Annotated in this window: 52 protein-coding genes, 2 tRNA genes and 1 other RNA gene (1 of these 55 cut by a window edge); 35 read left to right on the top strand and 20 right to left on the bottom strand. The window is 70.5% G+C overall.

The window, feature by feature from the left end; translation table 11 throughout:
* Nucleotides 1–502: 502 nt before the first annotated feature.
* Nucleotides 503–961: an Lrp/AsnC family transcriptional regulator gene (locus VA596_RS32205; RefSeq protein ID WP_323331982.1), complete on the bottom strand. Its 459-nt coding sequence runs from the start codon at nucleotides 959–961 to the stop codon at nucleotides 503–505.
* Between the two features lie 111 nt (nucleotides 962–1,072).
* Between VA596_RS32205 and VA596_RS32210 the strand changes: the two genes are divergently transcribed.
* The 5 genes from VA596_RS32210 (at nucleotide 1,073) to VA596_RS32230 (ending at nucleotide 6,958) form a co-directional block, all read left to right on the top strand.
* Nucleotides 1,073–1,501 carry a rhodanese-like domain-containing protein gene (locus VA596_RS32210; protein ID WP_323331983.1) on the top strand — a complete coding sequence of 143 codons (429 nt, stop codon included), beginning with the start codon at nucleotides 1,073–1,075 and terminating at the stop codon, nucleotides 1,499–1,501.
* A gap of 19 nt (nucleotides 1,502–1,520) precedes the next feature.
* Nucleotides 1,521–2,270: a type 1 glutamine amidotransferase gene (locus VA596_RS32215; RefSeq protein WP_323331984.1), complete on the top strand. Its 750-nt coding sequence runs from the start codon at nucleotides 1,521–1,523 to the stop codon at nucleotides 2,268–2,270.
* A gap of 94 nt (nucleotides 2,271–2,364) precedes the next feature.
* Nucleotides 2,365–3,498: an inorganic phosphate transporter gene (locus VA596_RS32220; protein WP_323331985.1), complete on the top strand. Its 1,134-nt coding sequence runs from the start codon at nucleotides 2,365–2,367 to the stop codon at nucleotides 3,496–3,498.
* Between the two features lie 39 nt (nucleotides 3,499–3,537).
* Nucleotides 3,538–6,516, top strand: coding sequence for a bifunctional [glutamine synthetase] adenylyltransferase/[glutamine synthetase]-adenylyl-L-tyrosine phosphorylase (locus VA596_RS32225; RefSeq protein WP_323331986.1), 2,979 nt, complete (start codon nucleotides 3,538–3,540; stop codon nucleotides 6,514–6,516).
* Nucleotides 6,517–6,526: 10 nt separating this feature from the next.
* On the top strand, nucleotides 6,527–6,958 hold the full coding sequence (locus VA596_RS32230) for an acyl-CoA thioesterase (RefSeq protein WP_323331987.1): 432 nt from the start codon (nucleotides 6,527–6,529) through the stop codon (nucleotides 6,956–6,958).
* Nucleotides 6,959–6,960: 2 nt separating this feature from the next.
* Here the strand turns inward: VA596_RS32230 and VA596_RS32235 are convergent, their stop codons facing one another.
* Nucleotides 6,961–7,359: an ArsI/CadI family heavy metal resistance metalloenzyme gene (locus VA596_RS32235; RefSeq protein WP_323331988.1), complete on the bottom strand. Its 399-nt coding sequence runs from the start codon at nucleotides 7,357–7,359 to the stop codon at nucleotides 6,961–6,963.
* Nucleotides 7,360–7,433: 74 nt separating this feature from the next.
* On the opposite strand from VA596_RS32235, the gene VA596_RS32240 reads away from it, so the two are divergent.
* Both VA596_RS32240 and VA596_RS32245 read left to right on the top strand, forming a co-directional pair.
* On the top strand, nucleotides 7,434–7,781 hold the full coding sequence (locus VA596_RS32240) for a metalloregulator ArsR/SmtB family transcription factor (protein ID WP_323331989.1): 348 nt from the start codon (nucleotides 7,434–7,436) through the stop codon (nucleotides 7,779–7,781).
* Complete coding sequence (locus tag VA596_RS32245) at nucleotides 7,778–8,185, top strand: arsenate reductase ArsC (protein WP_323331990.1); 408 nt, start codon at nucleotides 7,778–7,780, stop codon at nucleotides 8,183–8,185. The genes VA596_RS32240 and VA596_RS32245 overlap by 4 nt, the downstream gene beginning before the upstream one ends.
* Nucleotides 8,186–8,289: 104 nt before the next feature.
* Here the strand turns inward: VA596_RS32245 and glnA are convergent, their stop codons facing one another.
* Nucleotides 8,290–9,714, bottom strand: coding sequence for a type I glutamate--ammonia ligase (gene glnA / locus VA596_RS32250; RefSeq protein WP_323331991.1), 1,425 nt, complete (start codon nucleotides 9,712–9,714; stop codon nucleotides 8,290–8,292).
* Nucleotides 9,715–9,887: 173 nt separating this feature from the next.
* Here glnA and VA596_RS32255 point away from each other — a divergent pair, with 173 nt between their 5' ends.
* Nucleotides 9,888–10,373, top strand: a complete 486-nt coding sequence (locus tag VA596_RS32255) for an RDD family protein (RefSeq protein WP_323331992.1) — start codon at nucleotides 9,888–9,890, stop codon at nucleotides 10,371–10,373.
* Nucleotides 10,374–10,423: 50 nt separating this feature from the next.
* On the opposite strand, the gene VA596_RS32260 is transcribed toward VA596_RS32255, so the two are convergent.
* Nucleotides 10,424–11,152 carry a DUF4191 domain-containing protein gene (locus tag VA596_RS32260; protein WP_323331993.1) on the bottom strand — a complete coding sequence of 243 codons (729 nt, stop codon included), beginning with the start codon at nucleotides 11,150–11,152 and terminating at the stop codon, nucleotides 10,424–10,426.
* Between the two features lie 65 nt (nucleotides 11,153–11,217).
* Here VA596_RS32260 and VA596_RS32265 point away from each other — a divergent pair, with 65 nt between their 5' ends.
* The 6 genes from VA596_RS32265 (at nucleotide 11,218) to VA596_RS32290 (ending at nucleotide 15,703) form a co-directional block, all read left to right on the top strand.
* Nucleotides 11,218–13,305, top strand: a complete 2,088-nt coding sequence (locus VA596_RS32265) for an ATP-dependent DNA helicase UvrD2 (protein WP_323331994.1) — start codon at nucleotides 11,218–11,220, stop codon at nucleotides 13,303–13,305.
* A 245-nt stretch (nucleotides 13,306–13,550) separates the two neighbouring features.
* Entirely contained in the window at nucleotides 13,551–13,814 is a 264-nt protein-coding gene (locus tag VA596_RS32270) for a hypothetical protein (RefSeq protein ID WP_323331995.1), read from the top strand.
* 151 nt (nucleotides 13,815–13,965) lie between these two features.
* Nucleotides 13,966–14,319, top strand: coding sequence for a WhiB family transcriptional regulator (locus VA596_RS32275; protein WP_323331996.1), 354 nt, complete (start codon nucleotides 13,966–13,968; stop codon nucleotides 14,317–14,319).
* A complete protein-coding gene (locus VA596_RS32280) occupies nucleotides 14,316–14,567 on the top strand; it encodes a hypothetical protein (RefSeq protein WP_323331997.1) in 252 nt (83 codons plus the stop codon). The genes VA596_RS32275 and VA596_RS32280 overlap by 4 nt, the downstream gene beginning before the upstream one ends.
* An 81-nt stretch (nucleotides 14,568–14,648) precedes the next feature.
* Entirely contained in the window at nucleotides 14,649–15,521 is an 873-nt protein-coding gene (locus tag VA596_RS32285; protein ID WP_323331998.1) for a class I SAM-dependent methyltransferase, read from the top strand.
* Nucleotides 15,518–15,703, top strand: coding sequence for a hypothetical protein (locus VA596_RS32290; RefSeq protein WP_323331999.1), 186 nt, complete (start codon nucleotides 15,518–15,520; stop codon nucleotides 15,701–15,703). The genes VA596_RS32285 and VA596_RS32290 overlap by 4 nt, the downstream gene beginning before the upstream one ends.
* Nucleotides 15,704–16,296: 593 nt before the next feature.
* On the opposite strand, the gene VA596_RS32295 is transcribed toward VA596_RS32290, so the two are convergent.
* From VA596_RS32295 to VA596_RS32305, 3 genes are all read right to left on the bottom strand, one after another.
* Nucleotides 16,297–17,184, bottom strand: a complete 888-nt coding sequence (locus VA596_RS32295) for a hypothetical protein (RefSeq protein WP_323332000.1) — start codon at nucleotides 17,182–17,184, stop codon at nucleotides 16,297–16,299.
* A 162-nt stretch (nucleotides 17,185–17,346) separates the two neighbouring features.
* Nucleotides 17,347–18,687 (bottom strand): ABC1 kinase family protein, encoded by a 1,341-nt coding sequence (locus VA596_RS32300; protein WP_323332001.1) that lies wholly within the window; start codon nucleotides 18,685–18,687, stop codon nucleotides 17,347–17,349.
* A 60-nt stretch (nucleotides 18,688–18,747) separates the two neighbouring features.
* Nucleotides 18,748–19,794 (bottom strand): hypothetical protein, encoded by a 1,047-nt coding sequence (locus VA596_RS32305; RefSeq protein ID WP_323332002.1) that lies wholly within the window; start codon nucleotides 19,792–19,794, stop codon nucleotides 18,748–18,750.
* Nucleotides 19,795–20,024: 230 nt separating this feature from the next.
* On the opposite strand from VA596_RS32305, the gene VA596_RS32310 reads away from it, so the two are divergent.
* Entirely contained in the window at nucleotides 20,025–20,534 is a 510-nt protein-coding gene (locus VA596_RS32310) for a M48 metallopeptidase family protein (protein WP_323332003.1), read from the top strand.
* Nucleotides 20,535–21,136: 602 nt separating this feature from the next.
* On the opposite strand, the gene VA596_RS32315 is transcribed toward VA596_RS32310, so the two are convergent.
* Nucleotides 21,137–22,492 (bottom strand): zinc-dependent metalloprotease, encoded by a 1,356-nt coding sequence (locus tag VA596_RS32315; RefSeq protein WP_323332004.1) that lies wholly within the window; start codon nucleotides 22,490–22,492, stop codon nucleotides 21,137–21,139.
* 101 nt (nucleotides 22,493–22,593) lie between these two features.
* Here VA596_RS32315 and VA596_RS32320 point away from each other — a divergent pair, with 101 nt between their 5' ends.
* Nucleotides 22,594–23,700 carry a YlbL family protein gene (locus VA596_RS32320; protein WP_323332005.1) on the top strand — a complete coding sequence of 369 codons (1,107 nt, stop codon included), beginning with the start codon at nucleotides 22,594–22,596 and terminating at the stop codon, nucleotides 23,698–23,700.
* 3 nt (nucleotides 23,701–23,703) lie between these two features.
* Here VA596_RS32320 and VA596_RS32325 read toward each other — a convergent pair whose 3' ends face one another.
* A complete protein-coding gene (locus VA596_RS32325) occupies nucleotides 23,704–24,255 on the bottom strand; it encodes a PPA1309 family protein (protein WP_323332006.1) in 552 nt (183 codons plus the stop codon).
* Between the two features lie 144 nt (nucleotides 24,256–24,399).
* On the opposite strand from VA596_RS32325, the gene VA596_RS32330 reads away from it, so the two are divergent.
* Together VA596_RS32330 and VA596_RS32335 are read left to right on the top strand one after the other, a co-directional pair.
* On the top strand, nucleotides 24,400–27,393 hold the full coding sequence (locus VA596_RS32330; RefSeq protein ID WP_323332007.1) for a UPF0182 family protein: 2,994 nt from the start codon (nucleotides 24,400–24,402) through the stop codon (nucleotides 27,391–27,393).
* 67 nt (nucleotides 27,394–27,460) lie between these two features.
* Nucleotides 27,461–27,534: transfer RNA gene (locus VA596_RS32335), tRNA-Met, on the top strand.
* 135 nt (nucleotides 27,535–27,669) lie between these two features.
* Here the strand turns inward: VA596_RS32335 and VA596_RS32340 are convergent.
* Nucleotides 27,670–29,091 (bottom strand): FAD-dependent monooxygenase, encoded by a 1,422-nt coding sequence (locus tag VA596_RS32340; RefSeq protein WP_323332008.1) that lies wholly within the window; start codon nucleotides 29,089–29,091, stop codon nucleotides 27,670–27,672.
* Between the two features lie 92 nt (nucleotides 29,092–29,183).
* On the opposite strand from VA596_RS32340, the gene VA596_RS32345 reads away from it, so the two are divergent.
* From VA596_RS32345 to VA596_RS32380, 8 genes are all read left to right on the top strand, one after another.
* Nucleotides 29,184–29,762 (top strand): TetR/AcrR family transcriptional regulator C-terminal domain-containing protein, encoded by a 579-nt coding sequence (locus VA596_RS32345; protein ID WP_323332009.1) that lies wholly within the window; start codon nucleotides 29,184–29,186, stop codon nucleotides 29,760–29,762.
* 77 nt (nucleotides 29,763–29,839) lie between these two features.
* Nucleotides 29,840–29,916: transfer RNA gene (locus VA596_RS32350), tRNA-Met, on the top strand.
* Between the two features lie 379 nt (nucleotides 29,917–30,295).
* The gene (locus VA596_RS32355; RefSeq protein ID WP_323332010.1) at nucleotides 30,296–30,796 is read left to right on the top strand and encodes a PadR family transcriptional regulator; all 501 of its coding nucleotides are present in this window, start codon (nucleotides 30,296–30,298) and stop codon (nucleotides 30,794–30,796) included.
* Nucleotides 30,797–30,859: 63 nt separating this feature from the next.
* Nucleotides 30,860–31,963 (top strand): peptide chain release factor 2, encoded by a 1,104-nt coding sequence (gene prfB, locus VA596_RS32360; protein ID WP_323332011.1) that lies wholly within the window; start codon nucleotides 30,860–30,862, stop codon nucleotides 31,961–31,963.
* A 111-nt stretch (nucleotides 31,964–32,074) separates the two neighbouring features.
* Nucleotides 32,075–32,764, top strand: coding sequence for a cell division ATP-binding protein FtsE (ftsE, locus tag VA596_RS32365; protein ID WP_323332012.1), 690 nt, complete (start codon nucleotides 32,075–32,077; stop codon nucleotides 32,762–32,764).
* A 45-nt stretch (nucleotides 32,765–32,809) separates the two neighbouring features.
* The gene (ftsX, locus tag VA596_RS32370) at nucleotides 32,810–33,703 is read left to right on the top strand and encodes a permease-like cell division protein FtsX (RefSeq protein ID WP_323332013.1); all 894 of its coding nucleotides are present in this window, start codon (nucleotides 32,810–32,812) and stop codon (nucleotides 33,701–33,703) included.
* 46 nt (nucleotides 33,704–33,749) lie between these two features.
* Nucleotides 33,750–34,232, top strand: coding sequence for an SsrA-binding protein SmpB (gene smpB / locus VA596_RS32375; protein WP_323332014.1), 483 nt, complete (start codon nucleotides 33,750–33,752; stop codon nucleotides 34,230–34,232).
* Entirely contained in the window at nucleotides 34,229–35,125 is an 897-nt protein-coding gene (locus VA596_RS32380; RefSeq protein WP_323332015.1) for an amidohydrolase family protein, read from the top strand. Before smpB ends, VA596_RS32380 begins: the two co-directional genes overlap by 4 nt.
* Here the strand turns inward: VA596_RS32380 and VA596_RS32385 are convergent.
* The 5 genes from VA596_RS32385 to VA596_RS32405 all read right to left on the bottom strand — a co-directional run bounded on the left by VA596_RS32385 (nucleotide 35,115) and on the right by VA596_RS32405 (nucleotide 39,401).
* A complete protein-coding gene (locus VA596_RS32385) occupies nucleotides 35,115–36,449 on the bottom strand; it encodes an acyltransferase family protein (protein WP_323332016.1) in 1,335 nt (444 codons plus the stop codon). The two genes, VA596_RS32380 and VA596_RS32385, sit on opposite strands and share 11 nt — an antisense overlap.
* 110 nt (nucleotides 36,450–36,559) lie before the next feature.
* Entirely contained in the window at nucleotides 36,560–36,793 is a 234-nt protein-coding gene (locus VA596_RS32390) for a hypothetical protein (protein ID WP_323332017.1), read from the bottom strand.
* Nucleotides 36,794–36,912: 119 nt separating this feature from the next.
* Entirely contained in the window at nucleotides 36,913–37,554 is a 642-nt protein-coding gene (locus tag VA596_RS32395) for a response regulator transcription factor (protein ID WP_323332018.1), read from the bottom strand.
* Nucleotides 37,555–37,593: 39 nt separating this feature from the next.
* Nucleotides 37,594–38,730, bottom strand: a complete 1,137-nt coding sequence (locus VA596_RS32400; protein ID WP_323332019.1) for a sensor histidine kinase — start codon at nucleotides 38,728–38,730, stop codon at nucleotides 37,594–37,596.
* Nucleotides 38,727–39,401 (bottom strand): sensor domain-containing protein, encoded by a 675-nt coding sequence (locus VA596_RS32405; RefSeq protein ID WP_323332020.1) that lies wholly within the window; start codon nucleotides 39,399–39,401, stop codon nucleotides 38,727–38,729. The genes VA596_RS32400 and VA596_RS32405 overlap by 4 nt, the downstream gene beginning before the upstream one ends.
* 160 nt (nucleotides 39,402–39,561) lie before the next feature.
* Between VA596_RS32405 and ssrA the strand changes: the two genes are divergently transcribed.
* Nucleotides 39,562–39,929: a transfer-messenger RNA gene (ssrA, locus tag VA596_RS32410) on the top strand.
* A 1,321-nt stretch (nucleotides 39,930–41,250) separates the two neighbouring features.
* Nucleotides 41,251–41,472: a hypothetical protein gene (locus VA596_RS32415; protein WP_247061315.1), complete on the top strand. Its 222-nt coding sequence runs from the start codon at nucleotides 41,251–41,253 to the stop codon at nucleotides 41,470–41,472.
* 7 nt (nucleotides 41,473–41,479) lie between these two features.
* Here VA596_RS32415 and VA596_RS32420 read toward each other — a convergent pair whose 3' ends face one another.
* The 3 genes from VA596_RS32420 to VA596_RS32430 form a co-directional block, all read right to left on the bottom strand.
* On the bottom strand, nucleotides 41,480–42,757 hold the full coding sequence (locus tag VA596_RS32420; protein WP_323332021.1) for a GGDEF domain-containing protein: 1,278 nt from the start codon (nucleotides 42,755–42,757) through the stop codon (nucleotides 41,480–41,482).
* A 79-nt stretch (nucleotides 42,758–42,836) separates the two neighbouring features.
* Complete coding sequence (locus VA596_RS32425) at nucleotides 42,837–44,063, bottom strand: MFS transporter (RefSeq protein WP_323332022.1); 1,227 nt, start codon at nucleotides 44,061–44,063, stop codon at nucleotides 42,837–42,839.
* 160 nt (nucleotides 44,064–44,223) lie between these two features.
* Nucleotides 44,224–45,006 (bottom strand): IclR family transcriptional regulator, encoded by a 783-nt coding sequence (locus tag VA596_RS32430; protein WP_323332023.1) that lies wholly within the window; start codon nucleotides 45,004–45,006, stop codon nucleotides 44,224–44,226.
* A gap of 109 nt (nucleotides 45,007–45,115) precedes the next feature.
* On the opposite strand from VA596_RS32430, the gene hutH reads away from it, so the two are divergent.
* The 6 genes from hutH to VA596_RS32460 all read left to right on the top strand — a co-directional run bounded on the left by hutH (nucleotide 45,116) and on the right by VA596_RS32460 (nucleotide 53,210).
* Entirely contained in the window at nucleotides 45,116–46,642 is a 1,527-nt protein-coding gene (gene hutH, locus VA596_RS32435) for a histidine ammonia-lyase (protein WP_323332024.1), read from the top strand.
* Entirely contained in the window at nucleotides 46,639–48,297 is a 1,659-nt protein-coding gene (gene hutU / locus VA596_RS32440; protein WP_458364025.1) for a urocanate hydratase, read from the top strand. Before hutH ends, hutU begins: the two co-directional genes overlap by 4 nt.
* Nucleotides 48,294–49,490, top strand: coding sequence for an allantoate amidohydrolase (locus VA596_RS32445; RefSeq protein ID WP_323332026.1), 1,197 nt, complete (start codon nucleotides 48,294–48,296; stop codon nucleotides 49,488–49,490). Before hutU ends, VA596_RS32445 begins: the two co-directional genes overlap by 4 nt.
* The gene (locus VA596_RS32450) at nucleotides 49,487–50,776 is read left to right on the top strand and encodes a formimidoylglutamate deiminase (RefSeq protein ID WP_323332027.1); all 1,290 of its coding nucleotides are present in this window, start codon (nucleotides 49,487–49,489) and stop codon (nucleotides 50,774–50,776) included. The genes VA596_RS32445 and VA596_RS32450 overlap by 4 nt, the downstream gene beginning before the upstream one ends.
* Nucleotides 50,764–51,909, top strand: coding sequence for an imidazolonepropionase (gene hutI / locus VA596_RS32455; RefSeq protein WP_323332028.1), 1,146 nt, complete (start codon nucleotides 50,764–50,766; stop codon nucleotides 51,907–51,909). Before VA596_RS32450 ends, hutI begins: the two co-directional genes overlap by 13 nt.
* A 125-nt stretch (nucleotides 51,910–52,034) precedes the next feature.
* Nucleotides 52,035–53,210, top strand: a complete 1,176-nt coding sequence (locus VA596_RS32460) for an FAD-dependent oxidoreductase (RefSeq protein ID WP_323332029.1) — start codon at nucleotides 52,035–52,037, stop codon at nucleotides 53,208–53,210.
* Here VA596_RS32460 and VA596_RS32465 read toward each other — a convergent pair.
* Both VA596_RS32465 and VA596_RS32470 read right to left on the bottom strand, forming a co-directional pair.
* On the bottom strand, nucleotides 53,207–54,814 hold the full coding sequence (locus VA596_RS32465) for a sialidase family protein (protein ID WP_323332030.1): 1,608 nt from the start codon (nucleotides 54,812–54,814) through the stop codon (nucleotides 53,207–53,209). The two genes, VA596_RS32460 and VA596_RS32465, sit on opposite strands and share 4 nt — an antisense overlap.
* Nucleotides 54,811–56,253 carry an acyltransferase gene (locus VA596_RS32470; RefSeq protein ID WP_323332031.1) on the bottom strand — a complete coding sequence of 481 codons (1,443 nt, stop codon included), beginning with the start codon at nucleotides 56,251–56,253 and terminating at the stop codon, nucleotides 54,811–54,813. Before VA596_RS32470 ends, VA596_RS32465 begins: the two co-directional genes overlap by 4 nt.
* Nucleotides 56,254–56,474: 221 nt before the next feature.
* Between VA596_RS32470 and VA596_RS32475 the strand changes: the two genes are divergently transcribed.
* Nucleotides 56,475–57,028, top strand: the 5' portion of a protein-coding gene (locus VA596_RS32475) for an inorganic phosphate transporter (RefSeq protein WP_323332032.1). It continues 571 nt past the right edge of the window; the window shows 554 of its 1,125 coding nt (coding positions 1–554); the start codon lies at nucleotides 56,475–56,477; its stop codon lies off the right edge, out of view.

The raw sequence follows: 57,028 nt of genomic DNA on the forward strand, positions 1-57,028 counted from the left end.
ATGGTTCTCCCGGCCGGGCCCTTTTCCTTATGCCTGCACACGGTTGTGTGTCGTCCCGGCAATCACGCGTGTCGACGTTCTGGTCACGTGTCGGCTTCCGAATCACACGTGTCGACTCTCCAATCACGCGTGTCGACTCTCGGATCACGGGTGTTGGCCTTCTGATCACAGTTGCCGGCTCGCTGGGTCACGCGGGCCGGCGCTCGGATCTCGCGAGTCGGGCCCCCCGTCGCGAGCGTCGGGCTCGCTGATCACGCGTGTCGACCGTTCAGCCACTCGAGCTGGCCTCCCGGCATCCAAGTAAGCGAGCTGGTCCTGCAGGCGCGGGAGCGGCCGGCCGGGTACACCAACCGGCAGTGCAAGGTTCGCGAGTTCCGCCTTCAATCACGCGAGACCCGCGCGGGATCACGCGAAACCCGCATCCCAACTCGGAGTGATGCCCGTCCAGTCACGGGTGATGCCCCGTGGATCACGTGAGATGCCTCTCCAGACACCCGATGCCTCAACCGAGGTCTTGCCGCCCCCGCCTAGCCAGCGGTCGCCGGCGCAGCGGTGACGACAGCACCAGCGATGTCGTCGTCTCCCCGTACCGCTGCACCTTCTCGACCAGCTCCTCCAGCTCCGCCGTATTCCGGCACAGGACCCGCAGGATCCAGCACTCGTCGCCCGTGATGTGGTCCGCGGCGATGATCTCCGGCAGGGGCAGGACCGCTGTCCGAAAGCGAGGGGTGTCCAGACTGCGCACCCGCGCTCGGACCAGGGCCTCGATCGGCAGGCCCAGCTTCGTCGTATCGACACTCGCTGCGTAGCCCGTGATCACTCCGCGTTCCTCGAGACGGCGGACTCGTTCCGTCACCGCCGAGCCCGACAGCGATACCCGGCGCCCGAGTTCCGTGAAGCTCAGCCGGCCGTCGGCCTGGAGGAGCTCGATCAGGTGCCAGTCGACGTCGTCGAGGTCCACCGTGATTCTCCCAACCAGGCAAAGACAGAACAGGGAAATCCCCGGCTGAACCGGGGCCACACCCCGATTCTGCCCTGTGTCCGCGACGCCGTGATCAGCAGGATTACGCCTATGACACGCACACTCGCCTTCCCCGCCCCGGCTCCCGCCGACGCCGTCGCCTACTTCGGCGCGGAGCTCGGTTTCGAGGTCGATCCGGACGACCTCGCCCGGGACCTGGACGCCGGCCGCACCGCCGGTTACGTCGTCGTCGAGACCCGGGCTCCGGAGGCCTTCGCCGCGGTGCACATTCCCGGCGCGGTCAACCTGCCCTACCGGGACATGACGCCCGACAGCACCGCTCACCTCGACCGCGACCTCGTTTACGTCTGCTACTGCGAGAGCAGCAACTGCAACGCCGCCACGAAGGGCGCGCTCAAGCTCGCCGAGCTCGGCTTCAAGGTGAAACGGCTCTCCGGCGGCATCACGAGCTGGATGGCCGCCGGCTATCCCGTCAACACAACGGACCAGGCGGCGGGCGGAATTCGCTGCGCCTGCTGACGCACCTACCCTGGAAGACGTGACACGACTGCTCATCATCCAGCCGGACGCCTCGGACCCGCTCGGCGCCCTCGGTGACTGGCTGACCGAGGCCGGCGCGGAGCTCGACGTCCGGCTGCTACCCGGGCAGGACCTGCCCGCCGATCTCGACGGTTACGCCGGTGTCGTCTGCCTCGGCGGCGGCATGGGGGCGGAGGACGACGCGAAGCACCCGTGGCTCGCCGACGTCCGGCGCCTGCTGGCGAAGGCGGCGTCGAGGCCGTTCCCGACCTTGGGGATCTGCCTCGGCGCCCAGCTGCTGACCGTCGCGACCGGCGGCCGCGTCGAGGTCGGCAAGGACGGGCCCGAGGTCGGCCCGCACCTGGTGTCGAAGAAAGACGCCGCGTGGACCGATCCGCTCTTCGCCGAAATGCCGCTCATGCAGGACGTCCTCCAGTTCCACAACGACGCGATCACCCGGCTCCCGCCGGGCGCCGAGCTGCTCGCCTCCGCTCCGCGCTACCAGCACCAGGCGTTCCGGTTCAACCGGTGTGTCTACGGTGTCCAGTTCCACATCGAGACGACACCCGAGATCGTCGAGAGCTGGGCCGCGGACGAGCCCGGGATGGCGGAGTTCGCCCGGCCGGGATCACTCGAACACGACAAGTTGATCACGGTGCACGACGACATCGCCGAGACGTGGCGTCCGTTCGCGCAGCGGTTCGTCCGATTGGCGTCCGGGGAGCTGCAGGCCGCCGCCGACAGTCAACGCTCGTTACCGCTGGCTTAACGGAAAGCGTCACCCTCCACAACGGGCTGTTAACAACCGACGTCACTCGTCAGGTACCTTGCGGGTAAGTCCCCACAAGGGTTCGGAGGTCGGGGTGGAGCCCTCGTTGCTGGTCGTGCTCGTCGTCGTCACGGCCCTGGTATTCGATTTCACGAACGGGTTCCACGACACCGCGAACTCGATGGCGACGTCGATCGCGACCGGTGCGCTCAAACCCCGGGTGGCCGTCGCGATCTCGGCGGTGCTGAACCTGGTCGGCGCGTTCCTGTCGGTCGAGGTCGCCAAGACGATCTCGAGCGGCCTGGTCGACGACACGAAGATCGGCCCGTCGATCGTGTTCGGCGGGCTGATCGGCGCGATCGTCTGGAACCTCGTGACGTGGTTCGTCGGGTTGCCGTCGAGTTCGTCGCACGCGCTGTTCGGCGGCTTGATCGGCGCCACCTGGGTTTCGGCGGGCGCCGACTCCGTCCACTTCGGAAAGATCGTCGAGAAGGTGCTGATCCCGGCGGCCGCGTCGCCGGTGATCGCCGGTGTCGTGGCGATGGCCGCGACGTACCTCGTGTACCGCTTCCTCGTCCGCAACCGGCCGGCCACGCGCGGGTTCAAGGTCGGCCAGATCGTCTCGGCGTCCCTGGTCTCGCTGGCCCACGGCACGAACGACGCGCAGAAGACGATGGGCGTGATCACGCTCACCCTCGTCACCGCCGGTAGCCTCCCGCCCGGCGCGGCCCCGCCCGTCTGGGTGATCGTCAGTGCGGCCTGCGCACTCGCCGCGGGCACCTACCTCGGCGGCTGGCGCATCACGCACACCCTCGGCAAGGGCCTGACCGACATCGAGGGCCCGCAGGGCTTCGCCGCCCAGACCAGCTCGGCGCTCGTCATCCTGGTCTCGTCGCGGCTCGGCTTCCCGCTGTCGACGACGCACGTGTGCTCCGGCGGGATCGTCGGCTCCGGCGTCGGCCGCCGCGAGGCGCCCGTCCGCTGGCGGATGGCCGGCCGGATGGTGCTCGCCTGGCTGTTCACGTTGCCCGCGGCCGCGATCGTCGGCGCCATCTCCGGCAAGATCGCGTCGCTCGGCAGCGCGGGCACCATCGCGGTGGGCGTGGTCGGGATCGGTGTGGGTGCCGGGATCTGGCTGCTTTCGCGCCGCCATCCCGTCACCGCGCACAGCTTCCAGGTCCCCGAGCCGACCCCCGCCGACACCGAGCCGGGACGCCTCGCCGCCTGAGCCGGAATCGGGCCGCCGCAGCAGCTACGGTGGTTCGTGATGGCAGACCGCGCGCGAACGACCGCTTCGGCGGCGAGGTACGGCTTCACCGACGCCCGTGCCGAGGGTCAGTTGCGCGCGGCCGGCTGGTGGGACGACGCCGGTCCGGTCGCCGCGGCGGCCGACGTGCTCTCCGCGTTGTCCCGCACCGCCGATCCCGACCTCGCGCTGCGCGGGCTGGACCGGATCCGCGAATCCGACGACGCCGAGTGGAGCCGGCTCGAAGAACAGCTCCGCGAGAACCGGACCTTCCGCGGCCGCCTGCTTTCCGTGCTCGGGACGTCGAGCGCGCTGGCCGACTTCCTGTGCGCGAACCCCGCGGAGTGGCACGCGCTCACCGGCAAGAAGAGCACGAACCCCGCCGAGTACCGGGAAGTCCTGCGCGCCGCGCTCGTGCGTGAGGACGGCTCGGTGATCACCGGGCTCGAGGCCGAGCACGTGCTGAAGGTCGCCTATCGCGGCCTGCTGCTCGGCATCGCCGCCGCGGACCTGGGGCACCTCGTCGAGGCCGGGCTCGAGCAGCCGCACTACGCCGAGGTCGCCGCGCAGCTGACCGAGCTGGCCGAGGCCGCGCTGGCCGCCGGGCTGGTGGTCGCCGAGGCCGAGGTCGGCGCGTCCGCCGAGGAGTCGCTCGCGATCATCGCGATGGGCAAGTGCGGTGGCCGGGAGCTGAACTACGTCAGCGACGTCGACGTCATCTTCGTCGGCGCGGGCGATCTCGGCGTCGCGACGCGGCTGGCGAGCACGATGATGCGCGTCACCGGGAAGGCGTGTTTCGACGTCGACGCGGCGCTGCGCCCGGAAGGCAAGGCCGGCGCGCTCGTCCGCACCCTCGAAGGCCACCAGAGCTACTACCTGAAGTGGGCCAAGACCTGGGAGTTCCAGGCGCTGCTCAAGGCCCGCCCGGTCGCCGGCGACGCCGAGCTCGGGCAGCAGTACGCCGAGATGGTGGCGCCGCTGGTGTGGTCGGCCGCCGACCGGGACAACTTCGTCGCCGAGGTGCAGCAGATGCGCCGCCGCGTCGAAGGGCACGTGCCGTCCGAGCACGCCGAGCGCGAGCTCAAGCTGGGCCGCGGCGGCCTGCGTGACGTCGAGTTCGCGGTGCAGCTGCTGCAGCTCGTGCACGGCCGGGTCGACGACGAGCTGCGGTCACCGTCCACGATGGACGCCCTCGCCGCGCTCGGCGAAGGCGGTTATGTGGGCCGGCAGGACGCCGCCGAGCTGGGCGCGTCGTACGAGTTCCTGCGCATGCTGGAACACCGGCTGCAGCTGCGGCGGCTGCGCCGGACGCACCTGTTCCCCGCGACGTCGGACACCGTCGAGCTGCGGATCCTCGCGCGGGCGAGCGGGATCAAGCCGGCCGGCGGCAAGAGCGAAGGCGAAGCGCTCCTCGCCGAGTTCCGCAAGCACGGCAAGGGCATCCGGCGGCTGCACGAAAAGATCTTCTACCGGCCGCTGCTGCAGTCGGTCGCGAACGTGCCGACCGAGGCGCTGCGCCTGACGACCAAGCAGGCCGCCAGCCGTCTGGCCGCGCTCGGCTACACCGCGCCCGACGGCGCGCTCCAGCACATCAAGGCGCTCACCTCCGGCGTCTCCCGGCGCGCCGCGATCCAGCAGGCGCTGCTGCCCGTGCTGCTCGACCTGCTCGCCGACACCCCGGACCCGGACGGCGGGCTGCTGTCGTACCGGAAGGTTTCCGAGGCCCTCGAAGACACGCCGTGGTACCTGCGGGTGCTGCGGGACGAAGGCACGGTCGTCGAACGGCTGGCCACCCTGCTCGGCACGTCGAGGCTGGTGCCCGACCTGCTGGTCCGCGCGCCCGAGGTGCTGCAGCTGCTCGGCGACCCGGCCCGGCTGCTGGGCCGGACGCCGGCCGAGGTGGCGACGTCGCTGCGGGCGGCCGTCCGGCGGCAGCCCGGGTTGAACGCCGCCGTGACGACGGCTCGATCCCTGCGCCGGCACGAACTGCTGCGCGTCGCGTGCGCGGACCTGCTCGGCCTGCTCGACGTCCCGGCCGTGTGCGCGGCGCTGTCCAGCGTCTGGGTCGCGGTGCTGCAGAGCGCGCTGGCGTCGGCGTTCCGGCAGCGCCAGGCCGAACTGGGCCGGACGCCGGCGCGGATCGCCGTCATCGGCATGGGTCGGCTGGGCGGCGCCGAACTGGGCTACGGCTCCGACGCCGACGTGCTCTTCGTGTGCGAAGCGAATGAAGGCGTCTCGGACTCCGACGCGGTGAAGTTCGCGTCGTCGGTCGCGGAGACCGTCCGGAAGATGCTGGGCGCGCCGAGCCCGGACCCGGCGCTGGTCGTCGACGCCGACCTGCGGCCGGAGGGGCGCAGCGGGCCGCTGGTGCGGACGCTCGAGTCGTACCGCGCCTACTACGCGCGGTGGGGTGAGGTGTGGGAGGCGCAGGCGCTGCTGCGCGCCCGGTTCATCGCCGGCGACGACGACCTCGGGCACCGGTTCATCACGATGATCGACCCGATCCGCTACCCCGAAAGCGGCCTGGACGGAACGAAGGCCCGCGAGATCCGGCGGATCAAGGCGCGCGTCGAGACCGAGCGCATGCCCCGCGGAGCCGACCCGACCCGCCACACGAAGCTCGGCCGCGGCGGCCTCGCCGACGTCGAGTGGACAGTGCAGCTCCTGCAGCTGCAGCACGCCGGTTCGGTTCCGGAGCTGCGGACGACGTCCACCCTGGACGCCCTGGCCGTGCTCCCCGGCGCCGGCCTGGCCGAGCAGTCGGAGGCGGATTCCCTGGCCGAGGCGTGGCTGCTGGCCACCCGGGTGCGCAACGCCGGGATGCTGGTGCGTGGCAAGGCCGTCGACGAGGTCCCGAGCTCGGGCCGCGACCTGGTCGCGGTCGCGCGGGTGCTGGGCCAGACCGCGGAGGACGACCCCGGCGAGTTCCTCGACATGTACCGCCGCATCACCCGCCGGGCGCACACGGTGGTGGAGCACCTGTTCTACGAGGCTGATTAAGGTGGGGCGCGTGACCGATCGAGAGCCGTTCCGGACCCGGATCAAGGTCCGCCACTACGAGCTGGACACCCTGGGCCACCTCAACCACGCCGTGTACCACTCCTACGGCGAGGTGTCGCGGCTCGAGCTGCTGGAGAAGGCCGGTGCCCTCGGCGGCCTGTCGGGTTTCGCGGCGGTGCTGCTCGAGTCCCACATCGTGTTCCGGCGGGAGATCCGCGCGAGCGAAGAGCTCGACGTGACGTGCGACGCGAAGTTCGGCAGCGGCAAGACGTTCTCGATGGACACGAACATCTACAAGGCCGACGGCACGCTCGCCGCGGAGATCACCTGCACGCTGGGGCTGATGGACCTGGAGCGCCGCAAGCTGGTGGCGGACCCGCGTGGCCGGTTCGCCGAGGCGGGCGCGGACCTGAAGCTGCTGTCCACCGCGGAAGGCGATTGACGTCAGGAGCAGCAGCCTTCGGCCCGCTCGGTCCGTGAGTCGGCCTTGACGGTGTAGACCTCCCACGGTTCCTGGCCGGGGCCGTGCACCCACACCTTGTCCTGCACGGCGTAGCAGCACGTGGTGTCGTCTTCGGTCAGTGTCTCCAGGCCTTCGCCGGTGAGGCGCTTGCCGGCTTCGCTGACCTGCTCGGTGGACTCGACCTCGACGCCGAGGTGGTCCATGACGGTCGCCTGGCCGGGTTCGCCCGCCAAGAGCACGAGCTTGAGCGCGGGCTCGGCGATCGCGAAGTTGGCGTAGCCGGGCCGGAGCTTGGCCGGCTCGGTGCCGAACAGCTTGGAGTAGAAGTCGATCGAGCCTTCGAGGTCCCCGACCCGCAGTGCGAGCTGTACACGTGACATCGCCGTCCTCCTTGGATAGATGTTCGTCAAAGCAGCAGATTGCTCCTTGTGTAGACGTCTGTCAACATAGACGTATGTCGAATCAGCTGAGTGCCTGCTGCTCGCCGCTCGCCCGCGAGCCGCTGACGGAGCCGCAGGCCGTAGAGCTGTCGAGGTTGTTCAAGGCGCTGGCCGACCCTGTGCGGTTGCGGCTGCTGTCGCTGATCGCCTCCCACACCGGCGGCGAGGCGTGCGTGTGCGACCTGACCGACGCGTTCGACCTGACCGGCCCGACCATCTCCCACCACCTGAAGGTGCTGCGCGAGTCCGGCCTGATCACCGGCGAACGCCGCGGGACCTGGGTGTACTACCGCGTCCACCCCGAGGTGCTGGCCCGGCTGTCGGCGGTGCTCGTCCCCGGCGACGCGGTCGTCACGTCGTGACCACCCCGGAGGTCCTGTTCGTCTGCGTCCACAACGCCGGCCGCTCCCGGATGGCCGCGGCTTTGCTGCACCACCACGCGGCCGGCCGCGTGGTGGTCCGCTCCGCGGGCTCAGCCCCGGCGGACGAGATCAACCCGGCCGTCGTCACGGTCATGGCGGAGCTCGGCATCGACGTCTCCCGCGAGTTCCCCCAGCGTCTGACGACCGAGGCAGTCGAAGCGGCGGACGTCGTGATCACCATGGGCTGCGGAGACGCCTGCCCGATCTTCCCCGGCAAGCGCTACCTCGACTGGCAGCTCGACGACCCGGCCGGCCTCCCAGCCGACCGAATCCGCCCGATCCGTGACGAGATCGACCGCCGCGTCCAGGCCCTGCTCGCCGAACTGGTACCCGGCTCCGCCTGACCGCGCCGGCCGGGACACAAAGAACGGGACGGCGGCCGGGGCTTTCCCCTCGGCCGCCGTCCCGTGTCAGGGAGGCCGTCAGCTGACGGCCCGGCTAGCGTCGATCACACGTCGTAGTACAGGGCGAACTCGTACGGGTGCGGGCGCAGGCGCAGCGGGTCGATCTCGTTCTCGCGCTTGTACGAGATCCACGTGTCGATCACGTCCGGCGTGAACACGCCACCCTCGAGCAGGTAGTCGTGGTCGGCTTCCAGCGTGTCGAGGACCGTGCCCAGGTCGCCCGGGACCAGCTTGACGTTCTTGGCCTCCTCGGGCGGCAGCTCGTAGAGGTCCTTGTCGATCGGGTCCGCCGGCTCGATCTTGTTCTTGATGCCGTCGAGCCCGGCCATCATCATCGCCGAGAACGCCAGGTACGGGTTGCCCGAGGAGTCCGGGCAGCGGAACTCGGCGCGCTTGGCCTTCGGGTTGTTGCCCGTGATCGGGATGCGGACGCACGCCGAGCGGTTGCGCTGCGAGTACACCAGCGAAACCGGGGCCTCGAAGCCCGGGACCAGGCGGTGGTAGGAGTTCACCGTCGGGTTCGTGAAGGCCAGCAGGCTCGGGGCGTGCTTGAGCAGGCCGCCGATGTAGTGGCGCGCCGTGTCGGACAGGCCCGCGTAACCGGACTCGTCGTGGAACAGCGGCGTGCCGTCCTTCCACAGCGACTGGTGGCAGTGCATGCCCGAGCCGTTGTCGCCGGCGAGCGGCTTCGGCATGAACGTCGCGGTCTTGCCCGCGGCGAACACGGTGTTCTTCACGATGTACTTGAACAGCTGCAGGTCGTCCGCGGCGTGCAGCAGCGTGTTGAACTTGTAGTTGATCTCGGTCTGGCCGGCGGTGCCCACCTCGTGGTGCGCGCGCTCGATCTCGAAACCGGAGCCCGTCAGGTTGCGGACGATGTCGTCGCGCAGGTCGGCGAAGTGGTCGACCGGCGGGACGGGGAAGTAGCCGCCCTTGAACTTCGTCTTGTAACCCTGGTTGCCGCCGACCTCTTCGGTGCCGGTGTTCCACCAGCCCTCGACGGAGTCGATCTCGTGGAACGAGGCGTGCTCGGCGGAGTCGAAGCGGACCGAGTCGAAGATGTAGAACTCGGCCTCGGGGCCGAAGTACACGTTGTCGGCGACGCCGTACTCCGCGATGTACTGCTCGGCCTTGCGCGCGATGTTGCGCGGGTCGCGGCTGTACGCCTCACGGGTGAACGGGTCGTGCACGAAGAAGTTCAGCGAGAGCGTCTTCGCCTTGCGGAACGGGTCGATGCGCGCCGTCTCGGGGTCCGGCAGCAGCAGCATGTCCGATTCGTGGATCGACTGGAAACCGCGCACCGAGGAGCCGTCGAACGCGAGTCCCTCTTCGTAGGCCTCTTCGGTGAAGGCCTTGGCGGGGACCGTGAAGTGCTGCATCACGCCGGGCAGGTCACAGAACCTGACGTCGACTACCTCGACGTCTTCGTCCGTGATGAGGCGCTGGATGTCGTCTGGAGTAGTGGGCACCCTCGGTGACTCCTTCTCGTTCGAGCTCGTGCGGCAGTGCTCTCTTCGGCTCACGCTAAAAGCGCGGTGTTGCCCGACCGTCACCCGTATGTTTCGCGGGTGTTAACGGAGGGTCGATATCGGGTATCCGACCAGGTGGGATGTGCTCTGCGCCACCGGCATACCCTGGACGGGTGGCGAGATGGACCGGCGAATGGCTGCCCGGCACCGGTGACGGTGCACAGAGTACCGACGAGGGTGGATCACGCTGGCCGGGTGAACGGCTCGGCCTGCCCGAGTCCGGCGTCGGCTCGGCGGCGAGCGGCGGGTCCCGGCTGCTCGGGCTGATTGTCGACCTCGTGATCGCGGCGCTGGTCACGGCCATCTTCGTGCGCCCGGACCTGCAGGACCCGGTCGCCATGCAGCACTTCAACCTGTGGTCCGGCGGCGTCTGGGCGGTCATCTCCGTCGTGTCCGCCGGCTTCTTCGGCTTCACCCCCGGCATGGGCGTGGTCGGCGTCCGCGTCGCGCGGCTCGACGGCGGCACGCTGGTCGGCCCGCTGCGGGCGCTGGTGCGGGCGGTGCTGACGTTCGTGCTCATTCCGGCCGCGGTTCGCAACGCCGACGGCCGCAGCTGGCTCGACCGGCTGACCGGCACCGTGGTGATCAGACTGCGCTGAAACGGCGAAAGGCCCCGTCCACCGGACGGGGCCTTTCTCGTCTGCGCGGGTCAGCGGCGGCGGATCGTGCGCTGGACGTTGCGCATCTTCGCGCCGGCGGGCATCGGGCCCTTCGGCATCGCGGCGCCGCGGTTGCCGAGCGCGGCCAGCTTCGCCTCGAGGGCGTCGACCTGGGCCGGCTTGAGGTTGCGCGGCAGCTTCATGAGGAAGCCCTGCAGCTTCTTCAGCGGGATCTGGCCCTCTTCGTGGCCGATCGTCACGTCGTAGATCGGGGTGTCGCCGATCAGCCGGGAGACGCGCTTCTTCTCCTGGGCGAGCAGCGTCTTGACGCGGTGCGGCGCACCCTCGGCGACGAGCACCACGCCCGGGCCGCCGAGCACGCGGTGCACGGCGTCGAGCTGGGTCGTCGCGGCGACGGTCGGCGTCACCTTCCACTTGCCGCGGAGGTTCTCCAGCGCCCACGCCGCCGCGCCGGGCTGGCCGTCGGCCTTCGAATAGACCGTCTTCTGGACACGACGGCCGAAGATGATCATGGCGAGGAGCGCGCCGAGGATGATCCCGAGCGGGAGCAGCACCCACTGCGAGTCGAAGAAGAAGCCGATCCCGAAGGCCACACCTGCGACGACGACGATGGAGCCGACCATCCAGGGGATGAGCCAAGGGTCTTCCTTGCGCTGCATCTTGAAGGCCTCGAAGAGCTGGCCACGCCGGGCCTTGCTCGCCGCGCGCTTCTCCTTCTTGGCCTGCTTGGCCGCTTCCTTGTCCTGCTGTCCCGCCATATGACCAGGATACGGCCGCGTGCCCCTGCCCGGATTCCCCGTCCCCCTCTGCGAGGATGCGGGACGTGACTGGCGTACTTTCCCCGAAGAGCCGCACCCGTCTGCTCGATGGTCTCGACCCCGAGCAGCGCGCCGCCGCCAGTGCCCCGAGGGGGCCGGTCTGCGTCCTCGCCGGCGCCGGCACGGGCAAGACCCGCACGATCACCCACCGCATCGCCCACCTGGTCATGTCCGGGCACGTTTCCGCTGGTCAGGTGCTCGCTGTCACGTTCACGACGCGGGCCGCGGGGGAGATGCGCGCCCGGCTGCGCGGCCTCGGCGTCGACGCCGCGCAGGCGCTGACGTTCCACGCCGCGGCCCGCCGCCAGCTGCGGTACTTCTGGCCGCGCGTGGTCGGCGACCGGCCGTGGGACCTGCTCGAAAACAAGTTCCGCTACGTCGGCCAGGCCGCGACCCGGGCCAAGCTCGGCACCGAGATCGAGGTCCTGCGCGACCTGGCGAGCGAGATCGAGTGGGCCAAGGCGTCGCTGATCACCCCGGACGACTACCCGGCCGTCACCGCGCGCCTCCAGCGGGACATCCCGGCCCCGGCCCCGCAGGTCGCCGAGGTCTACCGCAACTACGAGCAGCTGAAGACCGCTGCGCAGGTCCTCGACTTCGACGACCTGCTGCTGCACACGACGGCGGTGCTCGAGGAGCACGGCGTCGTGGCCGAGGAGTTCCGCGACCGCTATCGGTGCTTCGTCGTCGACGAGTACCAGGACGTCACGCCGCTGCAGCAGCGCCTGCTCGACGCGTGGCTCGGCGGCCGCGACGACCTGACGGTGGTCGGCGACGCCAACCAGACCATCTACTCCTTCGGCGGCGCGTCGCCGAAGTCGCTGCTGGAGTTCACGCGGCGCTTCCCGGAGGCGACCGTCGTCCGGCTCGAGCGCGACTACCGGTCGACGCCCGAGGTCGTCTCGCTGGCGAACCAGGTGATCGGCGCCGCGCGCGGCCGTCCCGCCGGTTCGCGGCTGAAGCTGATCGGCCAGCGCCCGCCGGGCCCGCAGCCGCGGTTCGCCGAGTTCGACGACGAGGCCGTCGAGGCCGGCGCCGTCGCGCGCCGGGTGCGCGAGCTGCTCGACGGCGGCGTCGCGGCGAGCGAGATCGCGGTGCTCTACCGCGTCAACGCCCAGTCCGAGGCCTACGAGTCGGCGCTGGCCGAGGCCGGCATCCCGTACCTGGTCCGCGGCGGCGAGCGGTTCTTCAACCGGACCGAAGTCCGGCAGGCGATGTCCGCGCTGCGTGCCGCGAGCGGCGAAGGCAGCTCCGACCTGGTCACGACCGTGCGCTCGGTGCTCTCCCGCGTCGGCCTCACCGAGTCGCCGCCCGCCGGCGGCGCGGCCAAGGAGCGGTGGGATGCGCTCCTGGCGATCGTCGAACTGGCCGAGGAGCTCGCCTCGACGGTGGCCGACGCGGACCTGCCGCGGTTCAACACCGAGCTGGACCAGCGCGCGGCGGCGCAGCACCCGCCGACCGTCGAGGGCGTGACGCTCGCGTCGCTGCACGCGGCGAAGGGCCTCGAGTGGGACGCGGTGTTCCTCGTCGGCCTGGCCGAGGGCACGATGCCGATCATGCACGCCGACGGCGACGAGGCGTCGATCGAGGAAGAGCGGCGGCTGTTCTACGTCGGCGTCACCCGGGCGCGTGAGCACCTGTGGCTGTCGTGGGCGCTGGCCCGCACGCCGGGAGCGCGCCGCAACCGGCGGCGCAGCCGGTTCCTCTACGGCCTGATCCCGGAGGACCACCCGGCGGCCCGGGCCGCGCGGTCGCCGCAGAAGCCCGCGGCGCCGGTGAAGACGCGCTGCCGGGTGTGCGGCGGCCCGCTGCTGGAGACCCTCGACATCAAGCTCGGCCGCTGCGGCCGCTGCCCGTCGTCGGTGGACGAGAACCTGTTGGAGCGCTTGAAGTCCTGGCGCGCCGACCGCGCCAGGGAGCTCAAGGTGCCGCCGTTCGTCGTGTTCACGGACGCGACGCTGATGGCCGTCGCCGAGCAGCGTCCGCTCGACGAGGCGGCGCTGGTGTCGATCTCCGGGATCGGCGCGACCAAGCTCGAACGCTTCGGCACCGGGATCCTCGGCGTCGTCCGCGCGTCGGCTTCGGAGTCCTGAAGATCCGGAAGGTCCTGATGATCTTGATGTGGTCTTGACCGCGTCGGGACCATGATCCACGCGGCGAACCCTCTGCTCAGGGGCGATCTTCGTAACTTCGAGGATTTTCCCGTAATTAAGTTGCCCCGGTGTGGTGAGGGGCAATAACCTGCCAGTACCGAGCCGGAACGGCTCGGCTGGGGATCCACGTGAGTGCCGCTCCGTGGCCACGTGTGCAGAGTACAGACGAAGGAGGTGCCGGTGAAATGACCATCAATCTGACGCTCACGAACCCGGGCACCCGTCTGTCCTGCGCCGCGGAAGTTGCGGCTGCTTCGCGCCCGGGCACCGGTGTGCCCGTGAGCGCGCACGGGATCCGTGGCACGCGCCGCGTCATGCGGACGTGGGCCACCGGCGATGTCGTCGTCTTCGGGATCGAGGGCGGCGTTCTCGCCGCGTACCCGCAGGCCGATCTGCCGACCATCAAGCAGTTCCGTGTTCCGTTGTCGATACGGGAGCGAAGTTCCTGACCCAGTCAGGACACTGAGGCTCACGAAGGCCGCGGAACCGGAAAACCCGGATCCGCGGCCTTCGTGTTTTTGGCTGCACAACCCAAGAGGAACAGCTTTGCCCAGCCCCATGTCTCAAACCGAAACCCGTACGACACAAGGAGGAACTCACATGTCTTCGGCCATCGCCTACACCGCGGGTGAGGCAATATTCGCCGACCTGCTCGACCCCGTCACCGTCCCGGACGTGGCTCTGCCCTGCCGCTCGGGCGACGCGGACCTCTGGTTCGCCGAGTCCCCGGCCGAGCTCGAGCGCGCCAAGGCGTCCTGCGCCGACTGCCCGGTTCGCGAGGCCTGCCTGGCCGGCGCGCTGGCCCGGCGTGAGCCGTGGGGCGTCTGGGGTGGCGAGATCTTCGAGCGCGGTGTCGTGATCGCGCGCAAGCGGCCCCGTGGCCGTCCGCGCAAGAACGCCACCGTCGAGCCCGCCGCCGCCAAGAGCGGCGACCACCGGAGCGCCGCCGCATGAGCGTCGAACCGGTCACCACGAGGGATCACGAAGCACGCACGCGCGTGCAACTGCAGCTGACGAAGACCGAGATCGAGGAGATCAGCGAGATGTTGCTTTACGAAGAACTGTCCAGGGCCCGAATACGGGATCTGGAGGAAGGGGTCCGCGCCCAGCGGGCCCGAGGTAGCGCCCGTGCCGTCCGCCGGTGGAGCCGAGTAGCCCGATGGGCGGCTCAGCGAGCGGAGCGGTACCAGAACCAGAGCTGAGCGCAGGCCCCTGCCGCCTTCGGGTGGCAGGGGCCTTCGTGCTGGGTTTCCGCTGGTCGGGTGGCGGTGTTGAATGGGGTGATGTCCGTACACACCCACGACGACATCGACTGGGCGGATCGCCTCGCCCAGCTGCGCATGGCCGACACCCTCGACGCCGAAGCGCTGGCGCCCGTCGCACGGCGGCTCCTTTCCGGGTCGGCCGCGCGGCCGACCGTGGTCGACGTCGGGTGCGGCGCCGGTGGGATGAGCGTGCACTTCGCGCGCGAACTCGCCCTCGGCGACGGGGGCACCGTCGTGCTGCTCGACGCCACGCCCGCGCTGCTCGCCGAAGCGCGGCGGGCGGTGGGCGCGGTTGCCGGCGAGCGCGTCGAGGTCGTCGGCGTGCACGGCGACCTCGCCGACCCCCGGCTGGCCGACCGGGTGCCCGCGGCCGACCTCGTCTGGGCGTCCGGCGTGGTGCACCACGTCGGCGATCAGCAGGCCGCCCTGCGGACCTTGGCCGGGTTGCTGCGGCCGGGTGCGGTGCTCGCCATTTCCGAAGGCGGGCTCGAAATGCGTTGCCTCCCTTGGGATCTCGGGATCGGACGGCCCGGTCTTGAGCAACGGTTGCTCGCCGCACGGGCCGAGTGGTTCGCCGGGATGCGTGCCGGGATCGCCGACAGCGTCGCCATGCCCTACGGCTGGCCGCGCGCCCTTCGCGAGGCCGGGCTCGAGGACGTCGAGTCGTTCGGTGCGCTCATCGACCACCCGATGCCGGGATCGGACCGGCTGCGCGAGTACGTGGTGCACCGCGTCGGCTGGCTCGCCGAGTCGGTGGGCGACCGGCTCGACACCGACGATCGCGCGACCATCGCCGCCCTCGTCGATCCGGACGGCCAGGACTTCCTCGGCAACCGCACTGACCTGTACCTGTTCGGCGCCAAGGCGATCCACAGTGGACGCTCGCGGTGAGCACGCCCGAACCCGTCGGCTGCACACGCTGTGGACGCACCCGAAGCCCGGACGACGACCCGGCTACGGCGCTCGCCTGGGTGTCCACCCGCGAGCGCGGCACCGTGCGGTGGCTGTGCCCGGACTGCGCACGGCAGCACGTGCGCGACATCGAGGGCAAGCTGCCGGACGAGTACTGGTGAGCCTCCTGGCTGGTGTCGTGGAGCCGTGTCGAACGCCCGGCCTCGCCGCCAGCCGGGGCTGTTCATGCTGCGCCGCCGATCGTGGGTAGGGGTAGCGCGGACTCGGAGCCGCGGCTCGTCGCTTGCCGGCACCGGTCATGCCACGCCTCCGATCGAGGTCAGGGGCAGCACCTGGCCTCGAGGACGATGGGGATCCGGGCGCTGCTCGCTGGCGAGGTCATGCCGCACCTCCGAGGGAGGCCAGGGTCGGCCTCCGGACTCGCAGTCGAGGGGTGGTCCCGGCGGGGCACGGCTGCTGCTCGCTGGCGAGGGTCATGCCGCACCTCCGAGCGAGGCCAGGGTCAGCCTCCGGATTCGCAGTCGAGGGATGGTCCCGGCGGAGCAGTGCTGCTGCTTGCCGATGGGAGTCACGCCGCGCCGCCGATCGGTGAGTAGGGGCAGCGCGGACTCGGAACCGAGGAGCGATCCCGGTGGCTTGGCCTGTCCCTGCCGATAGGTGCATTCCGCGCCGCTGATCGTGGGCGGGGTCAGCGCCCGACTTGGGGCCGCGGGGTGGTCCCGGCGGGGTGCGGTTCGCCGCCTGCCGACGCTGGTCATGCTGCGCCTCCGATCGAGGGGTGGGTCAATGCGCGGACTCGGGGGCGAGGGGTGCGGGCTGCGTCGCCGTAGGCCTGGACCAGCTCCTTCGCCACGTCGCGGGGGACCTTGCGTAGCTGGTGGACCGTGCAGCGGACCAGGACTATGCCCGTCGCCGCCAGGGCCAGGTGTGAGAAGCCGCCGGCGGTGCCTGGGCCGCAGCGGTATTGCCAGGCCAAGCCGATCTCGTCCCACCACGCGTCGGCCTCGCCGATGCGGCGGCCGCGGCGGTCGCAGATCGTGACGTCCCAGGCCGGCGGTGGGAGCAGCGCCGCGTCGAGGACTCGCGTTGCCAGGCCGTGCGCCCGGATCGGGCCCTCGTCGAGGCGGCGCAGCACCTTCCGCACCGCCGACGAGCCACGCTGGGGACCCGCCTCGAGCTCGGCCAGCAGCTGCTGCCGGTCGCACAGGCCCCAGTAGAGCGGCAGCGTCAGCAGCTGCCGGATCTGTGCTGGGTCGGACTCCGCCCTCGCCAGGTCGAGTGCCGCGCGGGCCGGCGGGGCGAACGGCAGGCCGTCCACCAGCACCGGGTCCGGCATCCGGGACGTCCGGGTCGCGCGGATCCCCGACCTGGCCGTGACGCGGCAGAAGTCAGGCACCAGCAGCTCGATTTCGCCCGCCGCCGGGCACTTCACGCCGTGGGCCCGCAGGGCGTCGGCGCCGGTGATCACCACCTTCGACCCGTACCGCACGATCGCGGCGTGCAGCAGGTGCTGCCGGGTCGGATTGGTGTTGCGCAGCAGGACGACACCGGGGTGCAGGCGGCGCCACGGCCCACCGGGGCCGCAGAGCCGCCGGGTTCTTCGATCGGACACTCCGGCCCTGCGTAACTGTTCGAGGTTCATCACCTCGCACGTGTCAGGATTACCGAGGGCGAGTGGATCGGTGCGATGAGTAGCGGTCATGAACCGAGCATGACCGCTCCGCCAACCGGGTGGAACCCCGTTTCCCGCAGCTGTGGACAACTCGCCCGGAATCCACCGTTGGCGGCCCGGCCTGTGGACAACTCAGGCAGCGAAACCGGGCTGCCAGCGCTCCACGATGGCTCGCGCCGGGATCTCCGCGTCGAGCTGGCAGAGGATGCCGGTCGAGCCCGCCGTGACCCGGTGGATCATCAGGTACTCGGGCGGCAGGTTGAGCGAGCGCCCCACGCGGAAGTCGTTTCCGCGGCTGTCGCCGACCCGCCAGGCCTGCCGCTGCATCCACTTGCGCGTGAAGTGGAACGTCGGCTCGGCCAGCGGCTCGGTGAACGGCGCCAGGTAGGCGAGCACCTCGTCCGCGGACAGGTCGCTGTCCGGCCGGATGAACCGGTTCTCCCGCAGCAGGCGCATCAGGTCGGCGGACTCGCCGTCGAGGGCCAGCCGGGTCATCTCGCCCAGGTGGCGGGGGATGCCCTCGGGCAGGCGCGCCACGCCTCCGAAGTCGATGACGCACAGCCGCTCGTCGGGGGTGATCATGAAGTTGCCCGGGTGCGGGTCCGAGTGCAGCAGGTGGACGCGCTCGGGGGAGGAGTAGTGGAACTCCGCCAGCAGCCGGCCGGCCAGGTTCCGCGTCTCGCGGTCGCCATCGGCGATCACCGTCGACAGCGGCGTGCCGCTGACCCACTCCGTCACGACGACCTTGGGCGCGCTCGCCACGACGCGCGGCACCAGGATGCCGGGGTCACCCTCGAACGCCTTCGCGAAGGCCCGCTGGTGCTGGGCCTCGGACTGGTAGTCGAGCTCCTCGTTCATCCGCGCGGCGAGCTCGGCCAGCAGCGGCTTGACCTCGGTGCCGGGCACGAACGCCTGGAACAGCCTGCTGAACCGCTGCAGCTGCCGCAGGTCGCTGCGCAGTGCCTCGTCGGCCCCCGGGTACTGGACCTTGACCGCGACCTCGCGGCCGTCGTGCCAGACCGCGCGGTGCACCTGGCCGATGCTCGCGGCCGCTGCCGGCTGGTCGTCGAACGAGGTGAACCGGCCGGCCCAGCCGCGGCCGAGCTGCTCGGCGAGCACCCGGTGGGTCTGCCGGGCCGCCATCGGCGGCGCCGCGGCCTGCAGCTTCGTCAGAGCTTCGCGGTAGGGCTTCGCCATGTCGTCCGGCACCGCCGCCTCGAACACGCTCAGCGCCTGGCCGAACTTCATCGCCCCGCCCTTGAGCGTGCCGAGCACCTCGAACAGCTGCTCGGCGGCCTTCGCCGAGAGCGCGGCGTTCACCTGCTCCGCGCTCTGGCCCGCGAGCCGCTTGCCCCAGCCGCCCACCGCCCGCCCGGCGATCCCGAGCGGGAGGCTGGCGAGCTTGGCGGTGCGGGCCGCACCCTTGCTCGGCATCGCGGTGTCACGATCGGCGGCGTCGCGGAAGTCGGTCACCTCGTCGATTCTGCCTTGCGCGCACGGCCACGCGCAGCCCGCTCGCGGCGTCTTAGTGGGCTACGTCTCCTGTGGTGGGGGAGGCGGACCACATCCGCACCTCGGGTGTGGTGGCCAGCCGCGGTGGCGGATGCGGCCGTCGAAGGCGTCGATCTCGAGGGTCGCGTTCCACGACGGTGGCGCCAGCTCGTGCGGTGAGAGCACCCGCATGGCCTGCGCGACGGCCAGCGACGCGCACGCCTGGACCGCCCCGAGGTCGGGCCGCTGGTGCCGCCCGGCGAGCTGACCGGCGACGCGCGGCCAGCACGGGTCGAGATCGGTCCGGTGCAGGTCGGCGCAGCGCAGGCACGAACTGCGACCCGGCACCACCAGCGGTCCGACGATGCCGGTCCCGTCGCGCACCCGGACCGCCAGGTGCGGAACGCCGTCCTCCATCAGCTCGGCGACGACCTCCGGTGCGGGCACGATCGCGTCGGTGAGCAGCACCAGGTCGGGGTACCGGTCGTGGAGCCGGGTGACGCGGACCCGCGGGTCGACCCGGCGGAGCAGCTCGGCGACGGCCTGGCCGCGGGGACGGCCCAGGTCCGCGTCGGTGAACCCGGTGCCGACGTCGTGTTCGGTCACGACGCCGGGCAGCCGCGGCTCGACGTGCCCGATGCCGGCGTTGGCCAGCAGCACGGCGACGGCGACCGCCAAGCGGCCGTCACCGTGCACGGAGATCGCCGTCGTGCGCCGCCGGTCGGTCAGCGCGGTCTGGTGGTGGCGGGCCCGCAGCGACCACATACCGGTTTCGCCGCGGGGGCCGGCGGCGCCGGGTGGGCCGGCTTCGGTGACCAGGCCGAGGGCGGTCAGCTGGAGCAGGAGCGTGCGCAGCTGATCACGGTGTTCGCTCTCGGCGAGCAGGACCCGCTCGACGGGGTGCTTGCCGTCGAGCAGGCGCAACCGCGTGACGAGGTTCGCGGGCAGGCCTTCGATGGCCACGCCGTGGCGCGGGTCGAGGCCGATCTGGATCTCGTCCGGGCCGCGTTCGAGCACCGTCAGGCCCGGGAGCAGGGCGGGAAAGGCGGGCAGCAGCACCGGTGGCATGTCCGCGGTCGAGAGGAGCATGTCCGCAGGATCGCACCCGCCGCCGACCCGGAAGCCCCGAAAGAACCCGGAACGGCCGAGTTGTCCACAGGTGGGAGTAGTTGTGGACAACTCACGGCTGTGACCTTAAGGCGCTCGGGATTGTCGGTGGGTGGCCTTACCGTTGTCGAGTGGTCGAAGCACGGATGCCCTCACTGAGGGGCCGGGGGGAAACGAACCCCCCGTCGGACACACCTGAACACAAGGTCGAAGTGCGGCGCAGCCAGCGCCGGCACCGGACGGTCACCGCGTACTGGAACGACGACACGCTCGTCGTGCTCATCCCGGCGCGGATGACGAGGGCGGAGGAGAAACACTGGGTCGCCGAGATGGAGCGCAAGCTGCAGCGCTCGGAACCACGTCGGCCGGCGTCCCCCAAGGCGTCGGACGAAGCCCTGCTGGCGCGGTGCGCGCAGCTGTCGGGCAAGTACTTGGGCGGCACCGCGGTGCCGGCGAGCGTCCGCTGGGTGCCGCCGATGCGCACGAGGTGGGCGTCCTGTACCCCGGTCGACGCGACCATCCGGGTCAGCGACTTCCTGCGGAAGGTCCCGCCCTGGGTGCTGGACTACGTCCTGGTGCACGAGCTGGCGCACCTGCGCGAGCCCGGGCACGACGCGGCGTTCTGGGCGCTGGTGCAGCGGTACCCGAAGGCGGAACGCGCGATCGGGTACCTGGAAGGGCTGTCGGCGGCAGCCGGGTGGGGGATCTCCACCGAGGACTGACCGGGTGATGGTTCCGGACGGAACCGGGGTGATTCGCTGGTGCGGGTCACCCCGGTTCTTTCTGCTCGGGTGCCTGGTGGTCGGGTTTGTGCGGGGGCCGGAGGGCGGCTTGGTGCGTTGGTGGCCGGTCGCGTGCTTGCGGGTCGGTTCGCGTATCTGGGCGGACGACTCGCGTGCCTGGGCGGGCGGCACGGGTGCTTGGTTTGGGCGACCGCGTACTTGACGGTCGGCTTCCGCGGCCGGGGAACCGGTTTGCGTGCCTGGCGGGCTGACTCGCGTGCCTGGGCGGACGACTCGCGTATCTGGGCGGACGACACGCGTACCTGGATGGACGACACACGTGCCTGGATGGACGACTCGCGTAGCCAGGGGGCGGCTTGCGCGGTGGGTCGGCTTGCGCACCTTGAGTCAGTTCGCGTGCCTAGGCGGACGACTCGCGTGTCTGGAGGGTCGGCTCGCGTGATTGTGGGGTCGACACGTGTGACTGGGAGGTCGACACGTGTGATTGGGGGGTCGACACGGTAGGTGGGTCGACACGGTGGGTCGGTGGGAAGCAGACCGGGCGTCTCGCTTTGCGAGACGCCCGGTGGTGAAGCTGCTGCTCAGTCGGTTGGTGGGTCGTCCGTGGACGGGGGGTTGGACTTCTCCCGCTCTTCGCGCTCGGTGCGCTCCAGCTCGGCGATCGGGTCCAGGTCGTCCAGGGAACCGGACTCGCCTACTCGGGCCGAGAAGTCCAGGGGCTCGTCCAGGTCCTCGGCCGTCGGCATCAGGTCCGGGTGGGACCACAGGGCGTCGCGCTTCTCGATGCCGTGTTGCTCGCCCACCATGTTCCAGAGCGTCGACGCCGCGCGCATGCGGCGGGGGCGCAGCTCCAGGCCCACCAGGGTGGCGAACGTCTGCTCGGCCGGGCCGCCGGTCGCGCGGCGGCGGCGCAACGTCTCGCGCAGGGCGTCCGCGCCCGGGAGACGATCGCCGACCGCCTCGGCCACCACCACGTCGACCCAGCCCTCGACCAGGGCCAGCAGCGTCTCCAGGCGGTTCAGCGCGCCCTTCTGCTCCTCCGTCGTCTGGGGCTCCAGGAGCCCCGACGACATGGCCTCTTCGATGCTCGCCGGGTTCGCCGGGTCGATCTGGCCGGCCAGGGACTCCAGCGCCGACGTGTCGACCGAGATCCCGTGGGCGAACTCCTCGACCGTCGCCAGCAGCCGCTGGCGCAGCCACGGCACGTGGGTGAAGAGCCGCTGGTGGGCCGCCTCGCGGGCGGCCAGGAAGACGAGGATCTCGCTGTTCGGTAGCTCCAGGCCTTCGGCGAACTTCTCGATGTTCGCCGGCAGCAGCGCCGACGTCCCGGCCGGGGCCAGCGGCAGGCCGATCTCGCTGGAGGTCAGCATCTCCGACGCGAGTTGGGCCAGCGCGCTGCCGAGCTGGGAGCCGAAGGCCATTCCGCCCATCTGCCCCATCATCTGCATCAGGGGGCCGGCGGCCTGCTTGGCCTCCTCCGGCAGCGCCTGCATCCACGCGCCCGAGATCTGCTGGGCGACCGGGTCGCAGAGCCGCTGCCACGTCGGCAGGGTCTTCTCCACCCAGGTGCGCGGTGACCAGGCGACCGTCGACGTCGCGCCCGCGGGCAGGAACGTCGCGGGGTCGAGCCACATCTCCGCGAGGTGGGCGGCGTCGCGCACGGCGGCGTTCGAGTCGTCTCCACCCGAGAACCCGAGCTTGCTCTCGCCGGTGTTGCCGGCGCTGCCCAGGTTCTGCAGGGCGATCTGCTTGGCGAGGTCGTAGTTCACCGGCCCGCTGGAAGTACCGGCCTGACTGAGCATCTGGCCCAGTTGGCTCAGCATCTGACCGAGCTGGTTGAAGGCCTCGGCGCCGGACTGCTGCCCGCCCTCCGAGGGATCGTTCTCACCTCGTTTGTCGGGATCGGAAGGTCCGAAGCCGAACGGGGGTTTGCTCATGGGTCCACCGTACGCGGGTCGGGCGCCCCGGAGCGCGTCAACCGGACCCATGTGCGTGGCCTTCACCGAGAAGCGAACACGGTCACCGTACGCTGTCGGGCGTGACCAAGTCCTCCGAGGAGACAGCCCCCGCGACGAGCCTGCCGGAACCGCCGTCGGAGCCGGCCGGAGAGACCCGGCGGATGACCCGCCGGGGCTGGACGCTCGTGGTCAGCGGCTCGCTGTTCCTGGTGTTCGTCGTGCTCGGCTCGGTCGTGCCGGTGCCGTTCGTGGCGATCAGCCCGGGCCCGACCTACGACACGCTCGGTCGCGACGCGGCCGGCAACCCGGTCATCCAGGTCGCCGGTCACCAGACCTTCCAGACCACCGGCGAGCTGCGGATGACGACCGTCTCCCTGCACGACGGCGTCACCCTGTTCCAGGGCCTCGGCTTCTGGGCGAGCGGCCGGTACGCGCTGGCGCCGCGCGAGGAGTACTTCAAGCCGGGCGAGACGAACGAACAGGTCAAGCAGGAGAACATCCAGCAGCTGCAGGACTCGCAGACCAACGCCCAGGTCGCCGCGCTGCGCAAGCTCGGCTACCCGGTGAAGGTGGTGGCGAAGGAGATCGTCTCCGGCAGCCCCGCCGACCACGTGCTCGCGCCGGGCGACAAGCTGATCACGGTCAACAACAAGAAGGTCGCCGAGGCCGGGGACGTCCGGGCCGCGCTGGCCGGCACCCTGCCCGGCCAGACCGTCCAGATCACCTTCCAGTCCGACGGCCAGCCGGAGCGGACCGTGCCGCTCACCCTCGCCTCGCGTCCGGACCGCAAGGAGGGCTTCATCGGCCTCACCGCGGTCGACCGCGCCGACGCGCCGTTCAACGTGACGATCTCGCTGCAGGACGTCGGCGGCCCGTCGGCCGGGCTGATGTTCACCCTCGCGATCATCGACCGGCTCCAGTCCGGCGACCTGGCCGGCGGGCGGCACATCGCCGGCACCGGCGAGATCACCGAGACGGGTGAGGTCGACCCGATCGGCGGGATCTCGTTCAAGGTCGTCGGCGCCCGGGAAGCCGGCGCGACCGACTTCCTCGTGCCCGAGCACAACTGCGCCGAGGCCAAGACCACCGCGCCGGCCGGGCTGAACCTCATCAAGGTGTCCACACTGGACGACGCGCTCGCCCAGCTGGCCAACCTCAAGGCGGGACGGCCGACCGCGTCGTGCTGAGCGTCAGGGCAGCAGGGTCGCCTTCAGCGCTTCGACCAGGTTCGGGGCCAGGTCCGGGCTTTCCACGATCTCGTCGACCGTCTCGTCGCCGTCCTCGGCCGTGCCGATCCCGCGCAGGCGCATGACGCACGAGCGCTCGCCGTCGCGCAGCACCGCGGCCACCAGCCGGGCTTCGGTCCGCTGGGGGTGGTCGGCGGCGGCGCGCCGCAGGCTGTCCGCGTCCGCCTCGGCGACGTCCGGCAGCTCCGACTCCGAGCCCGGCGGCAGCACGATGATCTCCTGCGCCAGCGCGCACCCGATCACCAGATCGGGCCAGGCGATCCGGCCGAGTGCCTCGGCCAAGTCGCCGTCGGGCAGCGCCTCCTGCGCCACCGGCGTCAGCGGGTTCGCCCGGTCCAGCTGCCCGGCCAGCTCCGGCTGCTCGTCCAGCAGCGCCGCCGTCGGCACCAGGGCGAACAGCTGCGGCGGCTGGTCCCAGCCGGCCGCGGCCATGAAGTCCTCGATCTCACGGGCGAGTGCGGCGACACCGGGGACGGCCGGGTGCGGTTCGTTCATGCGCACATGGTGGCAGGCGCCCCGCGCGACGCCGTCGCGAGTCCGGTTTGGGCGGGTCCCGGGAACTTCACCCGGCATCCGTAGAGTTAGGGAATCAGGGGGCGCTCGCGCCTCCGCAAGCATTGACGAAGACAGGAGCGTGTCGTGGCGACTCGGCCCCCGGTGAGCCTGCCGAAGCTGTCCCGGCGCAGCCGGATCCTCCTCATCATCGCCGCGGTGATCGTGCTCGCGCTGTTGCTGGGGGCCCGCCTGCTGGACACGTACGTCGACTGGCTGTGGTTCGGCGAGGTCGGCGCGCGGTCGGTGTTCACCACCCAGGTGATCACGCGCGTCATCCTGTTCTTCGCCGTCGGGTTGCTCGTCGGCGGCGCACTCGCGATCAGCCTGATGATCGCCTACCGCACACGCCCGGTGTTCGTGCCGATCTCCGGCGCCGACGACCCGCTGGCGCGCTACCGCTCGGCGATCGTCGCCCGGATCCGGCTCTTCGGCATCGGCATCCCGGTGCTCACCGGCCTGATCGCCGGCCTGTCCGCCCAGGGCGACTGGCAGGTCGTGCAGCTGTTCCTCAACGGCACCACCTTCGGCCAGACCGATCCCGAGTTCGGCAACGACGTCGGCTTCTACGCCTTCAGCCTGCCCTTCTGGAACTGGCTGCTCGGCTGGCTGTTCATCACCGTCGTCATCTCCTTCTTCGGCGCGCTGATCTCGCACTACGTCTTCGGCGGCATCCGGCTCGCCGGCAAGGGCGGCCAGCTCGCTGGCCCGACCCGCGCGCAGCTCGCCATCACGGTCGGTCTCTTCGTGCTGCTGAAGGCCGCCGAGTACTTCTTGGACCGGTACAACCTGCTGTTGTCCGACCGGGGCGCGCCATTGTTCATCGGCGCCACCTACACGGACCTGAACGCGGTGCTGCCCGCCAAGCTGATCCTGCTGTGCATCTCGGTGATCTGCGCGATCGCGTTCTTCGCCGGCGCGTTCCTGCGCAACCTGCAGCTGCCGGCCATCGCGCTCGTGCTGCTGATCCTGTCGAGCATCCTGGTCGGCGTCGCCTGGCCCGCCATCCTCGACCAGTTCTCGGTCAAGCCCAACGCGAACGAGAAGGAAGCGACGTCCATCCAGCGCAACATGGACGCCACCCGCAAGGCGTTCGGCCTGACGGACGTCCAGTACCAGCAGTACTCGGGCAAGTCCGACGCGACCGCGAGCGAGGTCAAGGCCGACACCGGGACGATGTCGAACATCCGGCTGCTCGACCCGAACGTCCTTTCCGACACGTTCACCCAGCGCGTCGGCCGTGAGAACTTCTACGGCTTCCCGGCCAAGCTGGACATCGACCGCTACACCGTCGGCGGCACCACGCAGGACTACATCGTCGCGGCCAAGGAGATCAAGACCGAGGGCCTGACCGGCAACCAGACCAGCTGGATCAACAAGCACCTCGTCTACACCCACGGCAACGGCTTCGTCGCCGCCCCGGCCAACACGATCGACCGCGCGGTCAAGGACGCCAACTCCGACGGCGGCTACCCGATCGCCACCACCAGCGACACCCAGAACCCGACCGGCGCCGGCGCCAACGGCAACGCCCCCGGCATCGAGGTCAAGGAACCCCGCATCTACTACGGCGAGCTGTCCGCCGCGGACTCCGACTACGCCATCGTCGGCGGCACGTCGGGCAACGCGCCCGGCGAGTACGACACCGCCACCGACCGCTACACCTACAAGGGCACCGGCGGCGTCCCGATCGACAACTGGTTCAACCGCCTCGCCTTCGCCGCCGAGTACGGCGAACGCAACATCCTGTTCTCCGACGCCATCGGCGACAACTCCAAGATCATGTACAACCGCGACCCGCGCGAGCGCGTCAGCAAGGTCGCGCCGTGGCTGACCCTCGACGGCGACCCGTACCCGGCGGTCGTCGACGGCAAGATCCAGTGGATCATCGACGGCTACACCACCATCAACAACTTCCCGTACTCGCAGCAGACGCAGCTCGGCGCGGCCACCAACGACTCCCTCAACGGCGTCGCCCGCCAGGGCAACAGCTCCATCAACTACATCCGGAACTCGGTCAAGGCCACGGTCGACGCCTTCAACGGCACCGTGAACCTGTATTCGATCGACGACAACGAACCGGTCCTCAACGCCTGGGAGAAGGTCTTCCCCGGACTCGTGAAGCCCAGTTCCGACATCTCCCCGGACCTGCGGTCCCACTTCCGCTACCCCGAGGACCTCTTCAAGATCCAGCGTGAGCTCCTGTCCCGCTACCACGTGAGCAACCCGCAGGAGTTCTACTCCCAGCAGGCCTTCTGGAGCGTCCCGCAGGACCCGACGGCCGAAGGCGGCGCCAACCCGGCCGCGGCCGGGGCCGCCAACCAGCCCGGTTACTACGTCCTGGCCGACACGCCGGGCCAGACGAAACCGACGTTCCAGCTGACCAGCTCCCTGACCGGTCTCCAACGCCAGTACCTCGCGTCCTGGATGACGGTGTCCTCCGACCCGCAGGACTACGGCAGGATCCGCGTCCTCCAGCTACCCAGCGCGGCCACCGGGGCGACCCAGGTCGACGGCCCGGTCCAGGTCCAGAACCGGTTCCAGAGCGATCCACGCGTCGCGCAGGACCGCACGCTGTTCAACAACCCCAACGTCATCCCCATCTACGGCAACCTGATCACGCTGCCGGTCGCCGAAGGGTTCCTCTACGTCGAACCCGTCTACATCCGGCAGCGCAACCAGAACAGCTACCCGCAGCTGGCCCGCGTCCTCGTCTCCTACGGACCCAAGGTCGGCTACGGCGCCACCCTCCAGGAAGCCCTCGACCAGGTCTTCGGCGCCGGCACCGGAGCGGCCACCACCACACCGCCCCAAGCCGGCCAGCCCACGACGACCACCCCGACGACGACGCCGACCACAACCCCGCCCAACACCGGCGGCGGCAACGCGGCCCTCGACAAGGCGGCCGCCGACATCGAATCGGCCATCACCAAGCTCCAGGCCGCCCAGAAATCCGGCAACTTCGCCGACCAGGGCGCGGCCCTCGCCGCCCTCGACGCGGCCGCGAAGGCCTACCAGGCAGCCAAGGCACAACCGGCCACAACACCCACGACGACACCCACCAGCCAGCCCGGCGGGTGACGTCCATTACCCAACGGCCCCCTGCTTTGCGCCTCCCGGAAACCAAGGCGTAAAGTAGGGGACACGACGCGGGGTGGAGCAGCTCGGTAGCTCGCTGGGCTCATAACCCAGAGGTCGCAGGTTCAAATCCTGTCCCCGCTACAGAGGTTGGGAGGGGTGTGCTGGCGGAAAGCGCCAGCACACCCCTCCTTCGCATTTGCCCCTGGGGGTCGAACCCCCAGACCCCCGCCAGGGGGGCTTCGCCGCCCCTGGACCCCCCTTCGGGTGGTTCCGTTGTCAGGCCAGCCAACTCTTCGTCTCTCCCGTTGTGTTTGCTACGTAGCCGTCTGGGCGGATTAGGGCCCTTGTGACGTCGTGCCAGGGGAGTTCGTCTACCTGGGCTACTTCTACTTCTGGGTGGGGTTTTTCTGTTGGTTGGGTTGTCAGTAGGACGAACTTTCCTTTGTGGAACCAGGTGCTTGCGTGGCCTTCTTTTGTTTTGAAGTCTGGTAGGCGGGTTCCTGTTGCTGGGTGGTCCTTGTCTTTTCTTGGGTAGGTGATGCTCAGGCCTGAGACTAGGCCTGACAAGTGGTGTTGGGCTTCTGGGAGTTCTGATAGTGCTCTAAAGATTGTTCGTAGGGCTAGTAGTTCTGGGGTTGCTGGGATCAGGGCTGACTGGGCTGCTACGTTTTGTATTACTGCTTCGGCTACTGGGCGGCGTTCTTGTTCGTAGGTGTCCAGTTGGCCTTGTGGTGCTCGTCCTTTTATTTGTGCTGCTAGTTTCCAGCCTAGGTTCATGGCGTCTTGGATTCCCAGGTTGAGGCCTTGGCCTCCTGCTGGGAAGTGGGTGTGGGCTGCGTCGCCGGCCAGGAATACTCGGCCTGCTCGGTAGCTTGCGGCCAGTCTTGAGTCGTCTCCGAAGCGGGATGCCCAGCGGATCTCTTCGACCTTCGTCTCTTCGCCGTACGTCTTGGTGATCACGTCGCGGACTTCTTCGTCCGTCACCTCGGCTCGGAGGTTTGCCGGGCGGTTCAAGCGGTCTCCGTAGGCCAGGCGGTACAGGTTCGGCTCCGACAACGGGATCAGGCCCGTGTACTTGCCGATGCCGTCCGTGGTGACGATGTTGCGCATCGAGCGCCACTCGCTTTGGGCTCCCGGTGGGGTGGCCGCGAACCGGACGTCCGCCACCACTCCGTGGCCCCGGCCGTCGATCCCTTCGAACGGCAGCCCCAGTGCTTTGCGGACTGTGCTTCTTCCGCCGTCGCAGCCGGCCAGGTAGGACGCTCGGATCCGGGTGTCTGACGTGGTGACTGTGACGCCGTCGGCGTCCTGGGTGAACGCTGTCAGTGCTTGGCCTCTGAGGACCTCGACGTCCTGTTCCGCCAGTCGCTCCTCCAGCGCCGCCTCCACCTGGACTTGGGGGATGGCCAGTTGGTACGGGTGGCGGGTGTTCCAGCTCGCGTAGCTCACCGGGATCATCGCGAAGTGGCCCTCGGGCACCGTTGCGAATGATCGCTCCTCCGCTCGGCCCAGCAGGCCTCGGAGGTCCAGGACCTCCGCTGTACGTGGCTGGAGGTTCAGGGCCTTGGACAGGCCCGTGCGCTCCGGCAGGCGCTCCAGAACCACGACGTCCACGCCGGCCAGTGCCAGTTCGTTCGCCAGCATCAGGCCCGTCGGGCCGGCTCCGGCGATCACCACCTCGGTGGTCAGCTCGTTCACGGTCTCCCCTTAACAACGTTAAATTGACGTACCCCGAGAGTGCCCTTAACATCGTTAAGCTGTCAAGCGCGGGAGCTGAGGAGATCTTCACCATGGGCCTGACCAGGCGGGACATCGCCCGCGCCGGGCTGAAGCTGCTCAACGAGGTCGGGCTGAACGGGCTCACGCTGCGGCTCATCGCCGCCGACCTCGGGGTCAAGGCGCCGGCGCTCTACTGGCACGTGAAGAACAAGCAGGAACTGCTCGACGAGATGGCGACGCAGATGTACGCCGACGCGGACCGGGAGCCACCGGAGCCGCTGGAGGAGTGGGACGCCGTCGCGTACCGCGCCCGGGCCCTGCGCCGGATGATGCTGGCCCACCGCGACGGCGGGAAGGTCTTCGCCGGGACCTACCTCGGCGACCTGAGCCTGGTCGGGGAGCACCCGTTCCGCCGGAGCATCGACGCCGGGCTGGACGAGCGCCGGGCCGGGCAGGTGCTGTTCACCGTCTACAGCTTCGTCGTCGGGTTCACCATCGAAGAGCAGGCCGTCTACCCGATGCCGGGGCAGCTGGACGAGCGCTACCGCGGGGCGCCGGGCGGCGAGGTGCTCCGGAACGTCGACGACCGGTTCGAAGACGGCCTGGAGATCGTCCTCGGCGGGGCGCGTCAGTGGCTCGGGCAGGCATAACCCCAGGTCAGCGGCTTTGGCACCCCCCTGTAAACGCCTTGAACGCACCGTGTAATCTTTCTCAAGTACCACAACGGCGCGGGGTGGAGCAGCTCGGTAGCTCGCTGGGCTCATAACCCAGAGGTCGCAGGTTCAAATCCTGTCCCCGCTACCATCAGGAGGCGCGTTCTCGGGAAACCGGGAACGCGCCTCTTTTGTCATGTTCGGACGACTTTCGCCGCCGACTTTTCCGCGAAACTGTCGAATCGCTACGGATTCCGCCATGTGAACTCTGTTTTCGGGTGGTAGCGGTGCGTGTCCACAGTGGGCCAGCCGGGGAGGGGTGCCTCGAGAACTCACCTGCCTGGTGGTTGTGAGGACCGTCCGGATGCGGCTGGTCGGACCAATGTGGCGCCACAGTGGTAGCGCTGCGTGTCCGAGGTCCACTGTGGACCAGAGCGGATTGGGCCGAACGAGGGGATCTCACTAGCCACAATGGACAGATCCGCTGACCACTGTGGACACAGGCGCCGATAAGTGGGAATGTAGAGGACGTGTCCGAATTGAATGCAACAGCCGCCGCCCTGCTCGGTCTGCTCCACGACGGTCCCGCCACCGGTGGGCAGCTCGTCGCGGGCGCCGGTGAGCGCTTCGGTGCCTTCTTCAGCGTCACCCGCAGTCAGGTGTACCGGGAGCTCCCGGCGCTGTCCAAGGAAGGTCTCGTCCGGCTCGGCAAGCAGGGCCCGCGCTCCAGCCAGCAGTACCTGATCACCGCGGCCGGCAAGAAGGCCTTCAAGGCCTGGCTGACGTCCGAGGCCGGTCCCGACCACCTGCGCAGCCCGCTGATCCTGCGGCTCGTGCACGCCGGGTCGTTGACCGCGAAGCAGCGCGTGTCGCTCCTCGAGACGGCCCGCACCAGCTACGGCCAGCAGCTCGACGACGCGAAGACGGCCACGAAGTCGGCCGAAGGGCCTTACGAAAAGGCCGTCGCCGAGTTCGCCCAGGCTCAGGCCAAGGCCGCGCTGAAGCTGCTCGACGCCATCCCGTCGGCCTGAGGTTCGACCGCCCACGACCGGTGCTCGCGACCGGTCGTGGGTTTTGCCGTAACCTCGACAAACGTGAGTGATGAGTTCGACGCGGCGCTGAAGGACCTGACCGGCAAGCTGACGCAGATCGAGTCGGTGATGGACCTCGACGCTTTGCGCGCGCAAGTGGCCGACTTGGAGAAGCAGGCTTCGAGCCCCAACCTCTGGGACGACCCGGAGGCGGCGCAGAAGGTGACGAGCCAGCTGTCCCATCGGCAGAGCGAGCTGCGGCGGGTCGGTGAACTGCGCCAGCGGCTCGACGACCTCGGCGTGCTGTACGAGCTCGCCGGGGACGAGGGTGACGCCGGCAGCATGGGTGAGGCCGAGAGCGAGCTGGCCGAACTGGGCAAGGCCATCGACGGCCTCGAGGTCCGCACCCTGCTCTCCGGCGAGTACGACGACCGCAACGCCGTCGTCACCATCCGCTCCGAGGCCGGCGGCGTCGACGCCGCGGACTTCGCCGAGATGCTGCTCCGCATGTACATGCGCTGGGCCGAGCGCCACGGGTACCCGACCAACGTCTACGACATCTCCTACGCCGAAGAGGCGGGCATCAAGTCGGCGACGTTCACGGTGACCGCGCCCTACGTCTACGGCACCCTCTCGGTCGAGCAGGGCACCCACCGGCTCGTCCGGATCTCGCCGTTCGACAACCAGGGCCGCCGCCAGACCTCCTTCGCACACGTCGAGGTGCTGCCGGAGGTCGAAGAGGTCGACCACGTCGACATCGCGGAGAAGGACATCCGCGTCGACGTCTACCGGTCGTCCGGCCCGGGCGGGCAGAGCGTCAACACGACCGACTCCGCGGTGCGCATCACGCACCTGCCGACCGGCATCGTCGTCTCCTGCCAGAACGAGAAGTCGCAGCTGCAGAACAAGGCCGCCGCGCTGAAGGTCCTCCAGGCCCGGCTGATGCTGCGCAAGAAGGAAGAAGAGCGCGCCGAGATGGACGCGCTCAAGGACGGCGGCTCCAGCTGGGGCAACCAGATGCGCTCCTACGTGCTGCACCCGTACCAGATGGTCAAGGACCTCCGGACCGACTTCGAGGTCGGCAACCCGTCGGCGGTGCTCGACGGCGAGATCGACGGCTTCCTCGACGCCGGCATCCGCTGGCGGAAGCAGTCGGCGGCCGTTTAACGGCGCAAGGGGTGTTCGCGCGACCGCTCACCGTGCGCAAACGCCCCTTGCTCCACCCGGGTGGCACAGGCAACCGGGGCTTCACGAGACCGGTGGGTAGTATGCCGAATCGTGATCCGGCTCGAAGAGGTTTCCAAGGTCTACAAGACCTCGACGCGGCCCGCGCTCGAGCGGGTGTCCGTCGACATCGAAAAGGGTGAGTTCGTCTTCCTCATCGGTCCTTCGGGATCGGGGAAGTCGACCTTCCTCCGGCTGCTGCTGCGCGAAGAGACGCCGAGCAAGGGCCGCGTGATGGTGTCCAACTTCGACGTCGCCAAGCTGGCCCGCCGCCGGGTCCCCCGCCTGCGGCAGACCATCGGCTGCGTCTTCCAGGACTTCCGCCTGCTGGCCAACAAGACCGTGGCCGAGAACGTCGCGTTCGCCCTCGAGGTCATCGGCAAGCCCGGCCCGACCATCAAGAAGGTCGTCCCCGAGGTGCTCGAGCTCGTCGGCCTCGACGGCAAGGCGGACCGGCTGCCCAACGAGCTCTCCGGTGGTGAGCAGCAGCGCGTCGCGATCGCGCGCGCGTTCGTGAACCGGCCGCTGGTGCTGCTCGCCGACGAGCCGACCGGGAACCTGGACCCCGACACCAGCCAGGACATCATGCTGCTGCTGGAGCGGATCAACCGCACCGGCACGACCGTCCTGATGGCGACCCACGACCACGGCATCGTGGACTCCATGCGGCGCCGCGTCGTCGAGCTGCAGCTCGGCCGGGTGGTCCGCGACGACGCCCGCGGCGTCTACGGCATCGGCCGCTGACCGCCCACCCCCGCACGCCCCCGACCCCAAGGACCTGCACCCGACATGCGCGCCAGTTTCGTCTTCAGTGAGGTAATCACCGGCCTGCGCCGGAACATCACGATGACCATCGCGATGATGCTGACCACGGCCGTGTCGCTCGCCATGCTCGGCGGCGGCCTGCTGGCCGTGCGGACGATCGACAAGATGAAGTCCAACTTCCTCGCCGACGTCGAGGTTTCGGTCTACCTCACCGACGACATCAGCGCGAACGACAAGAACTGCACCCAGTCGCTGTGCCAGTCGCTGCGCTCGGACCTGCAGGGCAACGACGGCGTCGAGTCGGTCGTGTTCGAGAACCGCGACCAGGCCTTCGACCGGTTCAAGAAGATCTTCGAGAGCCAGCCGGAGCTGGTCGCCCTCACCGGGCCCGAGTCGCTGCCCGCTTCGCTGCACGTGAAGCTGAAGGACCCGGACCGCAGCGAGTCGATCGTGCAGGCCTACAGCACCAAGCCGGGCGTGCGGAAGGTCGACGACCAGAAGAAGTTCCTCGACCGCGTGTTCAACGCCTTCAACGGTGTCCGCAACATGGCCTTCGGTGCCGCGCTCATCATGGCCATCGCCGCGCTGCTGCTGATCGCGAACACGATCCAGGTGTCCGCGTTCACCCGGCGCACCGAGGTCGGCATCATGCGGCTGGTCGGCGCGACGCGCTGGTACACGCAGCTGCCGTTCCTCCTGGAGGCGGTGGTCGCCGGCGTGGTCGGCGCGGTCCTCGGGATCATCATGCTGGTGCTCACCAAGGCGAGCTTCCTCGACTCGGTGTTCACCGGCGACGTGTTCCCGAAGATCACCATGCTGGAGCTGCTGTTCCCGGTCGCGCCGATCCTGCTCGGGGTGTCCGTGGTGATCTCCGCGCTCACCGGTTACGTCACGCTGCGCCTGTACGTGCGGCACTAGGTTTAACCAGCTGCTCGTCGTTTCGAGAATCACGTAGAGTGGTCGTATGCCCAAGGAACGTGGCCAGAAGGTGATCGTGTCGAACCGCAAGGCGCGGCACGATTACTCCATTCTCGACACCTACGAGTGCGGTCTCGTGCTCGTCGGCACCGAGGTGAAGAGCCTGCGCGAGGGCAAGGCGTCCCTGGCGGACGCGTTCGCGACCGTCGACGACGGCGAAGTCTGGCTGCGCAACGTGCACATCCCGGAGTACACGCAGGGCACGTGGACCAACCACACCCCGCGGCGCACCCGGAAGCTGCTGCTGCACCGGCGGGAGATCGAGAAGCTCATCGGCAAGACCAAGGAGAGCGGGCTCTCGCTGGTACCGCTGTCGATGTACTTCAAGGACGGCAAGGTCAAGGTCGAAATCGCGCTGGCGAAGGGCAAGAAGGCCTACGACAAGCGGCAGACGCTGGCCAAGCGGGACGCCGAGCGGGACATCAGCAAGGCGATGGGGCGCGCGCTGAAGGGCCGGTTCACGGAGTGACGGCCGGGCCTGCCGACGACGCCGACGTCGCACGCTGGACGTCTTCGCTCGGCCTGCCGGGCCTGGTCGACCTGCACGTCCACTTCCTGCCGAAACCGGTGATGGACAAGGTCTGGGCGTACTTCGACCGGGCCACCACGCACTACGGCACCGAGTGGCCGGTGCACTACCGCACCGACGAGCAGGACCGGATCGCCACGCTGAAGACCCTCGGCGTGACGCGGTTCGCGCCGCTCGTCTACCCGCACAAGCCGGGAATGGCGCAGTGGCTGACCGAGTGGGCGCTGGAATTCGCCGCGCGCGTCCCGGACGCCGTGCCGACCGGGACGTTCTACCCCGAGCCGGGCGCGGGGTCCGCTGTGGACAGTGCGCTGCGGGCGGGTGCTCGTGTCTTCAAGGCGCACGTCCAGGTCGGCGCGTACGACCCGCGTGACCCGCAGCTGACGCCGGTCTGGGGCGCGCTGGCCGACGCGGGCGTGCCCGTGGTCGTCCACTGTGGACACGGTCCGTTGCGGGGCGACTTCACCGGGTTGCAGGTGTTCGAAGAAGTCCTGGAGCGGCACCCGAACCTGACGGCGGTGCTGGCGCACTCGGCGATGCCGGAGTTCGGCGCCGCGTTCGACCTGCTCGCGAAGTACCCGCGGGTGCACCTCGACACGACGATGGTCGGGGTGCCGTTCGCCGAGGCGATGTCGCCGTTGCCGCCGGACTGGACGTCGCGGCTGGCGGACGTCGCCGACCGCGTCGTGCTGGGCACCGACTTCCCGAACATCCCGTACTCCTACGCGACACAGCTGCAGGCGATCGCCGGCTGGGCAGCCGACGATCGCCTGGGGGAGCCGTTCCTGCGGGCCGTCCTGCACGACACCCCGCTGCGGTTGCTCACCGCCTGACGGTGGCCCGTTCCGTGACGGCGACCGCGCGGCCCAGCAGCCGGGTGCCCAGGTCCGTCACCGGGATGTGCTTGCCCGCCAACAGGAACCCGGCCGTCGCGAGCACCACCCACGGCACCGGGCCGTGCGCGATCCCGTCCGAAAGCGGCGCGAAGCCGTGGGCGGCGAGGCCGAGCAGGCCACCCGACACCATCAGCCCGGCCACGATCAGCTGCGGCAGCTTCGCGGTGACGGCGAAGGCGTCGCGCTGCGTCTCGAAGTGGGCGAACAGCCGCAGCAGGCCCAGCAGGACCATGCCGCACACGGCGAACCACGCGGGCGCCATGACCAGCCAGAGCACCGTGCCCGGCGCGGGGGTTTCGTAGCCGAGGCCGTAGACCGTGACGCCCGCCACCACGATCAGCGCCGGCATGTGCCACAGGTAGACGCTCATGAACCGCGCGCCGAGCCAGCTGAGCGCGTTCCCGATGCCCGGCCGCTCGGCCAGCGCGTTGAGCTGCGGGCGGAAGGCGAGCAGCAGGCCGATCTGGCCGACGGCGAGGAAGGCGAGCAGCACGGTCGGCGGGCTCATGTTCGACACCGGCGCCCCGGGCATGCCGATCATGCTGGCCGGGTAGGGGCCGAACGCGACCATCAGCGCGGTGATGCCGAAGCCGGCGGCCGACAGCGTCAGCGCGCCGCGGCGGGTCAGCGAACCGAGGCGGCCTTCGACGTAGTGGAAGCCGAGCTGGTGCACCGCGACCCAGACGAAGATCGCGTTGGCGTAACCGATGTAGCCGAGGTCGTTGAAGCGCGCGACGTCGACGAGCACGCCCGCCACGGCCATCACCAGCGGCACCTTCAGGCCCCAGCGGCGGTGTGCGGCGACCATCACCGGCGTGAGCAGCACGACCAGGACGTACACCGCGAGGAACCACAGCAGCTGCGCGGCGATCGCGCTGCCGACCTGCAACGGCTGCGGCGGAACCCCCATGCCGCGCAGGAAGTCCGGCACGACCAGCCAGACCGCCATCAGCGGCAGCACCGGCACCATCAGGCGCCGGATCCGCGCGGCGAGCCACTTGCGCGGCGACTCGGCGCGGCGCAGCGAGATGAGGTTGGCGGCGCCGCCGGCGAAGAAGACCAGCGGCATCACCTGCGACAGCCAGGTGACGACCCACCAGCCCGGCGTCGCCAGCGCGTTGCCGGTGGCGAGATTGCCGTCGGAGTAGGAGAGCACCGGCATGACCCAGTGCTGGGTGATGACGGCGAGGATGGCCCCCGCCCGGACGACGTCGAGAAACCTGTCCCGGCCGCCTCGTGCGACCCCCTGGCTTGTTTCCATGCAGTAGAGCTTGGCCGCTTCGACCTGCTGGAACAGCGGTGCTGACCGCCCTCTTCGGGGTCCTGTTCACCCCCGCGGCGTGCGGGGGTTCTCCCTACCGCCGGACGGCCTCAGGATTCCCGGATGCCGTCGGGTTCGGCCTCGCTGCGCGAAGGCGCGGCGACCCGGTACTCCCAGCCGTCCTCGGTGAGGCCGAGCTCGTAGCGCGTCTCGATCTTCGGGCCGGCGTGCAGGTGGATGTGCCGGATGACGGTGCCGGGCACCGGCTCGGCGTCCCCGAGCTCCTGGACCCGGCCGTCGAGCGGACCGCCGAAGAAGCGGACGCAGCGGGTTTCGTCGGACATCCGCGCGCTCCTCTCTCCTGCGGGTCCGCTCATGGTAGGTGAGCGGACTCGAAGGCGCCGCCGTCAGAACGGGTGACCCAGCGTCCACCTTACGGGACTTTTGGTCACCGAACGTCCGCTCAGCGGCCGAGATAGGTCAGGACAGCACGGACGCGACGGTGCTCCTCCGCGCTGGCCTCCAGGCCGAGCTTCGAGAAGATGTTGCCGATGTGCTTCTCCACCGCGCCGTGCGACACCACGAGCGAGTTCGCGATCGCCGTGTTCGAGAGGCCCTGGGCCATCAGGCCGAGGACCTCGGATTCGCGGGCGGTCAGGGCGTCCAGCGGGTTGCGGCGGCCGCGGGCCATCAGCTGGGCGATGACGTCCGGGTCGATCGCCGTGCCGCCGTTGGCCACCCGGCGGACCGCGTCGAGGAAGTCCGCGACGTCCGCCACGCGCTCCTTCAGCAGGTAGCCGACCCCGCCGGCGCCGCCCGAGAGCAACTCGACCGCGTACGACTCCTCGACGTACTGCGAAAGCACCAGGACCGGCAGGCCCGGCAGCTCCTTGCGCGCCGCGAGGGCCGCGCGCAGGCCCTCGTCGGTGAACGTCGGGGGCATGCGCACGTCGACGATCGCCAGGTCAGGACGGTGTTCCTGGACCGCGCCGAGCAGGTCGTCCCCGTTGTCGACGGCCGCGACAGTCTCGATGCCCTCGTCGGCGAGCAGGCGGGTCACCCCGGCCCGCAGCAGCACGGCGTCCTCGGCGATGACTACCCGCATCCGGCCCCCAGGTTCGTGGATGAACGGGGTCCAGCCTATTCACCATTCACAGGGGAGGTCAGCCCGGATTACGGTCGGGCCGCCGAGGGGGCTGACCACGGTGATCACGCCGTCGATCGTCGCGGCGCGGTCGGCCAGCCCGGCCAGCCCGCCGCCGGGACGCACCTCGGCGCCGCCGTGGCCGTTGTCGGTGATCTCGACGACGACGTGGTTGTCGGTCCGCCACACCTTCACGCCCGCTTCGGTCGCGCCGGAGTGCTTCGCGATGTTCGTCAGGGTCTCGCCGACGATGAAGTACGCCGTCGTCTCCACCGCCGCCGGCGGCCGCGGGTTCACGTCCACCGTGACGTCCACCGGGATCGGCGACTTCGCCGCCTGCGCCGACAACGCCGCGTCCAGGCCACGGTCGCCCAGCACCGCCGGGTAGATCCCGCGCGCCAGGTCCCGCAGCTCCGAGACCGCGAGCTTCGCGTCCGCGTGCGCCTCGTCGATCAGCTCCCGCACCCCTTCGGGGTCGTGGTCGAACTTCGACTTCGCCCGGCCCAGGCTCATCGCGACGGCCACGAGCCGCTGCTGCGCGCCGTCGTGCAGGTCACGCTCGATGCGGCGACGTTCCGCCTCGGCCGCGTCGACACCCCGCGCCCGCGACGCCTGCAGCCGCTCGGCCTTCTGCTCCAGCCGCTTCGTGCGGTTCGGGCCCAGCAACGCGATCGCCAGCTCCCCGTGCAGCCAGCCCAGCCACGGCGTCACCCACACCGCCATCGGCAGCAGCACGATCGACGCCAGCGCGATCCCGACCTCCACGCACGCCAGCGGGAACGCCGCCATCAGGTACGCCAGGTCCCGCCACGTCGTCGGGTCGCTCAGCCGCACCATCCACCGCCGCAGCAGCGGCTGGCCCTCTTCGTACGGCCGTCGCTCCACCGGCGGCAGCGGCACCCGCAGCATCGTCCCGGCCCAGCTCCGCTCCCGATCCGCCGACCAGCGGACGAAACTCGTCGTCGCCAGCAGGATCGGGAACCCGACCCACACCACCGCCGTGCCGACACCCACCGAAATCCCGGTCACGATCAGCACGAACTGCAGGATCCGGAAGAAGAAGCTCAGGATCATGTACCCGATCGTCCGGGCCGGGTGCGGCCGCGGGTGGTCCAGCTGCTGTTGCTCGGAGCTCATCCCGCCACCAGGTTCTTCTCTTCCGCGTCTTCCCACCAGCGCTCCATCCGACGGCGCTGAGCCACCGTCGGGCCCAGCAGCGCGTTCGCGAGCCGGGCGTGCGTCCCCGCCAGCGCTCTCGTCAGCGCCACCGACAACGCGATGAACAACACCCCCAGCGCCGCCCACGGTAGCGCTTCGACCGTCGAGTCCACGGTCAGCCAGCGCAGATCGTCCGACGGGAAGTAGTACGCCCCACCCGGCAGCCACCGGAAGTAGATCGGCAGCCCGGCCAGCGCCAGGCTCGTCGACCAGAACGCCGTCACCAGCGTGAACTCGATCAGCCCCAGCGGGAACAACACGAAGAAGTACAGCAGGTCACGCCACGTCGACGTGTCCTTCAACCGCGCCTTCCACCGCAGCGACTGCTTGCCGGCGGGCAGCGGCAGGTACGGCAGATCGATGTACCGGTCCAGCAGCGCGTACACCCGCGCCCGCTCCATCCGCGCGGCACCCCGCACCGCGAGCACCAGCAACGCCAGCAGGCCGACACCCACCCACACCACGGCCGTCCCCAGACCGGCCGCCGTGAACGACGTCAGCACCGTGAACGCCGCCACCCCCAACGGCAGGTTCATCAGCAGGAACACCACCGAACCGCCGAACGGCGGATCCCGCCTCTCGCTAGCCATGACCTGGCTCCCTTCATCCCACGATGGCTCCCAGCCTCGCGTTTCCGGAGCGCGTCCGACATGGTGCGCGCGGGCATCCCACCGGTAGGGCTGGCCCTACCCCGGCGGGGAGTAACCGAGTGGCGCCACGCGTTATGATGTACAGGTTGTGTCCCACCAAGGGGGTGAACGGTTTCGACTTTGGACGTTGAGTCAGGAGAAGCGTGCCGGTGCAGGCGAGAGACCACCGTAAGCGTCATCGCAATCGAATAAGCGCCGATTCCAATCAGCGCGAGTACGCCCTCGCCGCCTGAGCGAGTGCGTCTCTGTCGGCCCGGGTGTGCCTCCGCCCCGGGTACCGGCATCAGCTAGGAGGCTCAGCGGCAGTCCCGGCCACGGGGACCTGCCGTGAAGCAAACAGTGGCTGGGCCCGTCACTTCAGCTTGTTCGCGTGATTGAAGGGGTCGAGTAGAGACGAAGCGGACTGCGCACGGAGAAGTCCTGTCGATACGCCAGAGGACCCGGGTTCAATTCCCGGCACCTCCACTTCGAGAAGGCCCTCGCCCCTTCGGGGCTTGGGCCTTCTCTTCGTTTCGTTCATCGTCTCTGGGGGTCGAACCCCCAGACCCCCGCCAGGGGGGCTTCGCCCCCCTGGACCCCCGTTCGGGGCTTCGCCCCTGTTTCGGGATTTGGGGCTCATGGGCTTCGCCCTTTCGCCCTTGGGCTTCGCCCCTCCTGCTTGGGGCTTCGCCCCTTGCCCCCGCTTCGCTTTCTCGGGACTGGGCTCATGGGCTTCGCCCGTTCGCCTGACGCTTCGCTTCTCTGACCTGGGGCTTCGCCCCTTGCCCCTGCTTCGCCACCCCGGGTCGGCCCGGTGGTCAGGTCGAACCCGGACTCCACCGTCGCGCCGAGGCCTGTGATCGCGGCCGCCGTGACCCGCTCGCGCACCCTTGGCTCCGCCGGGCCGTGTTTGCTCCTTGCTACGGGTTCTCCGCCCGGGCCAGTTTCGGCCCCTTGTGCCCTGGCCTGATTCACCCGTCGTGCTTGGGCTCCGACCTTGCCTCTCGTGGCCCGTGCCGCTCCTTGTGCCTGGGTTTCGCCCCGACCTCGCTTCGCCCGTGTTCCTGAACACCGCACTGGCTCTGCTTCCCCACCTCGTGCCGGGGGCTCCGCCCCTGGTCACGGTCCGCATGTCGTAGCCGGACCCTCGCCTCGGTCCGCGTGCCTAGCCTCTGCCTTGCTTCCCGTCTCGTGCCGGGGGTGCCGCCCCTGGCTACGGTTCGCATGTCGTGTTCGGGCTCTGCCCTAATCCCAGGTCGCTCCGCATGTCTGGGACTAGCTCGCGACCCTCGGCCCGCCTCGCCTCTGTCCTGCGTCGCAGTTCGTGTGGGCTCTGTTCGTTGCGCGCTTTCTTCCTCGTGTCCGGGCTCCGCCTGGCCCGGTTCGCTCCGGGTGCCTGGGTCTTGTCCCGCATCGCTCCGCGTGTCTGCTCCGCGGCCCCTACCCACTTGGTGCCTGGACTCCGCCCTGGCCTGGTTCGCTCCGCTGGCCTTGGCCGCGTCCCCAGTCAGCGTCACCTCGCCTTCCTGGGCTTCGCACCCACCCGGTTCCCACCATGTGTCTGGGGCTCCACCTCCCGTCCTCCGTCCACACCTCCGCCTCGACAGTGGGTCTCATCAGGGTCTGTTGTCGATCTTTCCTGGGGCCTTATCGCGGCCAGTTTGGGTTGTGGCCGGGTGGTTACGGGGGGTGTTGTGGGGGGCCTCCTTGTGGGTGATTTCACTCGGGGTGTCATGCTGTGGGTCGACGAATGGTTGTGGGTTCTCGGTCGGTCTCGGCCGGGGATGCCCGTGCCGGAAGTAGGTGCCAGATGACCTGGGCCCGATCCAATGGCAGCTCCACCGCCAACGACGAAGACAGCCGGATGGGTGTTATCCGGGCTGAGGAAGCCGAACGGCTTGCTGAGCAGAACGACAAAGCTGTTATCACTGTTGCCGGGCACTCGTCGGATGTGACCGAGTGTGCTGAGCTGCTCGCTATGTTGGGGCTTGATGCCTCTTCCGGGCGGCGCCGGTTCGTTCGGGCCTCATGATCATTCGCTAGACCAGGTCCGCTACGTGGACCACCTTGTTCCTCCCGGTGGCTTTTGCGTGGTAAAGGGCGGTGTCCGCGGCGTCCAGCAGTCTCTGCAGGACCGTTCCCGCCGTGGGGTATGCGGCTATGCCTATCGACACCGACAGGCCCGTCACCTTCAGCTGACCCACCGGGACGGTCAGGGCGCTGATCGCCCTGCGGATGCGCTCGGCCACCGGGGCGATGTCCTGGTGGGCGATGCCGGGTAGCAGGACCACGAACTCCTCGCCGCCGAAGCGGCCGACCGCGTCGCCTCGGCCGCGGACGGCCGCGATGATCGCTTCGGCCACCGCGCGGAGGACCGCGTCGCCCGCCAGGTGGCCGTGCGTGTCGTTCACCTGCTTGAAGTGGTCCAGGTCCAGCATCAGGAGGCCGAACGTGCCGCGCTGGCGGGCCGCGCCCGCCAAGGTGCGTTCGGCCAGGGCGTGCCAGCCGCTCGTGTTGTACAGGCCGGTCTTGTCGTCGCGGTGGGCCGCCACCTCCAGCTGCCTGACCAGCACCGTCCGGTGCAGCAACAGCAGCGGCGGCAGGACCAGCACCACCAGGCCCGGCAACGTCGCCACCGCCAGCGCGTTCAACGCGCCCAGGCAGAGCGTCGCCACCTCCAGGCCGTTGTCCGCCCACGTGCCGAACAGCGCCTCCGGGGTCCGGCCGATCTCGCGGCGGGCCGGGAGCACCAGCAGGGCGTTCACCACGAAGAACGTCACGCCGGCCGCGGCCACCGCGAACGTGCCCGCCCAGCCGTGCGTCATCGCCGAACGGACGTCGTCGAGACCCGCCAGTCGCAGCACCCCCTGAGCCGCGTAGCAGGACAGCAGGATGATCGCCGCGTTGCTGACCGTCCGCGACGCCGGGACGCGCTGCAGCCGGTACCAGCTGCGCATCGCCAGGTGCAGGTACAGGCCCGTGACCAGCACCGCGAGCAGCGGCGGCGGGAGCAGCAGCACTCCGGCGAACGTCCACACCGACGTCATGTTGATGTGCGGTGTGCTCGCCACGCGGCGGCGGATCCGCTCGACCCGGCGGCCCGTCTCCGACTGCAGCACCCCGAGCGCCAGCAGCACGCCGAGGATCGCGACGGTCCGGCGGTCGACCTCGATCGGCGACGGCCGCAGCGTCAGCACCACCGCCAGTGTCTCGCTGACCAGGTAATACGTGATCACGCGCGGGCCCTGCCGCCAGAGCGCCCACCGCGTCGGCGGCACGAAGACAGCGCGCGGGGCGGCCCCGCCGCGCATACTCATGGTGTCCGCCCGGTGACGGAGGCGGTACCGGTCGAGCCGGCGAAAGGAGGCGCGCCATGTGCGGTCGCGACAACTGATGTCATCGCTCCTCCTCCGAGCCGAGCAGCCGGACCCGGCGCCACGCCCTCGCGATCGGCACGGCCACGGCGGCCCCCGCCGCCCCGGCCAGCGCGATGGTGTGCGCCGGGCTCAGCACGTCGGCCAGCACGCCCGCGGCCGCGGCGCCGACACCCTGCACGGTGATCAGCCCGGCCGAGTTCACGCCGGCGCACTGCGCGCGGTGCTCGTCCGGCACCCGCCGCATGAACGAGACCGTGCCCTGGATGTTGTAGCCGGTCGCCAGTAACCCGGACGCGGCCAGCAGCACCACCGCCGGGACCAGCCCCGGCCGCACGACGAACACGACCAGCGGCAGCCCGGCCGCGATCCCCAGCCAGCCGAGCAGCCGGACCTGCGTGGCTTCCGGGATCCACTTGCCGAAGGCGAACCCGCCGAGCACGCTGCCGGCCGGGTCGGCGGCCATGATCAGCCCGACCAGCGTCGCGCCCGCGCCGATGCCCGCCGCGTACGGCGCGGCCAGCGCCTCCGGGACGATGTAGAACCCGGCCAGCCAGTTCAGCGCCACCAGCGTCCGCAGCGCCGGGTCCCGCCAGATCAGCCGGGCGCCGGCCGTCGTCGACACGAGCCAGGTGCGGCCGCCGGTCGTCGTCGTGGTGGCCACGGCCGGACGTCGTCGGACACCGGACGCCAGCAGCGCGGCCGACAGCAGGAAGGTCACGGCGTCCAGGGCGAGGGCCGCCGTCGGGGCGAGGGCCGTGATCAGCAGCCCGCCGCCGGCGAACCCGGCCAGCTGCGCGCCCTGGATCGTCACGTTCCGCAGGGCCATCCCGACCAGGTAGCGCTCGCCTTCGAGGACCGACGGCAGCAGCGCCTGCTGCGCCGCCTTGAACGGCCCGCCCAGCATCGTCATCACCGCGACCAGCACGCAGAGCACCCACAGCGGGACGCCGGGGATCGCGATGACGGCGACCAGCGCGGCGCGGGCCAGGTCGGAGACGATCATGACGTCGCGGCGGGGCCACCGGTCGCCCGCGCCGGCCAGCAGGACCCCGCCGAGCAGCGACGGGACGTAGGTGAGGGCGTAGGTCAGGCCGGTCAGCGCGGCCGAGTCGGTCCGCTGGAACACCAGGACGGCGAGCGCGACGCGGGCGAGCTGGTCACCGCAGATCGACAGCAGCTCGGCGGTCCACATCGCGCGGAACTCGGCGACGGCCAGCACCGCGCCGAAACCCACCCGGGTCACCATCGGTGCCCCGGGCGCCGGGATGCCACCACGTCGTCCATCCGCCGGTTCCCCTCGTGCCCCCGAAACCGTTGTGAGCCACGGTAATCACTGAGCGGAGTGGAATCGAGGCGTTCGGTGACAGTTGCCCCGATCGCACCAGCCCGGTGACTCCGGGTGGCGGTCAGCCGGGGTGGCCGCCGATGCGGGTGGTCAGCTCCGACGCTGTGGCCGCGACCTCGGCCGCCAGCTCCGGCCACGTTTCTTCGCACGGCTCCGACGTGCAGTGATGGCGCAAGGTCACGCTGATCGCGGCCAGTGGGCGGGCGCCGTGGTCGAAGACCGGGCAGGCCACCGAGGCGAAGCCGTCCGTGACGTGGCCGTCTTCGATCGACCAGCCGAGGTGGCGTTCCGCGGTCAGCGTGCGGCGGAGTTCGGCCAGCGTGCGGGGGCCGCGGCCGGTGCGGAGCACGAACGTCGAGGCCGACGGGAACAGCGCCCGGACGTGCGGGGCGGGCAGGTGCCGGAGGATCGCGCGGCCGGACGCCGTCAGCTGGGCCGGCAGCCGGACGCCGACCTCGGTCACCAGCGTCTCCGGGCGGGCCGGGCGTTCCTTGATCAGGTAGAGCGACTCGTTGCCGTGCAGCACGCCGAGGTGCGCGGTGTGCCCGGCGCGATCGACGAGCTTGCGCAGCAACGGCCCGGCCAGCCGCTCGAGCGGGTCGTGGCGCAGGTACGCCGAGCCCAGCTCGAACGCCGCGATGCCCAGGCCGTAGCGGCGTTCCGCGGGCAGGTGCACGACAAAACCGGCGGCCTCCAGCTCGTTGAGCAGGTGGTACGTCGTCGAGCGGGGGAGTCCGGCTTCGCGGGCGATCGCCGACGCCGTGACCGGGCCCGGGCGGGTCGCCAGGAGCCGCAGCACCGCCAGCCCGCGGCGCAGGGCCGGGACCTCACTGCTCTCGCCCACGCTCACCTCCCGTTCGTTCGGGATCAGGCTAACCCGAGTGTCTGAGATCCCAGACGGAACCACTCCGTGGGGTAGCCCACCAGCGGTAAGCGCCGTGTCCAATGGGCTCATGCCGGAAAAAGTGCTCCTGGGCCCCGAACCCATGACCGCCGCCCAGGTCGTCGACGTCGTCCGCGGCCACGTGCCGGTCGGGCTCACGGACGCCGCCGAGAAGAACCTCGCCGCGACCCGCCAGCACATCGAGGACCTCGCCCACGCCGTCTCGCCGACGTACGGCGTCTCGACCGGGTTCGGCGCGCTGGCCACCCGCCACATCCCGGTGGAGAGCCGGACCGCGCTGCAGCGCAGCCTGATCCGCTCGCACGCCGCGGGCGCCGGGCCGGCCGTCGAGACGGAGGTCGTCCGCGGGCTCATGCTGCTGCGGCTGCGGACCCTCGCCAGCGGGTACACCGGCGTCCGCCCGGGCACCGCGCAAACGCTTGCGGCCCTGCTCAACGCCGGGATCACGCCGATCGTCCACGAGTACGGCTCCCTCGGCTGCTCCGGCGACCTCGCGCCACTGGCCGCCGTTGCTCTCGCGCTGATGGGGGAGGGCGACGTCGAGGTCCGCGGTGAAGTCATGACCGCCGGGGAAGCGCTCAAGCGCGCCGGGATCGAGCCGGTCGTGCTCGCCGAGAAGGAGGGTCTCGCGCTCACCAACGGCACCGACGGCATGCTCGGCATGCTGCTGCTCGCCGCCGCCGACCTGCACCGGCTGTTCGACATCGCGGACCTCACCGCCGCGATGAGCGTCGAGGCGCTGCTCGGGACCGACCGCGCGTTCGCGGCCGATCTGCAGTCGCTGCGGCCGCACCCCGGCCAGGCGAAATCCGCCGCGCGGATGTGGGAAGCGCTGCAGGGCTCCAAGATCGTCGAGAGCCATCGCGGCCCGGACTGCAACCGCGTCCAGGACGCCTATTCGCTGCGCTGCGCCCCGCAGGTCCACGGCGCCGCGCGCGACAGCCTCACGCACGCCGAACTCATCGCCGAGCGCGAGCTGGCGTCCGCTGTGGACAATCCCGTCGTGCTGGCCGACGGCCGGGTCGAGTCCAACGGCAACTTCCACGGCGCGCCCGTCGCGTACGTGCTGGACTTCCTGGCCATCCCGATCGCCGACCTGGCCAGCATCGCCGAGCGCCGCACCGACCGGATGCTCGACAAGGCCCGCTCGCACGGCCTGCCGCCGTTCCTCGCGCACGACCCCGGCGTCGACTCCGGGCACATGATCGCCCAGTACACGCAGGCCGCGATCGTCAGCGAGCTCAAACGGCTCGCGGTCCCGGCGTCCGTCGACTCGATCCCGAGCAGCGCCATGCAGGAGGACCACGTCTCCATGGGCTGGTCGGCCGCGCGGAAGCTGCGCAAGGCCGTCGACGGCCTGACGACAGTCCTGGCCATCGAGCTGCTGACGGCAGCCCGGGCGCTCGACTTCCGGGCGCCGCTCGAGCCGTCGCCGGTCACCGGCCGCGTCCGGGACCTGCTCCGCACCAAGGTCGAGGGCCCTGGCCCCGACCGGCACCTGGCGCCCGAGATCGCGGCCGCCGAAGAACTCGTCCGCTCCGGCGCCGTCCTCGACGCCGCCCGTCTGGAGGTCTGAGCATGTCCCGTGTCGTCCGTGCCGCCCGCGGCACCCAGCTCACCGCGAAGTCGTGGCAGACCGAAGCCGCGCTGCGGATGTTCCACAACAACCTCGACCCGGACGTCGCCGAGCGGCCCGAGGACCTGGTCGTCTACGGCGGCACCGGCAAGGCCGCGCGCAACTGGGCCAGCTTCGACGCGATCACCCGCGAACTGACCACTTTGGACGTCGACGAGACGCTGCTCGTCCAGTCCGGCAAGCCGGTCGGGGTGTTCCGCACGCACGAGTGGGCGCCGCGCGTGCTCATCGCGAACTCGAACCTGGTCGGCGACTGGGCCACCTGGCCCGAGTTCCGCCGCCTCGAGCAGCAGGGCCTCACGATGTACGGCCAGATGACGGCCGGGTCGTGGATCTACATCGGCACCCAGGGCATCCTCCAGGGCACCTACGAGACGTTCGCCGCCGTCGCCAAGAAGAAGTTCGGCGGGTCCCTGAAAGGCACGCTGACGGTGACCGCCGGCCTCGGCGGCATGGGTGGCGCGCAGCCGCTCGCTGTGACCATGAACGACGGCGTCGCGCTGGTCATCGAGTGCGACCCGCAGCGCGCGCACCGCCGCGTCGAGACGCGTTACCTGGACGAGGTCGCCGACGACCTCGACGACGCGATTTCCCGTGTCACCAAGGCGAAGCAGGAGAAGCGGGCGCTGTCCGTCGGGGTCGTCGGCAACGCCGCCGAGGTGCTGCCGGAGCTGCTGCGCCGCGGGGTCGAGGTGGACATCGTCACCGACCAGACGTCCGCGCACGACCCGCTGTCGTACCTGCCCAAGGGCGTCGACGTCGCGGACTGGCACGACTACGCGGCCAAGAAGCCCGACGAGTTCACCGACCGCTCGCGCGAGTCGATGGCCGAGCACGTCGAGGCCATGCTCGGCTTCCTCGACAAGGGCGCCGAAGTCTTCGACTACGGGAACTCCCTGCGCGGCGAGGCGAAGCTCGGCGGCTGCGAGCGCGCGTTCGACTTCCCCGGTTTCGTGCCGGCCTACATCCGCCCGCTGTTCTGCGAGGGCAACGGCCCGTTCCGCTGGGCCGCGCTCTCCGGTGACCCGGAGGACATCGCGGCGACCGACCGCGCGATGCTGGAACTGTTCCCGGAGAACGAATCCCTGGCCCGCTGGATCAAGCTGGCCGGCGAGCGCGTGGCGTTCCAGGGCCTGCCGGCGCGGATCTGCTGGCTCGGCTACGGCGAGCGGCACCTGGCCGGCCTGCGGTTCAACGAGATGGTCGCCAGCGGGGAGCTGAAGGCCCCGGTGGTCATCGGCCGCGACCACCTCGACTCCGGCAGCGTCGCCTCGCCGTACCGCGAGACCGAGGGCATGGCCGACGGCTCCGACGCGATCGCCGACTGGCCGCTGCTGAACGCGCTGGTCAACACGTCGTCCGGCGCCAGCTGGGTGTCGATCCACCACGGTGGCGGCGTCGGCATGGGCCGCTCGATCCACGCCGGGCAGGTCAGTGTCGCCGACGGGACGGCCCTGGCCGCGCAGAAGCTCGAGCGCGTGCTCACCAACGACCCGGGCATGGGCGTCATCCGGCACGTCGACGCCGGTTACGATCGCGCGGCCGACGTCGCCGACGAGCGGGGCGTGCGGGTGCCGATGCAGGGGGATGCGTGACCGCTTCTGGCTTCCTGGAGGAAATCGCCGACGTCGGGCGCGACCCGCAGCGCGGCGGTTACTCCCGCCACGCCTTCGACGCGCCCGAGTACGACCTGCGCGAGTGGTTCGTCGACCGGGCGCTGGGGCTCGGGCTGGACGTCGAGACCGACCGCAACGGCAACATCTGGGCCTGGTGGGGGCCGCCGGGGCGCAACGCCGTGGTCACCGGCAGCCACCTCGACTCGGTGCCCGGCGGCGGGGCGTTCGACGGCCCGCTCGGTGTCGCGAGTGCGCTGGCCGCCGTGGAAGCCCTGCAGGAAAAGGGTTTCCGGGCGCGCAGGCCGATCGCCGTCGTCGTGTTCGCCGAGGAGGAGGGCGGCCGGTTCGGCGTCCCGTGCCTCGGCTCGCGGCTGCTCACCGGCACCATCGACCCGGACAAGGCGCGCGGCCTGCGTGACGCCGACGGCGTCACGTTCGCGGAGGCGGCCAAGAAGGCCGGCGTCGACCCGGCGCGGATGGGGCCGGACGAGGAGCGGCTCGACAAGATCGGGCGGTTCCTCGAACTGCACGTCGAGCAGGGCCGCGGGCTGATCGACCTCGGCGCGCCGGTGGCCGTCGGCAGCACCGTGATCGCGCACGGACGGTGGCGCTTCTCCTTCTCCGGCCAGGGAAACCACGCCGGCGCGACGCTCTTGGGCGACCGGGCCGACCCGATGCTGCCGGCCGCGGCGACCGTCACCGCCGTCCGGCGGCTGGCGGCGGGCGTGCCGGACGCGCGGGCGACCGTCGGGCGGCTCGTGCCGACCCCCGGCGGCACCAACGTCATCGCGTCCACAGTGGACCTCTGGCTCGACGCACGGGTCCCCGGTGAAGGAACGCCGGGGCTGGTCGCCGAGATCAGCCAGGCGGCCTCGGCCGCGGCGCGGGAAGAAGGGTGCCAGCTTCAGGTGACGCGGGAGTCGTACTCCGGCGACGTCGTGTTCGACGACGCGCTGCGCCACGCCCTCGGCGGCTGGCTCGGCGGCGTGCCGGAGCTGCCGACCGGTGCCGGGCACGATGCGGCGATCCTCGCCGGGTTCGTCCCGGCCGGGATGCTGTACGTGCGCAACCCGACCGGCATCAGCCACTCGCCGGAGGAGTTCGCCGAGGCCGCGGACGTCGAGGCGGGGGCGCAGGCGCTGGCCACCGCGCTCGAGCAGCTGGCGCGATGACGTACTGGTGCGAGCATGCCTGGCTGCCCGGCGGCATCGCCCGCGGAGTCCGGATCGAGGTCGCCGGCGGGCAGATCACGAGCGTGACGCCGGACTCGCCGCGTGCCGGAACCGTCCTGAACGGACTGACGTTGCCCGGCTTCGCGAACGGCCATTCGCACGCGTTTCACCGGGCGTTGCGCGGGCGGACGCACCACGAGCGCGGCACGTTCTGGACGTGGCGTGAGCGGATGTACGCGCTCGCGTCGCGGCTCGATCCCGACACGTACTACCGGCTGGCCCGCGGGGTCTACGCCGAGATGGTCTTGGGTGGGTACACGAGCGTAGGCGAGTTCCACTACCTGCACCACACGCCCGGTGGCAAGCTGTACGCGTCGCCGAACGCGATGGGGGAGGCGCTGCGGGAGGCCGCGCGGGACGCCGGGATCCGGCTGACCCTGCTCGACACCTGTTACCTGGCGGGCGGCATCGGCGTCGAGCCCGACGAGGTGCAACGGCGGTTCTCCGACGGCTCGGCCTCGGCGTGGGCCTCGCGGGTCGCCTCGTTGAAGGAAGACGAGCTGTTCCGCGTCGGCGCTGCGATCCATTCGGTGCGCGCGGTCCCGGCCGACCAGTTGTCTCTTGTGGACAGTGCGCGGATCGTCCACATTCACCTTTCCGAGCAGCGGGCCGAGAACGAGCAGTGCCGGGCCGCCTACGGCCGCACGCCGACGGAACTCCTGGACGACCACGGCGCGCTGACCGATCGCCTGGTCGCCGTGCACGCCACGCACCTGACGACGTCCGACATCACCCGGCTCGGCACCGCCCGCGCCGGGGCGTGCTTCTGCCCGACCACCGAACGCGACCTCGGCGACGGCATCGGCCCGGCCCGCGCACTGCGAGACGCGGGCGTGCGGCTCAGTGTCGGCAGCGACAGCAACGCCGTTGTCGACGCCTTCGAGGAGACCCGCGCGCTCGAACTCGACGACCGGCTGGCTTCCGAGGAACGCGGCCGGTTCACCGCCGAGGAACTCCTGGCCGCGGGTACTGACCACGCCACCGTCGGGTGGCCCGAGGTCGGGCGCATCGAGGAGGGCGCGGGCGCGGACTTCGTGACGGTCGCGCTGGACTCCGTGCGGACGGCCGGGATCGAGCCGTCCGGGGTGGTGTTCGCCGCGTCCGGGGCCGACGTCCGGCACGTCGTCGTCGCGGGCCGGGACGTCGTCCGCGACGGGGTGCACCAGCTGATCGAACGACCGGAAACCGTTCTGGCGAAGGAGATCGAGGCACTGTGGCTGTCGTGATCACGGGGATCGGCGAGCTGACGACCAACGACGCCGAGCTGGGCCGCCTGACCGACGCGGCGCTGGTGCTCGACGGCACCGAGGTCGCCTGGGTGGGCCCGTCGTCCCAGGCGCCGGACGCCGACGAGCACGTCGACGTCGAGGGTCGCGCGGTCCTGCCGGGCTGGGTCGACAGCCACACCCACCTCGTCTTCGCCGGGGACCGGACGGCCGAGTTCGAAGCCCGGATGGCCGGGAAGCCTTATACCGCAGGCGGAATCGCGATCACCGTCGGAGCGACGCGCGAAGCGTCCGACGAGCAGCTGGCCGCGAACCTGCGCCGGCACGTCGACGAGGCGGCCCGGCAGGGGACGACCTGCCTGGAGACGAAGACGGGCTACGGGCTGACGGTCGCGGACGAAGCGCGCAGCGCCCGGATCGCCGGGGAGGTCGCCGACGAGGTGACGTTCCTCGGCGCGCACCTGGTGCCGCCGGGCGCCGACGCCGAGTCCTATGTGGACCTCGTGTGCGGTGAGATGCTCGACGCGGTCGCGGAAAGCGTGCGCTGGGCCGACGTCTTCTGCGAGACGGGCGCCTTCGACGAGGCCCAGTCGGCGCGGGTCCTGAAGGCCGCCGCGGAGCGCGGGCTGGGCCTGCGGGTGCACGGCAACCAGCTCGGTGAAGGCCCCGGTGTCCGGCTGGCGGTCGAGCTGGGCGCGGCGAGCGTCGACCACTGCACGTACCTGAGCGATCCGGACGTCGAGGCGCTGGCTGCGTCCGCAACCGTGGCGACGCTGCTGCCCGCGTGCGACCTGTCGACCCGGCAACCCCTGGCCCCGGCGCGGCGGCTGCTCGACGCGGGCGCGACGGTCGCGCTGGCCAGCAACGCCAACCCGGGCAGCTCGTACACGACGTCGATGGCCTTCTGCGTCGCGACGGCGGTGCTGCAGATGCGCATGACGATCGAGGAGGCCGTCTGGTCGGCGACGGCGGGCGGCGCGAAGGCGTTGCGCCGCGACGACGTCGGTGTCCTGCGGCCCGGCGCGCGGGCGGACGTCCACGTGCTCGACGCACCGTCCGTCACACATCTGGCCTACCGGCCCGGAGTACCGCTCACCAAAGCCGTGTGGCGCGCCGGAGTTCTGGTGCGCTAACGTCGGGAGCGAGGACGCGCGAAGACACAGTCCGGTATGGGTTAGTCCGGGCAGCGCAGTGCAGTCTCAGGCGCAGTGCAGGCTCACCTGTGCGTCCCTTCATCGGAAGCGACGAAGGGACAAGTGTGTCTGTTGTCATCATCGGTGCCGGTCTCGGCGGCCTGAGCCTCGCCCAAGGACTGCGCCGCGCCGGGATCCCGTGCCAGGTCCACGAACGCGACACGGCACCGGACGCCCGGCTGCAGGGCTACCGGCTGCACATCAACGGCGCCGGGGACACCGCGTTGCGCGAGGTGCTGAGCCCCGGACTTCACGAACTCTTCCGCGCCACGGCCGGCCGGGCGCTGCCGCGCACGAACGTCTACGACGAGCAGTTGCGCCTGGCCACGACCCTCGTCGACAAGGGCACCCACCTCAACGTCAACCGCTTCACCCTGCGGCAGATCCTGCTGCACGGCCAGGAAGTCCGCTACGGCAAGCGGTTCACCGGTTACGACCTCGACGAAGACGGCGTGACCGCGCACTTCGCCGACGGGACCTCCGCGCGGGGAACGGTGCTGGTGGGAGCGGACGGCGTCCATTCCCCCGTGCGGCAGCAGTACCTGCCGCACGCCGAGGTCGTCGACGCCGGGCTCGTGCACCTCTACGGCCGGATCCCGCTCACCGACCGGACGCGCGCGTTGTTCGACCCCGAGATGTTCGCGGTGTTTTCGATGGCCATCGGGCCGGACCGGACGATGGCCGGGTTCGCGCCGGTCGACTACCCGGAGCCGGTCGCCGAGGCGTGCGCGCGCCTGGTGCCGGACCTGCGGCTGCGCGACCACGAGCCGTACATGACGTGCGCGGTCGGTGCGCGCCGCGTGGTGCTCGACCGGTCCGACGCCGAGCTGGCCGCGATGTCCCCGGCCGACCTGCGGGAACTCGCGCTCGGCCTGGTCGAGGGCTGGCACCCGCGGGTCCGCGCGATGGTCGAAAGCTGGGACGCCGGGGCGACGTTCCCGCAGCCGATCCGCACGAGCGTGCCGATCGGGCCGTGGACGCCGTCGCGGGTGACGCTGGTCGGCGACGCGATCCACGCGATGAGCCCGGCCGCCGGCGCGGGCGCCAACACCGCGTTGCGCGACGGTGCGGCGCTGGCGTCCGCGCTGGCCGGGGCCCCGCTGCTCGACGCCGTGGCGAAGTACGAGTCCGCGATGGTGGACTACGGCTTCGCGGCGGTCCGGGAGTCCGCCGAGAACGGGCGCCGGTACATGGGCCAGCACCCGTTGCCCGTCACAGCGGCCGGTGACGCCCGCGGCTAGGTGGTGATCACGACCCGGCGGCACTGGGTCACCGAGCCGGCCTGCTCGTTGATCTTCACCCCGGCGCTGGTGCCGGTCAGCGCCGAGTTCTCGGCCGCCGTCAGGTCGTAGTGGATCAGGGTTTCGCCGTTGACCGCGGCGATCACCGTGCCGGCCCGGACGGTCGCGGTCAGCGTGTGGAACCCGCCCGCGTTGACCGGCTTGCCGGTCGCCAGCACCAGCTGGGTGATGGTGCCGCCGATGTTCTTGTACAGCCGGATGTTCACGCCGCCGGTCTCCGGGGTGAACAGCAGGTAGTTCGACGCGTCGGTGTACCGCAGGAAGACCCCGAACCCGGCCTGGCCGGTCCACAGGAAGTCGGCCTCGGCCCGGTGGTCCAGGCTGCCCGTCTCGACGACGCCGTTGTCCGCTACGTTGTCGGCGCTGGCGGACCGCAGCAGCCCGTCCGTCACGGTCAGCGCGCCCGCGGCGACCCACCAGGGGATGGGCGGGGCGCCGTTCGGCTGCTGGAACGACGTCGCCAGCACGACCTGGTCGTAGCCGGCCTGGACGGCCGCCTGCTCGCCGGGCACGAACCCGAGCGGCGTCTGCTGCGCGCCGACCCCCAGGTAGGTGAACGCGAGCCGCGACTCCGTGCTCGGGGCGTCTTCGGTGGTCATCACCGTGAAGACCTGGCCCGGGGTGGTTTCCAGCATCGACGCGTAGGTCGTCATGCCGCCCTTCGCCGGGATCTGGACGACGTAGGGCGGCAGCCAGCTGGTGCCGCGGTCGCGCGTCGCGCGCAGCACGAACCGGCCCGCGCTGTCGCGCACGTAGACGACGACGGTGTCGTCCGCGAGCCACACCGACGACGGCCGCCCGGTGCCGGTGAACGCGGCGGCGGGCGTGGACCACGTGGCGCCGTTGTCGGTGGACAGGGCGGCGCCGATGGACGCGTTGTTGCCCCACCGGAACGTCAGGAACAGGGCGTTGCCCCGGTTCACCAGGTACGGCTCCTGGTAGTCGCGGCTCGCGCTCTGGCCGTTGACCACCCGGGTCGAGGTCCAGGTGGCGCCGTTGTCGGTGGAACGGGCGATCCACGCCGAGTCGAACGTCTCGCCGCTGCTCTTCGAGTAGTGCGGCGCGAGCAGCGAGTTGTCGGCGAGCTGGACGACCGGCGCGGAAATCGCCGACGACGGGAGGCTCGCGTCGATCCGGACCTCGCTGCCCCACGTCGCGCCGCCGTCGGCCGACGAGCGGAAGAAGGAGCCGGCCGCGCCGACGGTCGTGGTGGCCTTGAAGTAAGTCAGGTAGAGCTTGGTGCCGTCGCGGCTGAGCGAGATGGACGGGTCGCGGAAGTCGGTCCCGGCGGAGGCCGCGATCACCGTGGCGGGCGCGCTCCACGTCCGGCCGTCGTCGTGGCTCGCGGTGCTCCGGATGAAGCCGTCACGGTTCGTGTAGTGGTTGCTGCCCTGGCGGTACACGACCAGGAGCGTGTTGTCGGGCAACCGGGTGACGCTCGGGAACGCCGAGTGCTGGGTGTCCTGCCCATAGGCGATGGCGGGCTTGGCGGGCCGGATGGTCCGGAGGACGCCGGCGGGGCTGTCGGGTGGACGCAGGGTCATGCCCCGACCGTAGCGTCCTCGGCCCTTGCCGTAGCGGAGGTTTCGCCGGTTCGCCGGACGGCCGTGACGATCCCGCCGATCGCGAGCAGGCCGCACAGCCACGCGAACCAGTCGCCGAGGCGGGCGTACGGCGTGGCGCCGCTGCCCAGCGGGACGTCCGCGGTCACCACCGAGAACGGCTGCGCTCCCGTGCGGGTGTCGGCGAGGACGCGGCCGTGGGCGTCGGACAGCATCGGCGTGCCGCGGGCGGCGCTCCACGCCACCGAGAACCCGTTCTCGACGCCGCGGATCAGCGCGGTGCGGCTGTGCTCCCAGCCGTCGGCGTCCTCATCGGACGCCGGGATCAGCACCAGGCCGGTGCCCGCCTCGCCGTAGCCGCCGCTGGGGTCGGCGAAGTTGACGTCCATGCAGACCAGCAGGCCGATCTTGGCCGGGCCCGCGAGGTACGCGAGGTCCGTGCCGGACGCGATGTTCTTCGAATCCCCGTTGTGCCACTTGCGGAACTCGACGGGCGGACCGGACGGCGGGACGTCGAGGGCCGCGTTGAATCGCCCCTGCGGCGTGGTGTCGTAGACGCCGGTGACCACCTCGACGCCGGTGCGGCGCAGCCGCTCGACGAAGCCGGCCCGGGAGGCGTCGTCCACCGCGAAGGCGGCTTCCGGGAGTACCACGACGCGGACGCCGTCAGGCAGCGCGCCGATCTGGTCCACATAGGACTGCAGGAGCGCGGCGCCCTGCGGCGTCGTGACGTCCGTGGCGTAACCCGCCTTCGCCGGGACGACCAGCGCGACCTTCGCCGTCGTCCCCGCGGGACTGCTCAGCCGGGCGGTGCTCCAGAAGAACAGGCCGGTCAGCACGGCGGCGACCGCGATCACCGAGACCAACCGGGAGCCGGCCCGGATGCCGGGCGCGCAGATCGCGGCCACCGCGGCCGGGACGGCCAGCACCAGGAACTCGACACCCCAGCCGCCGGTGACGGACGCGAGCTGCAGCACGACCGGCCGGTCGGCCTGGGTCGTCATGAACGTCCCCATCAGACCGGTCGGGTTCAGCAGGGAGACCGCGTAAAGCGCGACCGTCCACAGTCCGGCCGCAGCGAGCACGGCCAGCACCGCGTGGTGGCGTCGGACGAGCAGCCGGAACAGCCCGGCGGACAGGGCGAACAGCAGCGCGCTGCCGGCGAGGATGGCGATCCCGGCCGGGCGTGGGACCGAGAGCGAGTGCCAGAAGTAGCTCCAGCTCGGGATGCCGCCCGCGGCGTAGGCGACGAACGCGCAGAGCAGCGCCGTCACCCCGGACACCCGCGGCGCGAGCAGCAGGATCGGCAGCGGTGCGCACCAAGCCAGCTCGGGAACCGGGTCCAGGCCCGTGCCGAAGAAGAACAACAGTCCCGATGCCACGGTCGCGGCGATCGGCCAGCCCGGCCCCAGTCTGCTCATGACCCGACGTTCGCAGGGGCGGGGGCCGGGCACACTGGGCTGGACCACCGTCTTCGTGGTCGGGTTGGCCCTACCTGCCGGAAATGCGAGGTTCCTCCCGGAAAGCGCATCCCGGTTCATGGAGAGTTCAGGGAGCCGTCACACCGCAGGGATCGGGTTCCGGTCGGGCGATCCGTAGCGTTGCTCAACGAACAGCCTCCGGCGACGGAAATGAGCCACGCATGGACTTCTCGCTGATCGTGCTGGTGGTGATCGTCGCGGCGTTGGCCTTCGACTTCACCAACGGCTTCCACGACACGGCCAACGCGATGGCCACGTCCATCGCCACCGGCGCACTCAAGCCGCGGGTCGCGGTGGGGGTGTCCGCGGTGCTGAACCTCGTCGGCGCGTTCCTCTCGGTGGAGGTCGCGAAGACGATCTCCGGGGGGATCGTCGACGACACCAAGGTGACCCCGGTCATCATCTTCGCCGGACTCGTCGGGGCCATCGTGTGGAACCTGGTGACCTGGCTGATCGGGCTGCCGTCGAGCTCCTCGCACGCGCTGTTCGGCGGGCTGATCGGCGCCACCTGGATCGCCTCGGGCTCGGACGCCGTCCACTTCGGCAAGGTCGTCGAGAAGGTCCTCATCCCGGCGCTCGCCTCGCCGATCGTCGCCGGGATCGTCGCGACGCTGGGCACCTTCCTCGTCTACCGGATCACCAACCGGGCGAAGCAGGACACGGTGGGCCGCACCTTCAAGGCCGGCCAGATCGCCTCGGCCTCGCTGGTGTCGCT

It is taken from the genome of Amycolatopsis heterodermiae, from assembly GCF_034929455.1.
Taxonomy (GTDB): domain Bacteria; phylum Actinomycetota; class Actinomycetes; order Mycobacteriales; family Pseudonocardiaceae; genus Amycolatopsis; species Amycolatopsis heterodermiae.

Coding starts and splice junctions, on each gene's coding strand:
- smpB (WP_323332014.1), top strand. CDS start 33,750: ATGCCCAAGGAACGTGGCCAGAAGGTGATCGTGTCGAACCGCAAGGCG.
- VA596_RS32390 (WP_323332017.1), bottom strand. CDS start 36,793: ATGTCCGACGAAACCCGCTGCGTCCGCTTCTTCGGCGGTCCGCTCGAC.
- VA596_RS32345 (WP_323332009.1), top strand. CDS start 29,184: ATGGGCCTGACCAGGCGGGACATCGCCCGCGCCGGGCTGAAGCTGCTC.
- VA596_RS32275 (WP_323331996.1), top strand. CDS start 13,966: ATGTCTTCGGCCATCGCCTACACCGCGGGTGAGGCAATATTCGCCGAC.
- VA596_RS32315 (WP_323332004.1), bottom strand. CDS start 22,492: ATGAGCAAACCCCCGTTCGGCTTCGGACCTTCCGATCCCGACAAACGA.
- VA596_RS32270 (WP_323331995.1), top strand. CDS start 13,551: ATGACCATCAATCTGACGCTCACGAACCCGGGCACCCGTCTGTCCTGC.
- VA596_RS32325 (WP_323332006.1), bottom strand. CDS start 24,255: ATGAACGAACCGCACCCGGCCGTCCCCGGTGTCGCCGCACTCGCCCGT.
- VA596_RS32285 (WP_323331998.1), top strand. CDS start 14,649: ATGTCCGTACACACCCACGACGACATCGACTGGGCGGATCGCCTCGCC.
- VA596_RS32470 (WP_323332031.1), bottom strand. CDS start 56,253: ATGAGCAGACTGGGGCCGGGCTGGCCGATCGCCGCGACCGTGGCATCG.
- VA596_RS32235 (WP_323331988.1), bottom strand. CDS start 7,359: ATGTCACGTGTACAGCTCGCACTGCGGGTCGGGGACCTCGAAGGCTCG.
- VA596_RS32405 (WP_323332020.1), bottom strand. CDS start 39,401: ATGGCTAGCGAGAGGCGGGATCCGCCGTTCGGCGGTTCGGTGGTGTTC.
- VA596_RS32385 (WP_323332016.1), bottom strand. CDS start 36,449: ATGGAAACAAGCCAGGGGGTCGCACGAGGCGGCCGGGACAGGTTTCTC.
- VA596_RS32225 (WP_323331986.1), top strand. CDS start 3,538: ATGGCAGACCGCGCGCGAACGACCGCTTCGGCGGCGAGGTACGGCTTC.
- VA596_RS32260 (WP_323331993.1), bottom strand. CDS start 11,152: ATGGCGGGACAGCAGGACAAGGAAGCGGCCAAGCAGGCCAAGAAGGAG.
- VA596_RS32450 (WP_323332027.1), top strand. CDS start 49,487: ATGACGTACTGGTGCGAGCATGCCTGGCTGCCCGGCGGCATCGCCCGC.
- VA596_RS32305 (WP_323332002.1), bottom strand. CDS start 19,794: ATGCTCCTCTCGACCGCGGACATGCCACCGGTGCTGCTGCCCGCCTTT.
- VA596_RS32425 (WP_323332022.1), bottom strand. CDS start 44,063: ATGGTGACCCGGGTGGGTTTCGGCGCGGTGCTGGCCGTCGCCGAGTTC.
- VA596_RS32415 (WP_247061315.1), top strand. CDS start 41,251: ATGACCTGGGCCCGATCCAATGGCAGCTCCACCGCCAACGACGAAGAC.
- VA596_RS32295 (WP_323332000.1), bottom strand. CDS start 17,184: ATGAACCTCGAACAGTTACGCAGGGCCGGAGTGTCCGATCGAAGAACC.
- VA596_RS32400 (WP_323332019.1), bottom strand. CDS start 38,730: ATGAGCTCCGAGCAACAGCAGCTGGACCACCCGCGGCCGCACCCGGCC.
- hutH (WP_323332024.1), top strand. CDS start 45,116: ATGCCGGAAAAAGTGCTCCTGGGCCCCGAACCCATGACCGCCGCCCAG.
- VA596_RS32240 (WP_323331989.1), top strand. CDS start 7,434: ATGTCGAATCAGCTGAGTGCCTGCTGCTCGCCGCTCGCCCGCGAGCCG.
- ftsX (WP_323332013.1), top strand. CDS start 32,810: ATGCGCGCCAGTTTCGTCTTCAGTGAGGTAATCACCGGCCTGCGCCGG.
- VA596_RS32395 (WP_323332018.1), bottom strand. CDS start 37,554: ATGCGGGTAGTCATCGCCGAGGACGCCGTGCTGCTGCGGGCCGGGGTG.
- VA596_RS32420 (WP_323332021.1), bottom strand. CDS start 42,757: ATGAGTATGCGCGGCGGGGCCGCCCCGCGCGCTGTCTTCGTGCCGCCG.
- VA596_RS32210 (WP_323331983.1), top strand. CDS start 1,073: ATGACACGCACACTCGCCTTCCCCGCCCCGGCTCCCGCCGACGCCGTC.
- VA596_RS32280 (WP_323331997.1), top strand. CDS start 14,316: ATGAGCGTCGAACCGGTCACCACGAGGGATCACGAAGCACGCACGCGC.
- VA596_RS32465 (WP_323332030.1), bottom strand. CDS start 54,814: ATGACCCTGCGTCCACCCGACAGCCCCGCCGGCGTCCTCCGGACCATC.